The sequence below is a fragment of the Achromobacter sp. 2789STDY5608615 genome, from assembly GCF_001298995.1.
Lineage (GTDB): Bacteria > Pseudomonadota > Gammaproteobacteria > Burkholderiales > Burkholderiaceae_B > Achromobacter > Achromobacter insuavis.
The window spans coordinates 9,496-60,056 of sequence record NZ_CYTY01000022.1 but is presented as its reverse complement, the minus strand read 5'-3'; the positions used below and the strand labels follow the sequence as shown (position 1 = coordinate 60,056).

General features: G+C 70.1%; 49 protein-coding genes, 1 tRNA gene and 3 pseudogenes. 20 read left to right on the top strand and 33 right to left on the bottom strand.

Features of this window, described 5'->3' with window-relative positions:
- The 6 genes from AOZ49_RS33015 to AOZ49_RS19345 form a co-directional block, all read right to left on the bottom strand.
- Positions 1–372 (bottom strand): hypothetical protein (locus tag AOZ49_RS33015; protein ID WP_054477188.1); only part of this gene is annotated, 372 nt, incomplete at its 3' end.
- Positions 369–1,886: an efflux transporter outer membrane subunit gene (locus tag AOZ49_RS19365; protein WP_054477186.1), complete on the bottom strand. Its 1,518-nt coding sequence runs from the start codon at positions 1,884–1,886 to the stop codon at positions 369–371. The genes AOZ49_RS33015 and AOZ49_RS19365, both read right to left, overlap by 4 nt.
- A gap of 8 nt (positions 1,887–1,894) precedes the next feature.
- On the bottom strand, positions 1,895–2,815 hold the full coding sequence (locus tag AOZ49_RS19360) for an efflux RND transporter periplasmic adaptor subunit (RefSeq protein ID WP_054477184.1): 921 nt from the start codon (positions 2,813–2,815) through the stop codon (positions 1,895–1,897).
- A 13-nt stretch (positions 2,816–2,828) separates the two neighbouring features.
- Entirely contained in the window at positions 2,829–3,023 is a 195-nt protein-coding gene (locus AOZ49_RS19355; RefSeq protein WP_054477182.1) for a DUF1656 domain-containing protein, read from the bottom strand.
- Positions 3,024–3,074: 51 nt separating this feature from the next.
- The gene (locus tag AOZ49_RS19350; protein ID WP_054477180.1) at positions 3,075–5,105 is read right to left on the bottom strand and encodes an FUSC family protein; all 2,031 of its coding nucleotides are present in this window, start codon (positions 5,103–5,105) and stop codon (positions 3,075–3,077) included.
- A gap of 118 nt (positions 5,106–5,223) precedes the next feature.
- Positions 5,224–6,147, bottom strand: a complete 924-nt coding sequence (locus AOZ49_RS19345) for a LysR family transcriptional regulator (RefSeq protein WP_054477178.1) — start codon at positions 6,145–6,147, stop codon at positions 5,224–5,226.
- 322 nt (positions 6,148–6,469) lie between these two features.
- On the opposite strand from AOZ49_RS19345, the gene AOZ49_RS19340 reads away from it, so the two are divergent.
- Together AOZ49_RS19340 and AOZ49_RS19335 are read left to right on the top strand one after the other, a co-directional pair.
- Entirely contained in the window at positions 6,470–7,855 is a 1,386-nt protein-coding gene (locus AOZ49_RS19340) for an aminotransferase-like domain-containing protein (protein WP_054477176.1), read from the top strand.
- A 50-nt stretch (positions 7,856–7,905) separates the two neighbouring features.
- Positions 7,906–8,433 (top strand): DedA family protein, encoded by a 528-nt coding sequence (locus AOZ49_RS19335; RefSeq protein ID WP_156333155.1) that lies wholly within the window; start codon positions 7,906–7,908, stop codon positions 8,431–8,433.
- A gap of 3 nt (positions 8,434–8,436) precedes the next feature.
- On the opposite strand, the gene AOZ49_RS19330 is transcribed toward AOZ49_RS19335, so the two are convergent.
- From AOZ49_RS19330 to AOZ49_RS19300, 8 genes and pseudogenes are all read right to left on the bottom strand, one after another.
- Positions 8,437–9,453 carry a porin gene (locus AOZ49_RS19330; protein ID WP_054431609.1) on the bottom strand — a complete coding sequence of 339 codons (1,017 nt, stop codon included), beginning with the start codon at positions 9,451–9,453 and terminating at the stop codon, positions 8,437–8,439.
- Between the two features lie 108 nt (positions 9,454–9,561).
- Positions 9,562–11,460: a CocE/NonD family hydrolase gene (locus AOZ49_RS19325; RefSeq protein ID WP_054477174.1), complete on the bottom strand. Its 1,899-nt coding sequence runs from the start codon at positions 11,458–11,460 to the stop codon at positions 9,562–9,564.
- The gene (locus tag AOZ49_RS19320) at positions 11,457–12,749 is read right to left on the bottom strand and encodes an ABC transporter substrate-binding protein (protein WP_255353699.1); all 1,293 of its coding nucleotides are present in this window, start codon (positions 12,747–12,749) and stop codon (positions 11,457–11,459) included. The genes AOZ49_RS19325 and AOZ49_RS19320 overlap by 4 nt, the downstream gene beginning before the upstream one ends.
- Positions 12,750–12,765: 16 nt before the next feature.
- Positions 12,766–12,831: pseudogene (locus AOZ49_RS33845) on the bottom strand (hypothetical protein); the annotation flags it as partial.
- Between the two features lie 215 nt (positions 12,832–13,046).
- Entirely contained in the window at positions 13,047–14,081 is a 1,035-nt protein-coding gene (locus AOZ49_RS19315) for an ABC transporter ATP-binding protein (RefSeq protein ID WP_082380501.1), read from the bottom strand.
- Positions 14,078–15,061: an ABC transporter ATP-binding protein gene (locus AOZ49_RS19310; protein ID WP_054431606.1), complete on the bottom strand. Its 984-nt coding sequence runs from the start codon at positions 15,059–15,061 to the stop codon at positions 14,078–14,080. Before AOZ49_RS19310 ends, AOZ49_RS19315 begins: the two co-directional genes overlap by 4 nt.
- An 8-nt stretch (positions 15,062–15,069) precedes the next feature.
- Positions 15,070–15,975, bottom strand: a complete 906-nt coding sequence (locus AOZ49_RS19305) for an ABC transporter permease (protein WP_054431605.1) — start codon at positions 15,973–15,975, stop codon at positions 15,070–15,072.
- Positions 15,972–16,946, bottom strand: coding sequence for an ABC transporter permease (locus AOZ49_RS19300; protein WP_054477258.1), 975 nt, complete (start codon positions 16,944–16,946; stop codon positions 15,972–15,974). Before AOZ49_RS19300 ends, AOZ49_RS19305 begins: the two co-directional genes overlap by 4 nt.
- 269 nt (positions 16,947–17,215) lie before the next feature.
- On the opposite strand from AOZ49_RS19300, the gene AOZ49_RS19295 reads away from it, so the two are divergent.
- The gene (locus AOZ49_RS19295) at positions 17,216–18,169 is read left to right on the top strand and encodes a LysR family transcriptional regulator (RefSeq protein ID WP_054431604.1); all 954 of its coding nucleotides are present in this window, start codon (positions 17,216–17,218) and stop codon (positions 18,167–18,169) included.
- Here the strand turns inward: AOZ49_RS19295 and AOZ49_RS19290 are convergent.
- Complete coding sequence (locus AOZ49_RS19290; protein ID WP_054431603.1) at positions 18,153–18,848, bottom strand: SDR family NAD(P)-dependent oxidoreductase; 696 nt, start codon at positions 18,846–18,848, stop codon at positions 18,153–18,155. The genes AOZ49_RS19295 and AOZ49_RS19290 overlap by 17 nt on opposite strands.
- A 135-nt stretch (positions 18,849–18,983) precedes the next feature.
- Here AOZ49_RS19290 and AOZ49_RS19285 point away from each other — a divergent pair, with 135 nt between their 5' ends.
- A complete protein-coding gene (locus AOZ49_RS19285; protein WP_054477172.1) occupies positions 18,984–19,409 on the top strand; it encodes an organic hydroperoxide resistance protein in 426 nt (141 codons plus the stop codon).
- A 145-nt stretch (positions 19,410–19,554) separates the two neighbouring features.
- Here AOZ49_RS19285 and AOZ49_RS19280 read toward each other — a convergent pair whose 3' ends face one another.
- Genes AOZ49_RS19280 through AOZ49_RS32580 form a run of 3 tightly spaced genes read right to left on the bottom strand, consistent with a single transcriptional unit; the run spans position 19,555 to position 21,788 of the window.
- Entirely contained in the window at positions 19,555–20,880 is a 1,326-nt protein-coding gene (locus AOZ49_RS19280; RefSeq protein WP_054477170.1) for a sensor histidine kinase, read from the bottom strand.
- The gene (locus AOZ49_RS19275) at positions 20,881–21,618 is read right to left on the bottom strand and encodes a response regulator (RefSeq protein ID WP_054431600.1); all 738 of its coding nucleotides are present in this window, start codon (positions 21,616–21,618) and stop codon (positions 20,881–20,883) included. It abuts the gene before it with no gap.
- Positions 21,619–21,626: 8 nt separating this feature from the next.
- On the bottom strand, positions 21,627–21,788 hold the full coding sequence (locus AOZ49_RS32580; protein WP_156355684.1) for a hypothetical protein: 162 nt from the start codon (positions 21,786–21,788) through the stop codon (positions 21,627–21,629).
- A gap of 182 nt (positions 21,789–21,970) precedes the next feature.
- On the opposite strand from AOZ49_RS32580, the gene AOZ49_RS19270 reads away from it, so the two are divergent.
- Together AOZ49_RS19270 and AOZ49_RS19265 are read left to right on the top strand one after the other, a co-directional pair.
- A complete protein-coding gene (locus AOZ49_RS19270) occupies positions 21,971–22,663 on the top strand; it encodes a cytochrome c biogenesis CcdA family protein (protein ID WP_054477168.1) in 693 nt (230 codons plus the stop codon).
- 31 nt (positions 22,664–22,694) lie between these two features.
- Entirely contained in the window at positions 22,695–23,240 is a 546-nt protein-coding gene (locus tag AOZ49_RS19265; protein WP_156333158.1) for a thioredoxin family protein, read from the top strand.
- Positions 23,241–23,312: 72 nt separating this feature from the next.
- Here AOZ49_RS19265 and AOZ49_RS19260 read toward each other — a convergent pair.
- The 4 genes and pseudogenes from AOZ49_RS19260 to AOZ49_RS19245 all read right to left on the bottom strand — a co-directional run bounded on the left by AOZ49_RS19260 (position 23,313) and on the right by AOZ49_RS19245 (position 28,707).
- A pseudogene (locus tag AOZ49_RS19260) lies at positions 23,313–24,576 on the bottom strand (arsenic transporter).
- A gap of 104 nt (positions 24,577–24,680) precedes the next feature.
- On the bottom strand, positions 24,681–25,781 hold the full coding sequence (locus AOZ49_RS19255) for a trypsin-like peptidase domain-containing protein (RefSeq protein WP_231690391.1): 1,101 nt from the start codon (positions 25,779–25,781) through the stop codon (positions 24,681–24,683).
- A 329-nt stretch (positions 25,782–26,110) separates the two neighbouring features.
- Positions 26,111–27,706 carry a gamma-glutamyltransferase gene (gene ggt / locus AOZ49_RS19250; protein WP_054477166.1) on the bottom strand — a complete coding sequence of 532 codons (1,596 nt, stop codon included), beginning with the start codon at positions 27,704–27,706 and terminating at the stop codon, positions 26,111–26,113.
- A gap of 26 nt (positions 27,707–27,732) precedes the next feature.
- Positions 27,733–28,707, bottom strand: a complete 975-nt coding sequence (locus AOZ49_RS19245) for a Bug family tripartite tricarboxylate transporter substrate binding protein (protein WP_054431595.1) — start codon at positions 28,705–28,707, stop codon at positions 27,733–27,735.
- 220 nt (positions 28,708–28,927) lie between these two features.
- Here AOZ49_RS19245 and AOZ49_RS19240 point away from each other — a divergent pair, with 220 nt between their 5' ends.
- On the top strand, positions 28,928–29,584 hold the full coding sequence (locus AOZ49_RS19240; protein ID WP_054431594.1) for a GntR family transcriptional regulator: 657 nt from the start codon (positions 28,928–28,930) through the stop codon (positions 29,582–29,584).
- Between the two features lie 10 nt (positions 29,585–29,594).
- On the opposite strand, the gene AOZ49_RS19235 is transcribed toward AOZ49_RS19240, so the two are convergent.
- On the bottom strand, positions 29,595–30,476 hold the full coding sequence (locus AOZ49_RS19235) for a DMT family transporter (RefSeq protein WP_054477164.1): 882 nt from the start codon (positions 30,474–30,476) through the stop codon (positions 29,595–29,597).
- A gap of 38 nt (positions 30,477–30,514) precedes the next feature.
- Here AOZ49_RS19235 and AOZ49_RS19230 point away from each other — a divergent pair, with 38 nt between their 5' ends.
- The 5 genes and pseudogenes from AOZ49_RS19230 to AOZ49_RS19210 all read left to right on the top strand — a co-directional run bounded on the left by AOZ49_RS19230 (position 30,515) and on the right by AOZ49_RS19210 (position 35,216).
- Positions 30,515–31,084: a helix-turn-helix domain-containing protein gene (locus AOZ49_RS19230; RefSeq protein WP_054431593.1), complete on the top strand. Its 570-nt coding sequence runs from the start codon at positions 30,515–30,517 to the stop codon at positions 31,082–31,084.
- A gap of 151 nt (positions 31,085–31,235) precedes the next feature.
- Positions 31,236–31,739, top strand: coding sequence for a sigma-70 family RNA polymerase sigma factor (locus AOZ49_RS19225; RefSeq protein WP_054477162.1), 504 nt, complete (start codon positions 31,236–31,238; stop codon positions 31,737–31,739).
- Positions 31,739–32,254 (top strand): annotated as a pseudogene (locus AOZ49_RS34015) (FecR domain-containing protein); the annotation flags it as partial. The gene AOZ49_RS19225 and the pseudogene AOZ49_RS34015, both read left to right, overlap by 1 nt.
- 25 nt (positions 32,255–32,279) lie before the next feature.
- Positions 32,280–32,678, top strand: coding sequence for a FecR family protein (locus AOZ49_RS33630; protein ID WP_054477158.1), 399 nt, complete (start codon positions 32,280–32,282; stop codon positions 32,676–32,678).
- 180 nt (positions 32,679–32,858) lie between these two features.
- The gene (locus AOZ49_RS19210) at positions 32,859–35,216 is read left to right on the top strand and encodes a TonB-dependent siderophore receptor (RefSeq protein ID WP_054477156.1); all 2,358 of its coding nucleotides are present in this window, start codon (positions 32,859–32,861) and stop codon (positions 35,214–35,216) included.
- Positions 35,217–35,307: 91 nt separating this feature from the next.
- Here AOZ49_RS19210 and AOZ49_RS19205 read toward each other — a convergent pair whose 3' ends face one another.
- The 3 genes from AOZ49_RS19205 to AOZ49_RS19195 form a co-directional block, all read right to left on the bottom strand.
- Positions 35,308–36,096, bottom strand: a complete 789-nt coding sequence (locus AOZ49_RS19205) for a deaminated glutathione amidase (protein ID WP_054431592.1) — start codon at positions 36,094–36,096, stop codon at positions 35,308–35,310.
- 17 nt (positions 36,097–36,113) lie between these two features.
- Complete coding sequence (locus tag AOZ49_RS19200) at positions 36,114–37,067, bottom strand: substrate-binding domain-containing protein (protein WP_054477154.1); 954 nt, start codon at positions 37,065–37,067, stop codon at positions 36,114–36,116.
- 65 nt (positions 37,068–37,132) lie between these two features.
- Complete coding sequence (locus AOZ49_RS19195) at positions 37,133–38,110, bottom strand: Bug family tripartite tricarboxylate transporter substrate binding protein (RefSeq protein ID WP_054477152.1); 978 nt, start codon at positions 38,108–38,110, stop codon at positions 37,133–37,135.
- A gap of 141 nt (positions 38,111–38,251) precedes the next feature.
- Here AOZ49_RS19195 and AOZ49_RS19190 point away from each other — a divergent pair, with 141 nt between their 5' ends.
- Together AOZ49_RS19190 and AOZ49_RS19185 are read left to right on the top strand one after the other, a co-directional pair.
- Positions 38,252–39,217, top strand: a complete 966-nt coding sequence (locus AOZ49_RS19190) for a LysR family transcriptional regulator (protein ID WP_054431589.1) — start codon at positions 38,252–38,254, stop codon at positions 39,215–39,217.
- A 156-nt stretch (positions 39,218–39,373) separates the two neighbouring features.
- Positions 39,374–40,645, top strand: coding sequence for an MFS transporter (locus AOZ49_RS19185; RefSeq protein WP_054431588.1), 1,272 nt, complete (start codon positions 39,374–39,376; stop codon positions 40,643–40,645).
- Between the two features lie 19 nt (positions 40,646–40,664).
- Here AOZ49_RS19185 and AOZ49_RS19180 read toward each other — a convergent pair whose 3' ends face one another.
- The 3 genes from AOZ49_RS19180 to AOZ49_RS19170 all read right to left on the bottom strand — a co-directional run bounded on the left by AOZ49_RS19180 (position 40,665) and on the right by AOZ49_RS19170 (position 43,502).
- Positions 40,665–41,540, bottom strand: a complete 876-nt coding sequence (locus AOZ49_RS19180) for an NAD(P)-dependent oxidoreductase (RefSeq protein ID WP_054477257.1) — start codon at positions 41,538–41,540, stop codon at positions 40,665–40,667.
- Positions 41,541–41,746: 206 nt separating this feature from the next.
- Positions 41,747–42,454, bottom strand: coding sequence for a fumarylacetoacetate hydrolase family protein (locus AOZ49_RS19175; protein ID WP_156350094.1), 708 nt, complete (start codon positions 42,452–42,454; stop codon positions 41,747–41,749).
- A 142-nt stretch (positions 42,455–42,596) separates the two neighbouring features.
- Entirely contained in the window at positions 42,597–43,502 is a 906-nt protein-coding gene (locus tag AOZ49_RS19170; RefSeq protein ID WP_054477150.1) for a helix-turn-helix transcriptional regulator, read from the bottom strand.
- A 171-nt stretch (positions 43,503–43,673) separates the two neighbouring features.
- Here AOZ49_RS19170 and AOZ49_RS19165 point away from each other — a divergent pair, with 171 nt between their 5' ends.
- Entirely contained in the window at positions 43,674–44,102 is a 429-nt protein-coding gene (locus AOZ49_RS19165) for a PaaI family thioesterase (protein WP_054431586.1), read from the top strand.
- Between the two features lie 27 nt (positions 44,103–44,129).
- Here AOZ49_RS19165 and AOZ49_RS19160 read toward each other — a convergent pair whose 3' ends face one another.
- A complete protein-coding gene (locus tag AOZ49_RS19160) occupies positions 44,130–45,587 on the bottom strand; it encodes a phospholipase D-like domain-containing protein (RefSeq protein ID WP_054431585.1) in 1,458 nt (485 codons plus the stop codon).
- A gap of 218 nt (positions 45,588–45,805) precedes the next feature.
- Here AOZ49_RS19160 and AOZ49_RS19155 point away from each other — a divergent pair.
- Together AOZ49_RS19155 and AOZ49_RS19150 are read left to right on the top strand one after the other, a co-directional pair.
- Positions 45,806–45,881 (top strand) — tRNA-His (locus tag AOZ49_RS19155).
- A 421-nt stretch (positions 45,882–46,302) separates the two neighbouring features.
- Positions 46,303–46,680, top strand: a complete 378-nt coding sequence (locus tag AOZ49_RS19150; RefSeq protein ID WP_054431727.1) for an HVO_A0114 family putative DNA-binding protein — start codon at positions 46,303–46,305, stop codon at positions 46,678–46,680.
- Positions 46,681–46,795: 115 nt separating this feature from the next.
- Here AOZ49_RS19150 and AOZ49_RS19145 read toward each other — a convergent pair whose 3' ends face one another.
- Positions 46,796–47,713 (bottom strand): alpha/beta fold hydrolase, encoded by a 918-nt coding sequence (locus tag AOZ49_RS19145; protein ID WP_369815828.1) that lies wholly within the window; start codon positions 47,711–47,713, stop codon positions 46,796–46,798.
- Between the two features lie 145 nt (positions 47,714–47,858).
- On the opposite strand from AOZ49_RS19145, the gene AOZ49_RS19140 reads away from it, so the two are divergent.
- Together AOZ49_RS19140 and AOZ49_RS19135 are read left to right on the top strand one after the other, a co-directional pair.
- Positions 47,859–48,410 carry a CGNR zinc finger domain-containing protein gene (locus tag AOZ49_RS19140; RefSeq protein WP_231690390.1) on the top strand — a complete coding sequence of 184 codons (552 nt, stop codon included), beginning with the start codon at positions 47,859–47,861 and terminating at the stop codon, positions 48,408–48,410.
- A gap of 119 nt (positions 48,411–48,529) precedes the next feature.
- Positions 48,530–48,898 (top strand): VOC family protein, encoded by a 369-nt coding sequence (locus tag AOZ49_RS19135; protein WP_054431581.1) that lies wholly within the window; start codon positions 48,530–48,532, stop codon positions 48,896–48,898.
- A gap of 66 nt (positions 48,899–48,964) precedes the next feature.
- Here AOZ49_RS19135 and AOZ49_RS19130 read toward each other — a convergent pair whose 3' ends face one another.
- On the bottom strand, positions 48,965–49,372 hold the full coding sequence (locus AOZ49_RS19130; protein WP_054477145.1) for a DUF6157 family protein: 408 nt from the start codon (positions 49,370–49,372) through the stop codon (positions 48,965–48,967).
- A gap of 304 nt (positions 49,373–49,676) precedes the next feature.
- Here AOZ49_RS19130 and nadS point away from each other — a divergent pair, with 304 nt between their 5' ends.
- The gene (gene nadS, locus AOZ49_RS19125) at positions 49,677–49,997 is read left to right on the top strand and encodes a NadS family protein (protein ID WP_054431726.1); all 321 of its coding nucleotides are present in this window, start codon (positions 49,677–49,679) and stop codon (positions 49,995–49,997) included.
- Between the two features lie 34 nt (positions 49,998–50,031).
- Here nadS and AOZ49_RS19120 read toward each other — a convergent pair.
- Positions 50,032–50,561, bottom strand: a 530-nt coding sequence (locus tag AOZ49_RS19120) for a LysE family transporter (protein ID WP_054477143.1), incomplete at its 5' end; no start/stop codon positions are given.

The following is a 50,561-nucleotide window of genomic DNA, read 5'->3' as shown; positions in this document are numbered from 1 at the left end:
CGCCACGGCTTCCTCCAGGGTGGCCACGGCCTCGTGCGGGATGCCGAAGGCGCGCGCCGCCAGCTGCCCCTGCCGCTCGGCCTCGGCGCGGCGGCCGGCGTCGGGCTCGACGCTGATCTGGGCCTTGCAGAGCCGCCCCAGACGCGCCTTGTTGTGTTTGAGCCAGAGCCCGCGCTGCTTGCGGTCTTCGTGCGGTTCGACGGGGTCCAGTTCGACGTAGGCCACGGTGAAGGGCTGGCCGGCCGCCAGCAGGGCTTCCATTTCGGTCTGCCATTGGGCGGCGTAGCCGGGGTGGACCTGGGCCGGGTCGAACAGGCAGAGCGGATAGCGGCGTACGTCGTGGACGCGGAAGGCGTCGGGGTGGATGCTCATGAGGGGCTCCGGGTAAGCGGGGAGGGGGAAACGAGAGGGCTTGCGAGCGGCTGCGCGGCGGGTTGCGCGGCGTTGGATGGCGGCTGCCAGCCGGCGCCGAGCGCCTTGTACAGACCGATGGCGTGGCGCACCCGCGCCAGCTGGCTCAGCGCCAGGGCGTCGCGCGCCTGGTAGGTGGCGCGCTGGGCGGTCAGGACGCCGAGATAGCCGCTCAGGCCGTTGCGGTACAGCCGCGTGGCGCGGTCGAGCGCGTCCTGGCTGTCGTGGACGGCGGCGGCCAGCGACTGCTGGCGCGCCTGTTCGGCGTTCAGGCCGGCCAGCGCGTCCTCGACATCCTGGAACGCGCGCCGCACGCTGCGGGCCCAGGCCAGCTGGCTGGCCTGGGCTTCGGCCTCGGCGGCGCGCACGCCGGCCGAGGCGCGCCCGCCGTCATAGACGGCGTGGCGCACGCCCGCGCCCAATGACCAGACGGCGCTGGCGTCGCGGAACAGGTCGTGCACCAGGCTGGCGGCGCTGCCCACGCCCAGGGGAATCACGAAGGTCGGAAATTGCGCCGCCGTGGCCACGCCGACGCCGGCCGTGGCCGCCGCCACCCGGCGTTCGGCCGCGCGGATGTCGGGGCGGTTGCGCACCACGTCCGAGGGCAGGCCGGCCGGCAGCGCGGGCGGCGTCGGCAGGGGCCGCCCGCCGGCCAGCAGGCGCACCTTGAGGTCGCCGGGGAAGCCGCCCGCCAGCACGCCGATGGCATGTGCCAGGCGTGCTTCGTCGGCGGCCAGCTCGGGCACGCGGGCCTCGGCCGATTCGCGTTCGGCGCGCGCCTGCGAGGCCTCGGCGCGCGTGCCCAGGCCATGCGTGGCGGCGCGTTGCGCCAGGCGTTCGGCGGCGGTCAGCGTGGCGATGTTGTCGCGGGCGATGGCGCCGCGCGCCTGGGTGGCGCGCAGCGCGGCATAGTCGCCGGCCAGTTCGGCCAGCAGGCTGATGCGCAGGGCATGGCCGTCTTCCTCGATCGCCTGCGCGTCGGCGTCGGCGCGTTCGACGGCGCGGCGGCGGCCGCCGAAGACGTCGATCTCCCAGCTGGCGTCCAGCCCCAGCTGATAGGCGCGAGACTCGCCGACGCCGGGCGGGCGCAGCGCCAGCGACGTGCGCGAGGCGGTGGCGTCGGCGCGGGCGCCGACGTCGGGGCCCAGGTGGCTGGCGACCTGATCGCGTTCGGCGCGGGCCTGCAGCAGCCGCAGGCGGGCGATCGCCAGGTCCTGGTTGTGCGCCAGCGCCTGTTGCAGCAATTCATCGAGCAGCGGATCGTCGAAGGCGCGCCACCATTGCGCCAGTGCGGCCGGATCGACGGGGGGCGGCGCCGGCCAGCGGCGTCGACCAGGCTTGCGGGTGGATCGGGGGGGCTCGGCGTGGTAGTCGGGTCCCACCGCGGCGCAGCCCGCGAGCGTCGCGGACAACGCGGCAATGGCGGCGCCGCGGCGTGGCGCGGCGGTTCGAGCGAGGGCGGAGGGGATACGCATGGCGCCTCCTACATCAGGTTGTGCAGCCAGCCGGCCAGCCGGCCGCGCGCCACGCGCTGCTCGCCCGGCGCGCCGATGTCGACGCTGCACGTCATGCCCGCCGCCAGCTGGACGCCGTCGGGCACCGCGTCGATCTCGATACGCACCGGAATGCGCTGTGCCAGCCGCACCCAGCTGAAGTTGGCCTTGACCGCGGGCAGCCCGTATTCGTCGGGGCCGTCGTTGTCGTCCGCGATGCCGTGTCCGATCGAGGCGACGCGGCCGGTCAGCAGCGGCGCGAAGCCCATCAGCTTGATCTGCGCCGGCGCGCCGGGCCGGATCCGTTCCAGCTTGGTCTCCTCGAAATAGCCGGTGATCCAGAAGCTGTGGGCGTCGAGGATGGCGATGTCGGGCTTGCCCGCCACCGCGTAATCGCCGCGGCGCAGGCGCAGCCGCGTGACGAAGCCGTCCACCGGCGCGCGCAGCACGCTGCGCGCCAGGTCCAGCTCGGCCACCTCCAGCGCGGCGCGGGCGCGTTGCGCCTCGGCCTGGGCGATGGCGACGGCGCGGCCGGCGCGCTGGATGTCCTCGCGCGAGACCAGGTCGTCCAGGCCGTGGCGGCGGCGCGCCTCGTCCTGGCGCTGGCGCAGGGTTTCATCGGCCGCCGCCGCCAGGGCGCGGGCCTGGGCCACCGCCAGCTCGAAGCGGCTGGGATCGATGCGGTAGAGCACGTCGCCGCGCTTGACCGGCTGGTTGTCGTCGACGGCGACGTCGGCGACGGTGCCGGACACTTCGGGCGCGACCCGCACCACGTGCGCGCTGACGCGCCCGTCGCGAGTCCAGGGCGCCAGGACGTAGGCGTTCCAGAGCGCGGCGACGAGGGCGCCGGCCAGGGCGAGCGCGGCCAGGGTCAGGACCACGCGAAAGGTTTTCTGCAATGACGGAGACATGGGAATACGGCAATCAAAGGGTCAGGATCAACAGGGACACCAGCGCCAGCGACACGGCGAACTCGAACAGGGCGGGGTGCCAGACCCGCCGCAGCAGTCCGCTGCGCGCCATCACGACACGCGCCAGCCAGTACAGCGGCACGGCCACGCAGGCATAGAAAAAGAACGGTGGCACGTAGATGCCGGCAATGGCGACTTCACTCAGCACGGGGCGGCTCCAGGAAAGGATGGGCATCGAAATAGGCGGCATGGCCTTGGATCAGCCAGTGGATGTCGGCGAAGGCGGCCATGGCCTTCTGCACGGCCGGGCGTTGCGGGCCGGCCAGGTCCAGCTGCCCCGCCAGCAGGCGGGCGGCGCGGCGCGCATGTTGCGACCGGCGGGACGCGGGGGGGCGCCGCCGCGCGCGAGGCGATCCAGGCCCGCTTGCGCCAGGCGTTGCGCCTGGGGCGGCAAGGCGCGGTTGGCCAGCAGCCGCTGGATGCGCTGCGTCTCCAGGCCGACGCGCAGCGCCGCCAGGCTTTGCGCCAGCGCATCGGCCAGTTGCGCCGGCCGGCCTTTGAGCAACGCGCCCAGTTGCGCCACGCGGTGCTGCTGGCGCTGTTGCCAGCCGGTGTCGGCGAGCCGTTTGCCGCGCAGCAGCGCCAGCGCGTCGTCGCGGATGACGCGCCGCAGGCGGGCGATGTCGCGGCCCGGGTGGCGCGGCAGGATCACCTGGAAGCACAGCGGCGCGAAGGACGTCGCCAGCACCCAGGCCACCGCGTGGTTGGCGAAGGCCTGCATCGAATACTGCATGGGGTTGTCGGCGGCGGTCAGCGTGTTGAACGCGACCAGGTAGGCCAGGCCGCCGAACGCCGTGCGGGGCGAGCTGGTGGCGAGGATGCCGGGCAGCCAGAACACGGCCAGCGCCACGGCCAGCAGCGCGAAGCCGTCCAGGTGCGGCAGCACGCCGAAGGCGCAGACCCAGGCCGCGGGGACGGCATAGAGGCAGCCCCGCAGAAAGGCGCGGGCGCCGGCCGGCGGATCGCCCGCGGTGGCCAGCAGCGAGCAGTAAGGCGCCAGCACCAGCAGCATCATGTCGCCGTCGGTCCAGCCGCTCCAGAGCCAGAAAAGGCCGGCCAGCACGATGGCGGCCATCGAGCGCAGGCCGTTCCGCACGGCGCTGGCGTAGTCACGGTGAAAGCGCACCGGCGCGGCGCCGGCGGGCGGGCGCGGCTGCGCCAGCGCGGCCAGGCCGTCGAGCGCGTCCAGATAGGCGTCGAGCTGTTCGCCCAGGCGCTCGGCGGCGATCAGCAGCGTCGCTTCCTGGCGCGCATCCGCCAGGCGCAGGTCGGACAGCGCATCGATCAGTGACTGGCGCGCCTGACGCAGCAGGCCGGCGGCGCGCGGCAGGTCGCCGGCCGTCAGCGCCTGGCTGGCGTCCTCCCAGGCCTGGCGCAACGGCGCCCGCAGCGCGGCCAGGGCCTGGGCGGCGGGGCCCTCGTCCGTGCGCGCCGGGGTCCCGCCGATCAGGGCGCCGAACAGCGCCGCCATGCCATTGCGCACGGCGGCCGCGCGTTGCGCCAGGTCCTCCGACTCGGCTTTGCCGGCCGCCAGCAGATCGTCCACGCCATATACGTCGGCGATCAGCGCCTGCCGCGCCGCCAGCGCCTCGGCGGGCGCCGCGCCTTGCTGGCGCGCGATCGCGCCGGCCACGCCGGCCGCCAGCCGCTGGTAGTGCGCATGGAGACGAACGCGCAGGGTGCGGGCGCTGAACAGGCTGCTGACCAGCCCCAGGCAGACGACGCCGATCATCACGGTGGCGCCGCGGCCCATGACGTGCTCGAAGGTATGTTCGGGATGGCCCATGGCGCCGTAGGTCGCCAGGCCGATGGTGTAGCCCGCCACCACCGCGCCCGAGGCGCGGAAATGGCGCAGCAGGGTCATGGCCGCGACGCACAGCCCGAGCCAGGCGCCAAAGCCCAGCACGAACAGCAGCGGCTGCTGGCCGGCCACGGCCATCAGCGCCACGGCCGCCAGCATGCCGACCAGCGTGCCGATGACGCGCCACGCGCCCTTGCCGATGACCGCGCCCTGGACCGGGTTGATGACCAGCAGCACGGTGGAGGCGGCCGAGAACGGCGTGTCCAGTTCCAGCGGGTAGGCCACGGCCAGCGCCAGCAGGGCGGCGGCGGTGGAGCGGGCGACGTAGGCGCTGCGCGGCGTGGTCAGATCCAGCCGCGACAGCAGGGCCCGCGCGCGGCCGGGCCACGAGGGAGGAATGTCCGCGACGGCGGACCGGACTTCAGACATGAACGCATCGCTCCTGAATGCTTGCGATGAGCCAGTCTAGGAGCGGGTGCGGGCGCGGAGAAGTCGAGAGTTCGCACGCCAGGCATGCGTCGCGCGCACGGCTGGCGCGCGGGCCGCGTCAGCGCGGCGCGGGGTCGGCGTCGCGCGCGTCTTCGGTCAGCGCGCGGATGGTGCGGCGCAGCCACTGGTGCGCGGGCGCATGCTGGAAGCGCGGATGCCAGGCCTGCATGATCAGCACCGGCTCCAGTTCCAGCGGCATGTCGAACAGGCGGATCTTCATGCCCATCTCGATGGCGGCGCGCGCCAGCTGTTCCGGCAGCGGCAGGATCAGGTCGGAGCCATGCAGCGCCAGCAGCGCCGCGCTGGGCGTGGGCACGGTGAGGGTGACCTGGCGGTCCAGCCCCTGCCTGGCCAAGGCTTCGTCGATCGGGCCGTGCGACTTGCCGCGGCGCGAGACGCTGATGTGGCCCCAGCGCGCCACCCGCCGCGCGCTGATCTCGTCCTTGAACAGCGGATGGTCCGCGCAGGCCACGCCCACCATGCGGGTGGTGAACAGCGGCTGCACGCGGATCTCATGGCCCAGCTGGCGCGCGGCGCTGATGAACAGGTCGACGCGGCCGGCGCGCAGCATCTCGTCGTCGACGTCGTCTTCCTCGGGCATGAAGCGCAAGGTGGCGCGCGGCATGTCGTTCTGCAGCGCGTCGAGCAGGCGGCCGGCGTAGATGCCGGTGAAGATATCGTTGGCGCGCACGTTGAAGCGCGTGTCCAGCCGCTTGAGGTCGACCTGTTCGCCGGGCGCGAGCACGCCGCTGGCCTGCTGGATCGCGTCGTGGATCTGCTCGCGCAGTTGCAGCGCACGCGGCGTCGGCACCAGCGCGCGGCCGGACTGCACGAAGATCGGATCGCCGGTGGTTTCGCGGATGCGCGCCAGCGTGCGGCTCATGGCCGGGGCGCTCAGGTTCATGCGGCGGGCGGCGCCGACGACGCTGCCTTCTTCCAGCAGGGCTTGCAGCGCGTACAGCAGGTTCAGGTCGGGTCGCATGGGGTCGGCAGAGGGGCCGCCGCTGGCGTGGCCGTCCCCGGGGGGGCGGGAGGGCGGGCGCGGCGGCCGGCGCGGGCTTTGATCTTATCAGCCCGATGACCCATGGCAAGCCGCCGCCCTCGGTGATGCGGTCGTCGATTGGCATGAACCGCCACGTCCAGTCCCGCGCCACGTCGCAACCGGCGAGCCGTAACGGCACCGGCACGGCCTGGAAAAAAAAGACCGTACAAGATTCCTTATGTATGGACTTGAATTGCGTTTGTCGCCATACTGGTCAGTTGAGATCATCCATACATTGCGACTTATTGGCGCAGTTAATCCCATGCATGACGAAGAAATGTATGCATCCTGGCCGCTGAAATTCGTCCGCGGCGCCGGCCCCCGCTACCGCCAGATCGCCGATTTCATCGAGACCTCGGTGGCCGCCAACCGCATGCAGCCGGGCGATCGCCTGCCGCCGCAGCGGCGCCTGGCGCAGCACCTGGGGGTGGACCTGACGACCGTGACGCGCGCCTACGCCGAGGCCGGCCAGCGCGGGCTGCTCGAGGCGCGCGGACCGCTGGGCACCTTCATCGCGCGGCCGGCCGAACAACCGCTGCTGCAGATGCTGGACCTGGGCATGAACATGCCGCCGCTGCCGCTGGGCTGCGACCTGCAGGACCTGCTGCGGCGCGGCCTGGCCAAGGCCATGGAGCGCCACGATGTCGGGGTGATGATGACCTACCACCAGGCCGGCGGCGGCCCGGCCGAACGCGAGGCCGGCGCGCAGTGGCTGGCGCAGTCGGTCGAGCGGGTCGACCCGGACCGCGTGCTGGTGTGCCCCGGCGCGCAGGCCGCGCTGGCCGCGGTGATGCTGGCCTATAGCCGGCCGGGCGACGGCATCATCGCCGAGCCGCTGGTGTATCCCGGCCTGCTGACGGCGGCGCAGCAGCTGGGGCGCCGCGTGCTGGTGGCCGAGTCCGATGCCGACGGCATGACGCCCGCCGGTCTCGAACGCGCCTGCCGCGACGGCGGCCGGCTGGTCTACCTGAATCCCTCGCTGCAGAACCCCACCGCCCACACCATGAGCGCCGCGCGCCGCCGCGACCTGGTGCGCTCGGCCGTGGCCTGCGGCGTGCGCATCATCGAGGACGATCCCTATTCGCTGTTCCTGGACGGCGCGCCGCCGGCCCTGGCCAGCCTGGCGCCGGCCTCGGTGTTCTACATCGCCACGCTGGCCAAGACCCTGACGCCCGGCCTGCGCACCGCCTTCGTGCTGGGGCCCGACCGGGACAGCCGCCGCAACGTGCTGGCGGCGATGCGGTCTTTCGCGGTGATGGCCGCGCCGCTGATGGGGGTGCTGACCACGCAATGGATCACCAGCGGCGCCGCGCGGCAGATCCTGGATGGCGTGCGCGCCGAGGCTCAGGCGCGCCAGCAGCTGGCGCGGCAACTGTTGCCGGGGCCGTTCCCGGCCGCGGCCGCCGGCATCCACCTGTGGCAACCGCTGCCCGATGGCTGGACCGCCGCCGACCTGGAGCGGGTGGCGCGCGACGAAGGCTTGAGCGTCACGTCGTCGGAAGCCTTCCACCAAGGCCCCGGCGCGCCCAACGCCATCCGCATCTCGCTGGGCAGCATCCCCGAGCGCGAGGCGCTGGCGCAGGCGCTGGCGCGCCTGGCCGGGTTGGTGTCGCGGCAGCCGCGCGGCCTGCGCGACGTGATCGTCTGAGGCCCGGGCCGGGTACGATGGCCCTGATGCCTGCCTGATGCCGACGCCGCATGCTGTTCGAAACCTTCCATTCCCTGCAGGAGACCCTGGTCGACTTCGCCCGGACCCACGCCGACTGGCTGGCGCCGCTGGGGTTCGCGTTCGCCTTCCTGAAGTCGTTGCCGCTGGTGGCGTTGGTGATCCCCGGGACCGCGCTGCTGTTGTCGATCGGCGCCATCCTGGGGCTGGGCGATAGCGGCTTCGTGCCGGTATGGCTGGCGATCGCGGTGGGCGCGGCGCTGGGCGACTGGGTGCAGTACGCCTGCGGCGTGTGGTTCGGGCCCAGCCTGACGCAATCGAAGCCGCTGCGCAAACGTCCCGAACTCCTGCATCGCAGCACGCGGTTCATCCAGAAGTGGGGCGTGCTGAGCATCGTGCTTTGCCGCTTCTTCGGCCCCCTGCGCGCCACCGTGCCGATGATCGCCGGCATCTGCGGCATGCGCGCCGCCGCGTTCCAGGTCGCCAATTGGGCTTCGGCCTTCCTGTGGGCGGCGGCGCTGCTGCTGCCCGGCTGGTGGGGCACGCGCGCGTTTCTATAGCGGTCAGAACTGATGCCGGATGCCGACCGAGGTCTGCAGCGTGTGCGATTCGCGGATGTCCAGGCGGTTGACGTAGGCGTACAGGTTGGTGCGCTTGGACAGGTCGTGCTGGTACCCCAGGGCCCAGCCGGTGATGTCCGAGCCGGTGGCGCGCTGGTACGAGGCCATGACCGTGCCGGCCTTGCCCAGCGGCGCGCTGACGCCGGCGATGTACGAATTGACCCGGTCGTAGCCCGCCGATGGGCCGGTGTTGGCGTTGCGCAGGTTGCCGTAGGTGCCGTGCAGCGTGATCCACTCGAAGTCGTAGGAGCCCGCCACCTGCAGGTTGCCCGCGGTCTTCTTGTTCGGCAGCTGCGAATTCGGATTGAGCCGCTCGTAGGTCAGCGCCGCCGCCACCGGGCCGCCGTTGTAGCGCAGGCCGGTGGTCAGCACGCGGTCGTGGGCGTCGGTGGCGAAGGCCTCGCCGTCGTGGGCCTCGAAGCTGTAGCCCAGGCCCGCCTGCCAGCCACCCACGCGCGGCGTGGCGTAGAACACGGCGTTGTTGACGCGGCCGCCGGCGCCGAAGTCGCCGTCGTTGTAGCCCAGGCTGGCGTTGTTGGAGGACTGGCCCCAGCCGGTGCCGAACGGCGAGCCGACGCCGGCCCACTCGAAGCCGTAGACCCACTGGCGTCCCAGCCGCACTTCGCCGAAGCCGCCGGCCAGGCCGACGTAGGCCCAGCGGCCGAACATGCGGCCCTGCGCCTGCGTGCCGTTGTTGGCGTTGAAGCCGCTTTCCAGGCGGAACACGGCCTTGTAGCCGTTGCCCAGGTCCTCGGCGCCGCGCAGGCCCCAGCGCGAACCCGACTGGTTGCCGCTTTTCTGCCGCAGGCTGGAGGCGCCGTCCTTGCGTTCATAGGTGGTGCCCAGGTCGACCAGGCCATACAGCGTCACGCTGCTGGTCTCGGCGGCCTGCGCCGGGTTCAGGCAGCTCAGGGCCAGGGCGGCGCCCAGCGTGCTGCGATGGCGGATGATTCTTTTCATGGTGTGATCCCCTCGATTGGTATGGCGTTGGACAAAAGAAGCCCCTGCCGCCGGCGCGCCGGCGGCAAAGGGTGAAGCAAGCGGAGGTCTGGGGCGGGCGCTAGCGGGTCATGGCAGCGCACCGTGCGCGGGCAGTGGCGTCAGGTCGCTCGGCGTGGCCACGCACAGCGTGACGCTGGACGGGTGCGCGGCCGACAGGTGCAGCGTGTTCAGCGCGATGCGCTTCTCGCGTGCGTCGGCGGCGGTTTCGCCGCTGTTCGGGTTGACGTCGTACTTCGGGAAGTTGCTGCTGGAGATGTCCAGGCGGATGCGGTGGCCGCGCTGGAACAGGTTGCAGGTGGCGAACGGCTCGATGGTGATCTCGTAGACCTTGCCCGGCGCCAGCGGCCGCGCCTCGTCCCAGGTCTCGTGGAAGCGGCAGCGGAAGATGCCGTCGGTCAGGTTCAGCGCGTAGCCCTGCGGGTAGTCGGCGCTGGGCGGGTAGACGTCGATCAGCTTGGCGGTGAAGTCGGTGTCGGGGCAGTCGGACGAGATGTGCAGCCTGACGGTCACCGGCCCGGCCACCGCCAGGGCCTCTGGCAGCGGCTCGGTCTGGAACACCAGCACGTCGTCGCGCGCGGCCAGCGGCAGGCCGGGCTGGCGCACGCCGAAAAAGCGCGCATCCTCGCGCTGGTCGAAGCCGCCGCCCTCGAACACCGGCTGGCCCGAGGTCAGCGCGCCGCCGATCGTAGGCACCGGATTGCGCGGATCGTACTGGTAGCGCAGCTGGCCCGCATCGCCGGCCGGCGCCCGCTGATCCAGGCGGCCGTCGGCGTGCAGGTAGAAGGCGGTGGCGCGGGCCTGCGGCACCGGCCAGGCGTCCGCCTGGATCCAGGCGCCGCCGTGGTCGAAGCGGCCCTGCGCGTCGCGCGCGCCGCTGCCGCCGCCCATCAGGAACAGGCGCGCCGCCGGGTCCGGTGCGGCGCCGGCGGGGGCGTCCTGCAGCCAGCGCTGGAACCACGCCAGCCGGAAGCCCAGCCAGTGCTGCGCCAGGTTGCCGTCGAAGGCGGCGCGCGGGCCGAATTCGGCATCGCCGCTGTGGGTGGTGTTGCGGTCGCCATGCAGCCACGGCCCCATGATGAGCCGCACCGGCGACCGGCGGCCCTGCGTCAGGCCGGCGTAGTTCTCCATGGTGGTGCGCACGTAGGCGTCGTACCAGCTGGACATCAGCGCCACCGGGACGTCGGGAATCGCGTCGTAGTAGCCCTGGGCGTAGATGCCCAGCTGGCGCCAGGATTCGTCGAAGGCGTCGGCGCGCCATTGCTCGAACAGGTAGTCCTCGTACTCGGGCACGCTGGCCAGCGGCGAATGGCCGGGACGCCACGGCATGCGCGTGAACCACTGGCGGATGTCCTCGGCTTCGAGCGCGGCCAGCACCAGCGGGTCCTGCTGCGCGGCCGGGCTCAGCTTGGCCTGCTTGTAGGCCCAGGTGGCCTGCTTCAGCTCGAACGCGCCCGATTGGCGGATGCCGCACTGGTAGCCGTTGGAAAAGCCGCCCGAGTCCAGCACCATGCAGGCCAGGCCCGGCGGATTCAGGCAGGCCAGCGCCATCTGCGTGTGCGCGGCATACGACAGGCCCATGGTGCCGACGCGGCCGTTGCTCCACGGCTGTTGCAGGATCCAGGCGAGCGTGTCGAAGCCGTCCGGGCCTTCCGACAGGTACTTGGTGAAATGCCCTTCCGAGCCGTAGCGGCCGCGGCAGTCCTGGAACACCACCGCGAAGCCGCGCGCGGTGAAGTAGCGCGCCACGTCCGGGCGCGGCACGCCGAGGCGGCCGTCGATCTGTTCCGAGCGCGACACCTCGGCCTTGCCGTAGGGCGTGCGCTCCAGGATCACGGGCAGCGGGGCGTCGTGGCCGGGACGATAGCCGGGCGGCAGGTGCACGTCGGTGGCCAGGCGCACGCCGTCGCGCATGCGCACCATCTGGTCCGCCAGCAGAACGGCGGGAGAAACTTCGGGGGCGGTCATTTTGCTTCCTGTATGTACAGCATTGAGGTGCGTTCGAGCTTGTTGGCGCGCATGACGGTGCCGTCGCGCGCGGCCCAGAAGGCCACCGGGAAATACAGCGGCACGATGCCGACGTCGTTGAAGGCGGTCTCCGCCGCCTGGCGCAGCAGGGCGTCGCGCTGCGCTGGGTCGAACTCCACCGCGGCCCGCGCCAGCAGGCGGTCGACGGCCGGATTGGAATAGCGCGCGCGGTTGAAGGCGCCGGTGCCAGCGGCCTTGTCGTAGGTGGCCAGCACATTGGTCAGGCCATTGGACGAATCGCCGGTGCTGTTGCCGTACGAGAAGATGAAGGCGCTGTACTGCTGCTTGCCGCTGGCGCCGGCGTAGACGTTGTAGGGCTGGGTCACCACGCCGTTGATGCGCAGGCCGGCGCGCGCCATCATCTGCGCCAGCGCCTGGGCCAGGTCGCTGTCGCCGGCGAAGCGGTCGTTGGACGAATGCAGCGTCAGGCCGAAGCCGTGCGGATAGCCGGCCTCGGCCAGCAGGGCGCGCGCGCCCTCCAGGTCGTAGGCGGGCGCCGGCAGGTTGGGGCTGTAGCCGCCCAGGCCCTCGGGCACCATCTGGCCGGCCGGCACGCCGGCGCCGCTGAGCAGGCGCTCGGTGATGGGGCCGCGCATGAACATTTTCGAGATCGCCTGGCGCACCCGCACGTCCTTGAGCGGGTTCACCGTCATCGGCTTGCCCTGCGCGTCGGTGACGAACGGGCTGGCGTCGCGCGCCGAGTCCAGCGCCAGGTAGATCAGGCGCGCCGACGGCGAGCGATAGAGCGTATAGCCGGCCTTGCCCGTGAGCGCCTTGGCGTCGGTCGGCGGCACGCTGTCGATCAGGTCGACCGTGCCCGACAGCAGCGCCGAGATGTGCGCCGCGTCGTTGGCGATGTAGCGGATCACCACGCGGTCGAAGTCCGGCCGCGCGCCCCAGTAGGCGTCGTTGCGCGCCAGCTCCAGGCTGTCGCCCGGTTGCCAGCGCACGAACTTGTAGGGGCCGGTGCCGATGGTCGCTACGCCGCTGTTGAAGTCTTCCGAGCGCTTGTCCTGCGCCGCGTGGCGCGACAGGATGTAGACCAGCCCGATTTGCTCCATGAAGTCGGGCGTGGGTTCCTTGGTGCGGATGCGCAGCGTCAGCGGATCGACCACCTCGACCGCGGCGATCGAGCGCACCGCGCCGCTGAACGGCGCCGGGCTGTTCGGCACCTTGGGCGCGCGCCAGCGAAAAGACCACGTCGTCGGCGCTGAACGGCGTGCCGTCATGGAAGCGCACGCCGGGCCGCAATTTGATCTCCCAGGTATCGGGCGCCAGCGCCCGCCACGACAGGGCCAGGCCCGGCCGCATCTGCATGTTCTCGTCGGTCGACACCAGCCGCTCGAAGATGTTCTCGGCGGCGGCCTGGTTGTTGCCGGTGCGCGAGAACAGCGGGTCCATCGACGACGGTTCGCTGGAATGGCCGATGGTCAGCAGCGGCTGCGCCAGGGCGGGCGCGGCGCCGGCCAGCAGCGCCAGCAGGGCCAGCACGGCGACGCCGCGGCGGATCGGAGTGGAAAAGCGGTTCATGCGGCGGGAGTTCCTTGAAGGGGCGCGGCGCCGGCGCCGTCGAGCAGGTGACAGGCGGCCTGATGGCCGTCGGCCGTGACGCGCAGCAAGGGCTGTTCGGTCCTGCAGCGCGCCATGGCCTGCGGGCAGCGCGGATGGAAATGGCAGCCGGCCGGCGGATGCAGTGGCGACGGGATCTCGCCCTTGATGGCGTTGAAGCGCCGCTTGCGGTTCGACAGCCGCGGCACTTCCTGCAGCAGGGCCTGGGTGTAGGGATGGCGCGGCGCGGCGAACACCTCGGCGGTGGGGCCGGATTCGACCACCCGGCCCAGGTACATGATGACGGTGCGGTCGCTGATGCGCCGCACCACGCCCAGGTCGTGGCTGATGAAGAGATAGGTCAGGCCCAGGTCCTGCCGCAGGTCCATGAAGAGGTTCAGGATCTGCGCCTGGATCGACACGTCCAGCGCCGCGATCGACTCGTCGCAGATCAGGAAGCCAGGCTTGACCGCCAAGGCTCGGCCGATGCCCACGCGCTGGCGCTGGCCGCCCGAGAACTGGTGCGGAAAGCGGTTGCGGTAGTCCGGGTCCAGCCCCACGCGCCGCATCACCTGCACCACGTAGTCGTCGTAGTCGCGGCGCGCGATGATGCCGTTGGCCAGCGGCGCCTCACCGATGATGTCGCGCACCCGCTTGCGCGGATTGAGCGAGGACATCGGGTCCTGGAAGATCATCTGCGTGGCCATCCGCTGCGCGTGCGCGGCGCGGCCGCTCAGGGTGGACAGTTCGCCGGCGGGCGTCTGGATGCTGCCCGAGGTGGCCGGCAGGATGCCCGCCAGCACCCGGCCCAGCGTCGACTTGCCGCAGCCGGATTCGCCCACCAGGCCGACCACTTCGCCTTGGTGGATGGTCAGGTCGACGCGGTCGACCGCGTGCACGGTGTGCGAGGCCACCTTAGCGCCCAGCAGGCCGGCCAGGCGTTCGGCGTAGTCGGGCCGCTTCACGAACAGGCGCGACACCTGGTTGGCCTGCATCAGGATCGTCGGGCTCACGAAAGCACTCCAGTCTGGGGATGGAAGCAGCGCAGGCCGCGGCCGCCGGCGGCCTCCAGCGGCGGCTGTTCGGCGCGGCAGCGCTCGGTGGCGTGGCCGCAGCGCGGGTTGAAGGCGCAGCCGGCCGGCAGCGCCAGCGGCGACGGCGCCATGCCGGGGATCTGGTAGAGGCGGTCGCCGGTGTGTTCGTTGCTCGGCACCGAGCCGATCAGGCCGATGGTGTACGGGTGGCGCGGACGGTCGAGGATGTCGTCGGTGCTGCCGGACTCGACCACGCGGCCGGCGTACATCACGCAGACGCGGTCGGCCAGGCCCGCCACCACCGCCAGGTCGTGGCTGACCCACACCATGGCGGTGCCGGTCTCGGCGCACAGCTTCTGCATTTCGGCCAGTATCTGCGCCTGGATGGTGACATCCAGCGCCGTGGTCGGTTCGTCGGCGATGATCAGGTCGGGCTTGTGCAGCATGGCGATGGCGATCGCCACGCGCTGGCGCATGCCGCCCGACAGCTGGTGCGGATAAGCCTTCAAGCGCTCGGCCGGCGACGGGATGCCGACCGCGGCCAGCGTGTCGCGGGCCCGGTCCCAGGCCGCCTTGCGGCTGCAGCGCTCGTGGCTCAGCACCGTCTCGACCATCTGGGTCTCGATGCGGAACACCGGGTTCAGCGTCATCATCGGGTCCTGGAACACCATGGCGATGCGGTTGCCGCGCAGCTGGCGCAGTTCCTCGCGCGACAGCGTCGCCAGGTCGGTGCCCTTGAACAGGATCTGGCCGCCGTCGATGCGCCCGGGCGGATCGATCAGGCCCAGGATGGAAAAGCCGGTGATGGACTTGCCCGAGCCGGACTCGCCGACCAGGCCGAGGATCTCGCCGGGATGGACGTCGAAGCTGACGTCGTCCACCGCCCGCACCAGGCCGGCGCGGGTGTGGAACCAGGTGCGCAGGTTGCGCACGGAAAGGGTGGGGGATGCCGAATGCATGGCGCTTCCTATTTCTGCAGGCGCGGATTGAGCGCCTCGCGGACGCGGTCGCCCACGATGTTCATGGTGAAGACCACGGTCAGCAGCAGCACGCCGGGGAACACGCTGATCCAGTACAGGCCGGCCAGCATCTGCTGGTAGCCGTTGGCGATCAAGAGGCCCAGCGACGGCTCGGTGACCGGCAGGCCGATGCCCAGGAAGCTGAGCGTGGCTTCGGCGGCGATGGCGTTGGCGGTCTGGATCATGGCGATGACGATGACCGGCGGGATGCAGTTCGGCAGCAGCTGGCTGAACAGCGCGCGCCGGTGGCTCAGGCCCAGGCACAGCGCCGCCTCCATGTATTCCTTGCGGCGTTCGACCACCGCGGTGGCGCGCACCGCGCGGGCGAAATAGGCCCATTGCACCACCACCAGCGCCAGGATCACCTTGTCCACGCCCTGGCCCAGGATGGCCAGCATCATCAGCGCCACCAGGATGGTGGGAAAGCCCAGCATCAGGTCCACCAGGCGCATGATCAGCGCGTCGATGCGGCCGCCGAAGTACGCCGCCGTCAGGCCCAGCACCGTGCCCACGGCCATGGCGAACAGGCCGCTCAGCACGCCCACCGAGAGGCTGGTGCGCAGGCCATACATCATGGCCGACAGCATGTCGCGGCCCTGGGCGTCGGTGCCGGCCCAGTAGATGTCGCCATAGATGCCCTGGCTGCCCGGCGGCATGCGGCCGTCCAGGATGGTGATGGCGGCCAGGTCATACGGGTTCTGCGGCGCGATCCACGGCGCCAGCAGCGCGGCCAGCACCAGCAGCAGGAAGATGATCGCGGCGAGGGTCGCGGGGCGGCTGTCGAGCACGCCGTGCAGCGCCTGGCCCAGGGTGGTGTCGCGGCTGGGCAGCCATTTGTTGGGAAGCAATGTCATTCGGAGGCTCCCACGCGGACACGGGGATCCAGCACGGAATAGATAATGTCCACCAGCAGGTTGAGCACGATGAACATGGTGACCACGATCAGCAGGTAGGCGACCACCACCGGGCGGTCCAGCTTCATGATGCTGTCGATGATCAGCTTGCCCACGCCGGGCCACGCGAAGATGGTCTCGGTGACGGTGGCGAAGGCGATCAGCGAGCCGAACTCCATGCCGACCACGGTGACGATCGGGATCATGATGTTCTTGAGCACGTGCATATAGATCACGCGCGATTCGCGCAGGCCCTTGGCGCGGGCGAACTTCACGTAGTCCAGCGGCATCGTCTCGCGCACGCCGCTGCGGGTCAGGCGCACGATCAGCGCGATCTTGAACAGCGCCAGGTTCAGCGCCGGCAGGATCAGGTGGCGGATGCCGTCCCACGACGCCAGGCTGGTGGAGATGCCGAAGATCTCGCCGGTGGGGCCGCGGCCGGTGGACGGCAGCCAGCCCAGCGTCACCGAGAAGATCAGCACCAGCATGATGCCCTGCCAGAAGTTGGGCAGGCTGAATCCCAGGATCGAGCCGGTCATGATGCCGCGGTCCAGCGCCGAATCCGGCTTCAGGCCGGCCACCAGGCCCAGCGGCAGGCTGATGGCCAGCGCCAGCATCAGCGCCACGCAGGCCAGCTCCAGCGTGGCCGGCAGGCGTTGCAGGATCAGCTGGATGGCGGGCTGGTTGAAGACGAACGAGTTGCCCAGGTCGCCGTGCAGCGCGTTGCCGACGAACTTCAGGTATTGCTGGTACAGGGGCAGGTCCAGGCCCAGCGACTGCACCGCCTGCGCGATCTCGGCCTGGGTGGCGTCGGCCGGCACCAGGATCTCGATCGGGTCGCCGATGGCGTAGACGCCGGCGAACACGATCAGCGAGGTCAGCGCCAGGATCACCAGGCTCTGGCACAGCCGGCGGATAATGAACGCGGTCATGGCGCCTCGCGGCGACAGGAAGCGGGAAACGGAACGGCGCGCATCGGGGGGCTCCTTGCCGGACAATATCGGCGATATCGCGTATTGATTGCGGATTCATGAATGGCGAGAATCCGGATGGGCGGAATGTTCGATCCATCGCGCCCGGCTGGCAACCGTATGCGAAGGCGGCATATGGCTATGTGAATGACGAGAAATTTGGTGTTAACCCTAGGCCCCGCGCGTCGATTCGCCGCGCGGGGCCGGCATTGCGGACCTTGCGGGACAGGATGAACTTCAAGCAGCTAGAGGCGTTTCTCGCCTTCATGACCACCGGCTCGACCATCGAGGCCGCGCAGCGGCTGGGCTCGTCGCAGCCGGCCGTCAGCCGCCTCCTGAGCCAGTTCGAGGCCGACCTGGGCGTGCCGCTGTTCGTGCGCCGCAAGGGCCGCCTGCACCCCACGGCCGAGGCCGAATCGCTGCTGCCGGACGTGCAGAACATGATCTCGGATGCCGAGTCCCTGCATCGCCACGTCAACCAGCTGCGGCTGGGCGGGCAGCGGCGCACGCTGATCCGCGTGCAGCTGCCGAGCACGGTGGCGCAATCGGTCATGCCGGCGGTGGCCGAGGCCTTCCTGGCGGATCATCCCGACGTCGCGCTCGAAGTGCTGGTGGGCACCTACGAAGCCAGCGAGGTCGCGGTGCTGGGCCGCGAGGCCGACCTGGCGCTGGTGCGCTCGCCGCCGATGAATTCGGGCCTGTCGATGCTGCTGCGATTGGCCACCGAGGCGGTCTGCGTCATGCCGCCGGGGCATCCGCTGCAGGCGCTCGACGCGATCGGCCCGGCCGACCTCATCGGCGTCGACCTGGTGCTGCTGGGCCGGCAGCGCTCGCTGCGCCAGCAGATCGACCAGGCCTTCCGCCAGGGCCGCATGATGCCGCAGATCAAGGCCGAGGTGCACTCGGTGGAAATGGCCTGCCGGCTGGCGGCGCAAGGCATCGGCGTGTCGATCGTCAACGGCCTGTTCGCCGGCCTGTGCCAGGACATGGGCATCGTCCGGCGTCCGTTCCGGCCGGTCATCGACTACTGCGTGGGCATGGCCGCGCTGGCGGGCCAACCGCCGCATCCGCTGGTGCCCGAACTGATCCAGCGCATCCTCGACGCCATGACCGAGCGCGCCGGCCCCGGCGCGTTCACGCAGCTGGCGCCGGAGGCCGGCGCGGCGCCTACGGCATCAGCTTGAGCAGCGCGGCGATCAGCGCCCAGCGGCGCGTCACGTAGGCGCGCTTCTTGCGCAGGCGGATGGCGGCGGCGATCTGCCGCGCGGCCTTCTCCGGCGACGCCACCCAGAACAGGCCCTGGCCTTGCGCCATGGCGGTGGCGACGAAGCCCGGGCGCACGTCGGTGACCGCGATCGGCAGCTGCAGGCGCCGCACCTTCCGCCGCAGCCCGTCCAGGTAGTTCGACACGAACGCCTTGGAGGCGTTGTAGGCCGGCGCCGCGCCGCTGCCGCGCAGCGCCGCGACCGACGAGATGCCCACCAGGTGGCCCTTGCGGTGCAGGATGAAATGCCGCAGCGCGACGTTGGCCATGGCGGCGAAGCCCTGCACGTTGACGGCGATGGTGTCGGCCTCCTTGTCCCACTCCAGGTCGGTATTGAGGAAGCCGACGCCGGCGCTGATGACGAACAGGTCCAGGCCTTCCATTTGGGCGATCAGGTCGCGCACCGCCTGCGCCGCGCCGGGGTCGCGGGCGATGTCCAGCGCCAGCGTGTGGGCCGGGCGCGGCAATTCGGCCCGCAGGCTGTCGAGCAGTTCGGCGCGGCGCCCCACCAGGCCCAGCACGTAGCCCTCGGCCGAGAGCCGCTTGGCCAGTTCGCGGCCGATGCCGGAGGTGGCGCCGATGATGATCGCTCGTTTCATGCGGGGGAAGATTCCATGGGAAGGGGGGCGCGCCCGGATACAGTACGACGCAAAACCCGCGGATCGCGGACACAGGCAGGATACAGCGCCTTGGTGCAATCCAGGTTCTCCCTTTTTCCGACACCAGGAGCCATCATGTCCCATTCGCTGGAAACGGTGCTGTACACCGCCCACACCCACACCACCGGCGGCCGCGACGGCGCCGGCCGCACCGATGACGGCGCGCTGCTGCTGCCGCTCAGCCCGCCGGGGTCGAGCCGGCCCGGCACCAATCCCGAGCAGCTGTTCGGCATCGGTTACTCGGCCTGCTTCATCGGCGCGATGCAGCTGGCCGGCGCCAAGCTCGGCATCGCCGTGCCGCGCGACGTGGCGGTCGACGCCGAGGTGTCGCTGGGCAAGACCGACGGCGGCGCGCGCTACGCGCTGGCGGTCAAGCTGAACATCGCCTTGCCGGGCCTGGCGGCCGAACAGCAACGCCAGCTGGTCGACACCGCGCACCAGACCTGCCCGTACTCGGGCGCGATCCGCGGCAACATCGATGTGGAACTGGCGATTCTCTGACCTTGTTCGCATCAGAAAAAAAGCCCCGCGATGGCGACATCGCGGGGCTTTTTCCATGCCGGATAAACGCGTTTCATGGACAGACGCGTTTCATGGACAGACGCGCGTGCCGGACAACCGCGTCGCGCCGTGAGCCGGCGTCGGCTCAGGCGTTCGGCCGCAGCAGCACTTGTGCCTCCAGGCCGCCGCCCGCGCGGTTGCGCAGGCGCAGCTCGCCATCGATGACGTCGGCCAGCTGGCGCGCGATCGCCAGGCCCAGGCCGGTGCCGCCGCTGTCGCGGTTGCGCGAGCCTTCGAGCCGGTAGAACGGCTGCAGCACGGCCTGCAATTCGTGTTCGGGAATGCCGGGGCCGCGGTCCAGCACGCGAATCGACACGCCGCGGCCATCGTCGGCCGCGCCGACCTCGACCTCGGCCGCGCCGCCGAATTTCAGCGCGTTGTCGATCAGGTTGCCGAGGATCCGGCGCAGCGCGCGCGGGCGCGTCTGCCAGGGGCCGGGGCAGCGGCCCTGCAGCGTCACGGGTTTACCGATGTCGGCGTAGTCGCACACCAGGCTGTCCAGGAACGCGTCCAGGTCGATGCGCGCCGGCGGCTCGGTGGCCGCGCCGGCGCTGCGCGCATAGGCCAGGCCGTCGCGCACCAGCTGCTCCACTTCCTGCAGATCATGCGCCAGCTTGTCGCGGTCGGCGGATTCGTCCATGAATTCCGAGCGCAGCTTCATGCGCGTGATCGGCGTCTGCAGGTCGTGCGAAATCGCGCCCAGAATCTGCATGCGTTCGGCCAGGTGCGCGGCGATGCGGTCCTGCATGGCGTTGAAGGCGGCCGAGGCCTGCGCCACTTCGGCCGGCCCGTCCTCGGCCAGGCGCGGGCTGCGGCGGTCGGGGCTCATCGCGTCGGCGGCGCCGGCCAGCTGCGTCAGCGGCCGGATCGCCAGCCGCACCGCCAGCCACGCGCACAGGATCAGCAGCGCCAGTTGCGCCAGCAGCACCGCCGGCAGCCACATCGCCAGCGGCATCACGGCCATGTGGATGTCCAGCGTCACCGCCTGGCCGTCGGCCAGCGTGGCGCGCGCCTGGATGTGCTTGGGGTCGTCGCCGACGGCGCCGAAGGCCAGGGGATAGGCGTTGTTCAGGGCCGCCTGGATCGAGTCGCGCACCGCTTCGGCGGCGGGCGTCTGCAACGGCCGGTCGAAGTCGCCGGGGCCGAGCTGGTACTGGCGGTTGCTGGCGCTCAGCCGCGGCAGCCAGGCGGCGCGTTCGTCGGCGGGCAGGCGGTTCAGGACCGCCAGCGCCACCACCACGTCGCGCTCCAGGTTGTCGAGCATGACGCTCTTGGCGGACTGGTAGCGCTCGTAGAACTGCAGCCCGAACGACAGCCCGTGGGCCAGCACCAGGCCTACCAGGAAGATCAGGAACAGCCGGCTCGCCAGGGTGCGCGGCCAGCGGCGCAGCGCCGGGACCAGGGCGGGCATCTAGGGGGCCTCGGACACGTCGACCTGCGCGGCGAACACATAGCCTTCGCTGCGCACCGTCTTGATGTACATCGGCTCGCGCGCATCCTCGCGCAGCCGCTGGCGCAGGCGGCTGACCAGCAGGTCGATCGAGCGGCCGAAGAAATCGGCGTCGCGGCCCTGCGTCAGGTTCAGCAGCTGGTCGCGGTTCAGCACGCGCTGCGGGTGGTCCAGGAACACGCGCAGCAGCCGGTACTCGGCGCCGCTGAGCGACACGAGGGTGCCTTCGGCGTCGACCAGGTGGCGCGCGGTGGTGTCCAGCGTCCAGTCGCCGAAACGCACGGCGCGGCCCGGTTCGGTGACCTGGAAATTGGGCGGCAGCATGCGGGTGCGGCGCAGGATCGCCTTGATCCGCGCCAGCAGCTCGCGCGCCACGAACGGCTTGACCAGGTAGTCGTCGGCGCCCATCTCCAGCCCCAGCACGCGGTCCATGTCTTCGTCGCGCGCGGTCAGCAGCAGGATCGGGGTGCGCCGGTGCTTGCCCGCCCGCAGCTCGCGGCACAGCACCAGGCCGTCGTCGCCGGGCATCATGATGTCCAGCACGATCAGGTCGACGGTCAGCGTTTCGAGCAGCGTGCGCATCTGCCGGCCGTCGGCGGCCAGGGTGACGTTCAGGCCGTTCTTCTTGAGGAAGTTGCCGGCCAGTTCGCGGATCTCTCGGTCGTCATCGACGATCAGGATGTGGTCTGGATTGTCCATGGCGCATTCTACTCAGCGGGATGCGCGCGGCGGCGCGCCTGGCTGTTGACGATCAGCTGGCAGGGGCCGGGCTGGACGGCCTCGGCGCCCAGGCCGCCGGCCAGCAGCGCCAGCACGGCCAGCAGGCGCCGCCAGGAAAGGCGGGGGCGGGGAAGGGGAACGGTGTTCATGCGCGGGCTCCGGCAACGGGTGTCCGGCAGGTTATAGCGCCGCTCGCGCCGCCAAGTGTGTCGTAGTGTATGCGGGGCCGGACACGATACAAAAGCCGGGCAAAAACCCGCTTTCCGGGCACAGGACGGATACGCGGCGCGCGTCCAATGCGGTCATCGAGACACAAACGGACCGCCGCGCCATGACCACCCTGATCGACACCCCCCTCGCCCTGGCCGCCGGCATGCTGACGGTGGCCTCGCCCTGCGTGCTGCCGCTGCTGCCGATCCTGCTGGGCAGCGCGGTCGAGCGCGGCGGCCGCCTGCGGCCGCTGTGCATCGTGCTCGGCTTCGTCGCGGCCTTTTCCGGGCTGGGCATCGCGCTCAGCCTGTTGTCGGGCGCGGTCGAATCGGCCCACGAGACGGTGCGCGCGGTGTCGGTGGCGGCGCTGGCGCTGTTCGGCCTGGCGCGCATCTGGCCGCAACCCTACGACTGGCTGGCGGCGCGCCTGAGCGGTCCGCTGCAAGGCGTGATCGGCCTGGGCGCCAGGGGCGGTTCGGGCAATGCCGGCGGCTTCCTGCTGGGCATGTCGCTGGGCGCCGTCTGGACCCCGTGCGCCGGCCCGGTGCTGGCGTCGATCCTGATCCTGGCCGCGCGCGCCGACAACCTGACGCATTCCAGCCTGCTGCTGCTGGTCTACGGGCTGGGCGCGGGCATCCCGATGCTGGCCATCGCCTACGGCGGCGGCTTGGCCGCGCGCCGGGTCGGCGCCATCGCCCGCCACGCCGTGCGCCTGCAACGCGCCTTCGGGGTGCTGCTGGTGGCCTCGGCCGTCGCCATCCATTTCCAATACGACGTGCTGGCCTATGCCTGGATCAGCCGCCTGTTTTCCTGACCCGTTTATCCGCAACCTGAAGGAGCGCACCATGCTGTCCATCCGCCTGCCGGCCCGCCGGGCCCTCGTTTCCGCCAAACTGGCCCTGGCCGGCCTGCTGCTCGGCGCCGCCGCGCACGCCGCCGCGCCCGCGCCGACCCCCGCGCCGGAGTTCACCGGCATCCAGACCTGGCTCAACAGTGAGCCGCTGACCCTGGCCGGCCTGCGCGGCAAGGTGGTGCTGGTCGATTTCTGGACCTACACCTGCATCAATTGCATCAACACCCTGCCGTACGTGAAACAGTGGAACCAGAAGTACAAGGACCAGGGCTTGGTCGTGGTCGGCGTGCACACGCCGGAATTCCCGTTCGAGCGCACCACCAGGAACGTGGCCGACGCCATCAAGCGTTTCGGCATCGAATATCCGGTGGCGCAGGACAACCAGTACAAGACCTGGGACGCCTACCGCAACCAGTATTGGCCCGCGTTCTACCTGATCGACAAGGGCGGCAACATCGTCTATCGCCATTTCGGCGAGGGGCGCTATGCCGAGACCGAGGCCGAGATCCAGCGCCTGCTGGCCCAGCCCCAGTCTTGAGCCTTTCGCGCGGGGCCGCCGGGACGGCGTGCGAGGGCGCGCGGGAGCGGCGTGTGACGCCGCCGCGGGGATTCAGCCGCCGGCCAGCGCCAGCATCAGCAACGCGCCCAGCAGCGCCGGCGGCATCACCCACGCGCCCAGCTTGAGAAAGCGCAGCGCGCCGACGTGCTGGCCCTCGCGCCGCACGGCGATCAGCCATAGCAGCGTCGCCAGCGAGCCGGTGATCGACAGGTTGGGCCCCAGGTCCACGCCGATCAGCAGCGCGCCGGCGGTCTGCGCCGGCAGGTCGGCGATCTGGCCGACCGAGCCGGCGATCAGGCCGGCTGGCAGGTTGTTGATGACATTGCTGGCCAGCGCCGCCACGATGCCCGCGCCCCACAGCGCGCCGCCGGCCGAGTCGCCTGCCAGCCGCAGCAGCGCCCGCGCCAGCGCGTCGATCGCGCCGCTGAGCGCCAGGCCTTCCACCAGCACGAACAGGCCGGCCACCATCGGCAGCACGCCCCAGGCCACGTGCCGCAGCACCGGCAGGGGGCTGAGCCGCTGCTTCAGGTGGATGACGCCGGCGGTGGCCAGGCCGGCGATGAAGGTCGGAAGGCCCAGGTCGGCGTGCAGCGCCGACGCCAGCATCAGCACGGCCGCCGTCAGCAGGATGCCGATGCCGGTCAGGCGCGCGCCCGCGGCCAGCGGCTGCGGCACGATGTCGGCCCGCAGCGGCTGGCGCAGCGCCTCGCGCTGGCTGAAGCGCAGGGCCAGGTAGGTCAGGCCGATGGCCGCCAGCGACGGCAGCGTGAAGCGCTGCAGCCAGTCCAGCAGCGGCGGCATCTGGCTGCCGTAGACCACCAGGTTGGCGGGGTTGGAGATCGGCAGCACGAAGCTGGCGGCGTTGGCGATGAAGGCGCAGATGAACAGATACGGCAGCGGCCGCGCCCCGGCGGCCTTGGCCGCCGCGTACACCGCCGGCGTCAGCACCACGGCGGTGGCGTCGTTCGACAGGAACACGGTCACCAGGATGCCCACCAGGAACACCAGGTCGAACAGCCGCCGCGCCGAGCCGCGCGCGTGGCGCGCCGCCACCATCGCCAGCCAGTCGAACAGGCCCTGCTGGCGCGCCAGTTCGGCCAGCACCATCATGCCGATCAGGAACAGGTACACGTCCAGCCCCTTGCCGACCGCGCCCAGCGCCGCCTGCCACGGGATCAGCCCGGTCGCCGTCAGCAATAGCGCGGCGCCGCCGGCCCAGACGTATTCGGGCAGCTTCCAGGGGGCGCAGCAGGATGCCGAGGATGGCCAGGGCGGAAATGCCCCAGAGGGCGAGGGAAGCGGCAGGAAAGGGCATGGGCAGCGATGACGGGAATCCGGTGCGGGAAGCATTATCGCCGGTTCGGCGTCCCGTCGGCCCGTCAGGGCGGGCCGACGCTTCCGGGTTCCCGTCGGCGGCGCCTACTGGATCTGCAAGGTGTACATGGCCTGGCCGCGCACCAGCGTCAGCAGCAGCGGCTGCCCGGGCGTCGCGCCGCCCAGCAGGCCGCGCAGGTCGGCCAGCCGGCTGACCGGGCGCTGGTTGACGCCGATGATGATGTCGCCGCGCTGCATCCGCGCGGCCACCGCGCCGCGCTCGGGATAGGTGGCGCTGACCGCCACGCCGTCGTTGCCCTTCAGGCGTTGCTCGCGGCCGATCTCGGTGAACTCCACGCCGTTCAGGCGCGCGTCCAGCGAGCCGCCGTGCAGCCGCTCGTTCTTCTCGGGCTCGATCCGCAGCGTCGCCTCCGAGCGCTGGCCGCCGCGCGACAGCGTCAGCCGCACCTGCTTGCCCACCGGCAGCAGGCCCTCGGCGTTGCGCAGCTGGGCGCTGGTGCCGATCGGCTTGCCGTCCAGCGCCAGGATCAGGTCGCGCGCCTGCACCCCGGCCTGCTGTGCCGGCGAGCCGTCCGCCACGCGCGCCACCACCACGCCGCTGGCGTTCGGCGCCATGCCCAGCTGGCGCGCGTTGCGCGGCGTGACGTCGATGGTGTCCAGCCCCAGCCCGCCGCGCTGCACCTGGCCGTGCTGCAGCAGCTGGCGCATGACCTCGCCCGCCAGGTTCGACGGAATCGCGAAACCGATGCCGACGTTGCCGCCCGACGGCGTGTAGATCATGGTGTTGATGCCGACCAGCTCGCCGTTCAGGTTGACCAGCGCGCCGCCCGAGTTGCCGGGGTTGATGGAGGCGTCGGTCTGGATGAAGTTCTGGTAGCCGGCCGCGCGCAGGCTGGAACGCTCCAGCGCCGACACGATGCCGGACGAGGCCGACTGGCCCAGGCCGTAGGGATCGCCGATGGCGACCACGAAATCGCCCACCCGCAGATCGCTGGAATCGGACAGGGTCAGGGCCTGCAGCTTGTCGGGCGGAATGCGCAGCACCGCCAGGTCGGTGTCCGGATCGCTGCCGACCACGGTGGCGGTGAAGCTGCGGCCGTCCTGCAGCGACACGCGGATCGAGGCCGCGCCGCGCACTACGTGATGGTTGGTCAGGATGTTGCCCTGGGCCGCGTCGACGATCACGCCCGAGCCGATGCTCTGGCGCCCGGGGGGGGGCGCGGGCCTGGCCGCCTTCGCCCTGCGCGGAGATGTTGACCACCGCCGGCGTGACGCGCTCCAGCATGGGCGCCAGCGAGGGCAGGGGCTGGCCGTCCACGGCCATGGGCAGGGCCGCCAGGGCGCTGGCGGGTAGGGCGAGCGCGGCGGCGAGCGCCACGGCGGACAGGATGCGGTTCATAAGGGCCTTGGGGGGTCTGCGCGGCAGTATCGCCGCGCCAGGCGTCGCCCATATGACCGATCAAGCGCCTTTCCGGCGGCGTGTTCCGCCGCCGTGGCCGTCGCGCCTGGAATGCCTAGAAGCCGACCGCCTGGCCGTCGCGGCGCGAATCGGACGCGGCGAAGTAGCCGCCCTGCGGCAGGCGGCAAATCAGCTGCGCCGAGCCGAATTCCAGGCTGTCGGCCGGCGCCACCGCCACGTTGTGGCCGCGCTGGCGCAGCGCATCCACCACGTCGGCGGGCAGGTGCGCCTCGACGTTGACCACCGGCCCCTTTTCCACGCGAAAGCGCGGCGCGTCGCTCATGGCCTGCGGATTCTGGCCGAAGGCCGCCAGCCGCGTGACCATCTGCAGGTGGCCCTGCGCCTGCATCGAGCCGCCCATCACGCCGAACGACATCAGCGGTTCGCCGCCCCGGGTGATGAAGGCCGGGATGATGGTGTGCATCGGCTTCTTGCGCGGACCGACCTGGTTGGCGTGGCCGGGCGTCAGCACGAAGTTCAGGCCGCGGTTGTGCAGGCTGATGCCGGTGCCCGGCACCACCACGCCGGAACCGAAGCCGTGGTAGTTGGACTGGATGAACGACACCATGGTGCCGGCCGCGTCGGCCGCGGTCAGGTAGACCGTGCCGCCGGTGGCGGGCGTGCCGGCCACCGGCACGGCGGCGCGGTCCATCGAGATCAGCCGCGCGCGCTCGGCCAGGTAGGCCGGGTCGAGCAGGGCGCGGGCGTCGGTGCGCATGTGGCGCGGGTCGGCCACGTGCTGATGCAGGTCGGCGAAGGCCAGCTTCATGGCCTCGATGCTGACGTGGTAGTAATCGGCGCTGTCGCGGCCCATCGACTCCAGGTCGAATTGCTCCAGCATGCCCAGCGCCATCAGCGCCGAGATGCCCTGGCCGCTGGGCGGGATTTCATGCAGCTGGTAGCCGCGGAACGACTGCGAGATCGGCTCGACCCACTCGGGACGGTGCTGGTCCAGGTCGTCCGCGGTCAGCGCGCCGCCGGTGCGGGCGGCGAAGTCGGCGATCTTGTTGGCCAGCGCGCCGCGGTAGAAGCTGTCGCCGCCGCTCTCGGCGATGTCGCGCAGGGTGCGCGCCTGGTCCGGAAAGCGCCACCATTCCCCCGCCTGCGGCGCCCGGCCCTGCGGCAGGAAGGCGTCGGCGAAGCCCGGCTCCCGCGCCAGCTTGGGCATCTGCGCGGCCCATTGGCGCGCGATGGTGGGGCTGACCGCGAAGCCGTGCTCGGCGTAGGCGATGGCGGGCTCGAACAACTGCGCGAACGGCAGCTTGCCGAAGCGGTCGGACAGCGCCTTCCAGCCCGCCACCTGGCCGGGCACGGTGACCGTGCCCCAGCCGGTGCCCGGCATCGCCTCGCGGCCGGCGAAGTACTCCGGCGTCCACGCCGCTGGCGAGCAGCCGCTGGAGTTCAGGCCATGCAACTTTCCTTCGTGCCAGACCAGCGCGAACATGTCGCCGCCGATCCCGTTCATCACGGGCTCGACCACGGTCAGCGCGATGGCGGTGGCGATGGCGCTGTCCACGGCATTGCCGCCGGCCAGCAGCATGCGCAGCCCGGCCTGCGCCGCCAGCGGCTGGCTGGTGGCGACCGCGTTGGCGGCCAGCACCGGCATTTTTCGGGAAGCGTACGGGAAAGACCAATCGAAGGAAGTGGACATGGTGGCGAGAAAGGTTGCGAGGGAGATTACTGCGGGGTGATGCCGGCCTGGTCGATCAGCTGCTTGGTGCGCGGGATCTCGGCCTTGATGAAGGCGGCGAATTCCTCGCGGCTGCCGCCGCGCGGCTCGGCGCCCGCTTCGGCCAGCTTACCGCGCAATGCGGGATCCGCCAGCACCTTGTTGACGGCGCGGTTGAGCTTGTCGAGGATCGGCGCGGGCGTGCCTTCCGGCGCCACCAGCCCGTACCACGGGGCGATGTCGTAGCCGGCATAGCCCTGCTCGGCGATGGTGGGAATGTCCGGCGCCAGCGCCGAGCGCTGCGAATTGGACATGCCCAGCGCCAGCAGCGCGCCGCTCTTGACCTGCGGCAGGCCGGTCATGATGGTGTCGAAGTACATCGACACCTGGCCGCTCAGCAGCGCCGGAATGGCTTCGCCGGCGCCCTTGTAGGGCACGTGCAGGATGTCGATGCCGGCCACCGACTTGAGCATTTCGCCCGCCATGTGCGAGGTGGTGCCGGTGCCGAACGAGGCGTAGGTCAGCTTGCCCGGGTTGGCGCGGGCGTACGCGATCATCTCGGGCAGGGTCTTGAACGGCTGCTGCGGATTGGCCAGCAGGATGTTGGGCGTGTACGCCACCATCGACACCAGCGCGAACGCGTCCGGGTCATAGGCCAGGCGCTTCTGCAGGAAGCGGTTGGTGACGATGGCGGCCGGACCGCCCATCAGCAGCGTGTAGCCGTCGGGCGCCGAGCGCGCCACCGAGGCGCTGCCGATCGCAGCGGCGGCGCCGGGGCGGGCTTCCACCACGAACGGCTGGCCCAGTTCGGTCGACAAGGCCGCGCCCAGCTGGCGCGAGATCAGGTCGGTGGCCGAGCCGGCCTGGAACGGCACCACGATGCGCACCGGATGCTGCGGCCAGTCGGTGGCCTGGGCGCCGGCTTGCGCGGCGAAGGCCACGGCGGCGGCGCCGGCCAGGGCGCGGATGAGACGGAAAGTCATGGATTCCCCTTGAATGCGTTATGTCGGTCGAGCGATGGCGCCAGGCGGGTCTGCTGCCCCTTGCAATGCCGGCGGACGCGTCCGGCCGACGCGCCAGGACGGATTTGACGCGAGCGCCGCCGGTCCGGCCATTGGTATTTGCATCCATGGATCACTGGATCCAATTTGTGTTATTTTTGCGTTTATCTATCATGGCGGCTTTGAAAACCCGGGGACGAGAATGCTGCAGTTTCAGAAGACAGCCGTCAGCGCCGAAGAAGAGGCCTACCAGCACCTGCAGCGCGAGATCCGGCTGGGCAACTATCCGCCCGGCCACCGCCTGGTGCCCGAGGTCATCGCCAGCGAGATCGGCACCAGCCGCATGCCGGTGCGCGGCGCGCTGCGCCGGCTCGCCTCCGAGGGCCTGGTCGAGATCCGCGCCAACCGCGGCGCGGTGGTGCGCGGCCTGAACCAGCAGGAAATGCGCGAAGTCTTCGAAATGCGCTCGGTGCTCGAAGGGCTGGCCATGCGCAACGCCGTGCGCCACATGAGCCCCGAGCACATCCGCCGCCTGGCCCGCATGCTGGACCAGCTCGAGCAGGGCTCGGGCGACGACCTGGACTGGACCAGCGCCCACCGCGACTTCCACGAATACCTGTGCAGCTTCTGCCAGCAGCCGCGCCTGTTGCGGCAGATCTCCGAATTGCACTCGGTGGTCGAGCCCTACATGCGCCTGTGGGCGGCCCAGCCGGGGCGCGTGCTGCGGGTGCGCGAATCGCACCAGGAACTGATCGACGCGCTGCTTACCGGCGACCCTGATCGCTGCGAGGCGGCGATGCGCCAGCACGTGCTGAACACGGTGCCGGCGCTCCAGGCGTTCCTCGAACGGGCGGGCTGAGGCCCGGCGCTCAGGCTTCGCGCGGCCGCGTCTTCGGCTTGCGCTTGAACTTGATCTCGCTGGCCAGCACCCCCGCCACGATCAGCGCCCCGCCCACCAGCGCCAGCCCCGGCAACCGGTCGCCGGCCAGCCGGCCGACGATGCCGCCCCAGACCGGCTCGCCGGCGTAGATCACCGTGGCGCGGGTCGGCGACACCGACTTCTGCGCCCAGTTCATGGTCAGCTGGATCACCGCGCTGGCCAGGCCCAGCCCGATCGCCGCGCCGGCCCACAACCACGAGAAGGCGGGAATCGGCTCACCCAGCACCGGCATCAGCGCGAACGACGCCAGTCCCGCCGTCAGCAGCTGCACCGTGGTGACGCGGCGGCTGTCCACCGACCGCGCGAAATGGCCGATCAGGATGATCTCGGCGGCGATGGCCGCGGCGCCCGCCAGCGTCGCCAGCTCGCCGGGGCTGACATGCAGCGCGCCGGCCTCGGGCCCGGCCAGCAGCACCAGTCCGGTGAACGCCAGCCCCACGCCGACCCAGCTCATCAGGCCGGGCGGACGCTTGAGCACCGCCCACTGCAACAGCGGCACGATCGGCACGTACAGCGCGGTGATGAAGGCCGACTGGCTGCTGGTGATGGTCTGCAGGCCGTAGGTCTGCAGGTAATAGCCCAGGAACAGGGCGCAGCCGATCGCCACCCCGGCGCCGCCCTCGCGCCGCGTCAGCCCGGCCATGTGCTTGCGGAACAGCAGCATCGACACCAGCCCGGCCACGGTGAACCGGACCCCCACGAAGAACAGCGGTCCGCTATGCTGCATGGCGATATGGATAATGAGGAAAGTGCTTCCCCACAGCATGGTGACCAGCACCAGGGCGATTTCCTGGCGCGACAAGGCAAACATCGATTCGGGTTTCACGGCGGACTTCAGGTGTCACTAATTTGAGCAATATACTGCACATTACCAATTCCGACAGCGATGTCCTCACGCACGTGGGGGCCAATCTGAAACGGCTGCGCAAGCTGGCCGGCCTGAGCCAGTCGGCGCTGGCCGACGCCTCCGGCATCAGCCGCCGCATGATCGCCGGCCTGGAAGCGGGCAACGCCAACATCAGCCTGTCCAGCCTGGACAAGCTGGCGCAGGCGCTGGATGTGGGGTTTGTCGACCTGGTCAGCGATCCGGCGCGCGAACGGCGCCGCATCGAGGCCCGCGCCTGGCGCGGCAAGCGCCCCGGCAGCCAGGCCGTGCTGCTGGGCGCCGCGCCCGCCAGCTGTGAGGCGCAGCTCTGGATCTGGTCGCTGGGGCCGGGCGAAACCTACGTGGCCGAGCCCGACCCGGAAGGCTGGCACGAGATGATCTACGTCATCGAGGGCACGCTGCTGCTGGAGCTGTCGGGCGTGACACAGCCGGTGCAGGCCAACGACTTCGCCATCTACAGCAGCGCGCAGCCGTATTCCTATCGCAACGACGCCGACACGCCGCTGCGCTTCGTGCGCAATGTATTGCGCTAGGCGCCCTGTGGCGGGGGCCTTGCCGTCCAGGGGCGTCGGTTTGCCGCAACGGCCCGGATTTTCTAGCGCCACGGCGGCGCAGCGCTCGGCTAGAATCGAGAATAATATTCATTCCTAGGCCGCTCGGTTGCATGGGCGTCAAGTACGTCCCATGTCCGACCAGGCTCCCGCTCCCACCCTCGAAGCGCTGTACAGCGATCACCATCCCTGGCTGGTGGGCATGTTGCGCCGCAAGCTCGGCGACGGCGACAGCGCCGCCGACCTGGCCCAGGACACCTTCCTGCGCGTGCTCGCCAACCGCAATGTCGACGCGATCCTGCGGCCGCGCGAGTATCTCGCCACCATCGCCCGCGGCCTGGTCACCGATGCCTACCGCCGCCAGGCCATCGAGCGCGCCTACCTCGAAACCCTGGCGGCGCGGCCCGAGCCGGTCGCCATCTCGCCCGAGACCCGCGCCATTCTGCTCGAAACCGTGCTGGCCATCGATCGCATGCTGGATCAGCTGGGCCCGCGCACCCGCGAGATCTTCCTGCTGGCGCAGTTCGAGGAATTGACCTACGCCCAGGTGGGCGCGCGGCTGGGCGTGTCCGTCACCACCGTCAAGAAGCACATGGTGCGCGCGCTGACGCAGTGCCTGTTGCTGGCCGCCGACTGATGCGGCCCGCGCCGGAACTGCTGGAGGCCGCCGCGCACTGGTACGTCGCCCTGCGCGACGCCGATGCCGACGATCCCGCGCGGACCGCCTGGCGCCGCTGGCTGGAGGCCGACGCGCGCCACCGCCAGGCCTGGGAGCGCATGCTGGCCCTGCAGCAACGGCTGGGCAGCGTGCCTGGCGACCTGCTGTTGCCGACCCTGCGCGGCGCGCGCCGGCAGCAGCGCCGCCGCCTGCTGGCGCTGGCCCTGCTGGCCGGCGGCGGCGCCACCTTCGGCTGGGTCGCCGCGCCGCCCTGGCGCGTCCTGACCGCCGGAGTGCGCACCGCCACCGGCGAGCGCCGCACCGTCACGCTGCCCGACGGCGGCACCCTGTACCTGAACACCGCCTCCGCCGTCGATATCGACTATGGCCCTGAACGCCGCGTGCTGCGCCTGCATCAGGGCGAAGTGCTGGTGCAGACCGCGCCCGACCCCGCCGGCCAGCGGCCGTTCGAGGTCTGGACCGAGGACGGCGGCGCGCGCGCTCGGCACCCGCTACAGCGTGCGGCGCGAGGCCGGCGGCACGCGCGTCGCGGTGTTCCAGGACGCGGTGCTGCTGCAACCCGCCGATCCGGCGGCGCCATCGCGGCGCCTGGAGGCCGGCCAGCAGGGCCTGCTGATGGCCTGCGCCGCCGCCGCGCCCGAACCGGTGGCGGCGGGCCAGGCGGACTGGGTCGAGGGCCGGCTGGTCGCCATCGACCAGCCGCTGGGCGACTTCATCGCCGACCTGGCGCGCTATCGCCAGGGCAGCCTGAGCTGCGATCCCGCGGTGGCGCACCTGCGCCTGTCGGGCGCCTTCCGCCTGGCCGATACCGACGCGGTGCTGGAGAACATCGCGGCATCGCTGCCGGTGGCCTTGCGCACCCGCACCCGCTATTGGGTGCGGGTCGTCCCGCGCTGAATTTTTTTCGTCGCGGGGGTTGCTCTTTTTGATTCTCATCCGGCCTACCAGGGAAGGCCGCCGGGTCAGGACCTGGCGGCGCCCCGAGTCCCGTCCGTGAGGGCCACCGTGTCCCGCAAGCCGCTAGCCGCCGTCCCCCGTTTCGTTTCCCCTCTTCGTCGACCGGCGGCCGCGCGCCCGTTGATCCGGGCCAGGCCGCGCCTGCTGCCGGCGCTGGTCGCCGCCGCCGTCTGCGCCGCGGCGTCCGCCGGACCGCTGGCCCCCGTGGCGCAGGCCCAGGCCGCGTCCACGACGCGCAGCTACGACATCGCCGCCGGGCCGCTGGACGTGGTGCTGAGCCGCTACGCCGCGGCCGCCGACATCACCCTGTCGTTCAACGCCGATCAGACCCGCGGACGCCAGTCCGCCGGCATCCGCGGCGCCTATGGCGTCGAGGCCGGCCTGGCCCACCTGTTGGCCGGCAGCGGGCTGGAGGCGCGCCATCGCGGCGGCGGCAATTACGTGCTGCGCGCGCTGCCCGCCGCTGGCGTCGCCACCCTGGATGCCGTGACCGTCACCGGCGAAACCGCCTTCGGTCCGGTGCCGGGCTATGCCGCCAGCCGCACCGCCACCGCCACCAAGACCGACACGCCGATCCTGGAGGTGCCGCAATCGGTCTCGGTGATCGGCCGCGAGGAAATGGAGGCACGCGGCGCCCTCGACGTGATGGACGCCATCCAGTACACCCCGGGCGTGTCCGTCAATACCTACGGTCCCGACAACCGCGGCTGGGAATACATCAGCCTGCGCGGCTTCATGACCTACAACGTCACCATGCGCGATGGCCTGGCGCAGAGTCCGGCCGGCGTCACCTACTACTCCACCGAGCCCTACGGCCTGGAGCGCATCGAGGTGCTGCGCGGCCCGTCGTCGATGACCTTCGGCCAGAGCGATGCTGGCGGCCTGCTCAACCGCGTCAGCAAGCTGCCCAGCGGCGATCGCATCCGCGAAGTCGAGGTGCAGTACGGCAGCTTCGAGCGCAAGCAGCTGGCGTTCGACCTGGGCGATGCGTTCGGCCCCGGCGACGCCCTCAGCTACCGCCTGGTGGGCGTGGGGCTGGACAGTGATGACCAGGACAAATATCCCAACGGCGACAAGATCAACCGCAAGCGCCTGTACCTGGCGCCGTCGCTGCGCTGGCAGCCCAGCGCCGCCACCTCGCTGACGCTGCTGGGCGAATACATCAAGGACAAGTCCGGCGAGGATCCGTACTACTTCGCCAAGGACTACAAGCTCACCGACGTCAAGATGGGCGATCCGGGCTTCAGCCGCATCAAGCGCGAACAGGCCTCGATCGGCTACCAGTTCGAGCATCGCTTCAACGACGCCTGGACCTTCCGCCAGAATTTCCGCTACAGCCATCTGTCGCTCGATCGGCGCGTGGTCTGGACCGACGAGGTCAATGAAGACGTCACCGCCATCACCCGCGTGGCGCGCACCTGGGACGATCCGCTGAGCCAGTCCGTGCTGGATACGCAGATGCTGGGCAAGCTGCGGCTGGCCGGCGCCGAGCACACGGTGCTGTTCGGCGTCGACTGGAACGACCAGCGCGCCAAGGCCAACCGCTATATCGGCCCCGCGCCCGGCCTGGATCTGCTCAATCCGGTCTATGGCGTGCCGATTCCCACGCCCACCCAGCCGCTCGCCAACTACCGCCAGACCATCCGCCAGGCCGGCCTCTACCTGCAGGACCAGATCAAGCTCGACGATCATTGGATCGTGACCCTGGGAGGACGCCAGGACCGCGTTACCTCCACCACCGACGACCGTCTCAACGGCACCTACACGCGGGTCCGCGACAACGCCTTCAGCGGCCGCGCCGGGTTGACCTACGTGGCCGCCAATGGCGTGGCCCCGTATGTCAGCTACTCGGAATCGTTCCTTCCCAGCAGCGGCGTGGATGGCGATGGCAATCCCTTCAAGCCCAGCCGCGGCAAGCAGGTGGAAGTCGGCGTCAAATACCAGCCGGTGGGATCGCGCAGCCTGTACACCGTGGCCGTGTTCGACCTGAACAAGACCAACATCGTCAGCTACAACCCCATCACCAACGAACAGCGCCAGATCGGCAAGCAACGCGCCCGCGGCATCGAGTTCGAGGCCAAGGGCGAGCTGGCGCGCGGCCTGAACCTGGCGGCTTCCTACACTTGGCTCGACATCACCGTGCGCAACAGCGGCGACGCGCTGGAAGTGGGCAAGATCCCGATTGGCATCCCCAAGCAGACCGCGGCGCTGTGGCTGGACTACACGCTGGCCGAGGGCCTGGGCGTGGGCGGCGGCCTGCGCTACATCGGCCGGCGCCAGGACGACGAGCACAACACCACCAGCCGACCCGGCGTGACGCTCGCCGACGCCGTCGTCCACTACGAGAAAGGCCCGTGGCGGCTGGCGCTCAACGCCACCAACCTGTTCAACCGCGACTACTACTCGATCTGCTACATGGGCGAGTGCTATCGCGGCGCCGAGCGCACCGTGGTGCTCACGGCGCGCTATCGCTGGTAGGGCGCGCGCGGCCGGGACGCCGCTCGGCACTGTCGCCGCGGCGCTCCCGCCGCGACGTTCTCGTCACGCCGCTCTCGTCAAGCCGCTTTCGTCACGCCAGCTCCGGCCGCGCGAAGCGGCGGTTCTTCAACACCGGCAGCACGTCGCGCGCATGCGCGATGCGCGCCGGATCCAGGTCGGCGAACACCAGCGCCTCCTGCTCGCCGGCCTGCGCGATCGCCACGCCCAGCGGGTCCACCACCAGGCTGGCGCCGATGTTGCGCGGGCCGCATTCGCCCACCGCCGCCACATAGCAGGTGTTCTCCAGCGCCCGCGCCGTGCTCAGCACCGACCAGTGCGCTTCCTTGAGCGGTCCCTTGACCCAGGCCGACGGCACCACCAGCACGTCGGCGCCATCCAGCGCCAGGCGGCGCGCCAGCTCGGGAAAGCGCAGGTCGTAGCAGGTCATCATGCCGACCCGCATGCCGGCCACCGGCACCAGCGGCGGCACCTCGTCGCCCGGCACCACGTTGACCGACTCCTGCATCGAGAACGCGTCGTACAGGTGCAGCTTGCGGTACTGCGCCACGATCTCGCCGCGGCGCAGCGCCACCTGCGTGTTCCAGACGCGCTCGCCCGCCGCGGGCGTGTGCACGGTCATGATGACCGTCAGGTCGAGCCCGCGCGACAGCGCCTGCAATTGCGACAGGAACGGGCCGTCCAGCGGCTGGGCGGCGCGCCGCACCAGGTCGGGGTCGGCGATGTCGCGCGCCAGGATGCCCTCGGGCAGCACCAGCAGGTCGGCGCCGGCCTCGGCGGCGCGGCGCATCAGGTCCAGGCAGACGCGGGCATTGTCTTCCCAGACCGGGCGGACGGCGAATTGGCCCATGGCGATTTTCATGATGGATTCCTCGGTGTTCAGTGCGCGTGCGGAAACAGCTCGGCCGGCGTCATGACGCGGTCGGCCAGTTGCTGGGCGTGCAGCTCGGCGGCGAAGTCGCCGATCATCTTCAGGTTCGGTTCCAGGCCGTTGCGGTTCCAGGCCTCGGGCAGGTCGCGCGAGGTCTGGATCAGTTCGTCCAGGATCCACGGCGTGGTGTCGGCATACTTGCGGCGCTTGTCCAGCCACAGCGCGGCCGACGCGTCCAGCGCCTCGCTCAGCGCCTGCGCCGCCCACGGATGGGCCGCCGCCAGCGCCGGCTTCATGCCCAGCAGGTGGATGCCGGGCACGTAGCCGACCTGGCGGAAGTAGTCCACTTCGCTGTCGCGGCAGGTGGGCAGCAGCTGGCGCAGGTCCGATCCGGCGTCGAAGAAGCCGTCCGGCATGAAGGGCGTGAACACCGCCTCCAGCTCGCCGGCGCGCAGCAGGTCCACCAGCGGGCGCTCGTCGGCCACCGCCTCGATCACGCCCGGCCGGCCGAAGCCGCCCAGCCGGTCGGTGATCGGGTGCGCGCCGGTCAGGCGGCCCACCTTCCACACCGCGTCATCCACGCCGATGCCCTCGCGCCGCAACAGCGCGCGGGTCCAGGTATTGCCGGAGTCCTGCCAGCCGGTCATGCCGATGCGGGCGCCGGCCAGTTGGTCCAGCCGCGTGATGCCGCTGTCGCGCGCGGTGATGATGCAGCGGTGGCGAAAGCCGCGCATCAGGAAGTGCGGCACGCCGACGATGTCGTCGCGGCCCCGGGCGCGGCCCAGGCAATAGCGGCTCATCGACATTTCACCGGCGTCGAAGCGCGGGTCGCTGGCCAGGTCGTCGGGCAGGGTGCCGACCCGGTGGATCTCCAGGTCGAGGCCGCGGGCGGTCACATCGCCCAGGGCGAGCGGGACGATGTAGTCCCAGTCGCGCACGGCGAGTCGGATCTTGATGCTCATGGAAGATGTCCTCGCGGCCGGACGGCCGCGTTGGGGGGGGAGGGAAGGGGAGGGCCGGCCCGCGCCTAGTCCAGGCGGATGCCGCGCGCCTTGACGACGTCGCGCCAGAAGTCCTGCATGCCGACCTGCATCTTGAGCAGGTCATCGCCGTACAGGTCCAGGATGTCGTTGCCCGAACCCAGGATGAACTCGCGCAGCGCCGGCGTCTTGAGCGCCTGGCGCAGCGCCTCGCGCAGTTTCTCCAGCGCCGCGGGCGGCGTGGCGGCCGGCGCGTACAGCGCGGTCCAGCCGTACAGCGTCAGGCTGGGATAGCCCAGCTCGGCCACCGTGGGCACATCGGGCGCGTCGGCCACGCGCTTGTCGCTGGTGGCGGCGATGGCCACGGTCTTGCCGGCCTTCACGTAGGGCAGCGCCGAGGACGGCGTGTCGAACAGGATGTCGATGGTGCCGCCGATCAGGTCCGACTCGGCGGCGGCCGGGCCTTTGTACGGAATGTGCGACAGCTCGATGCCGGCCAGCTGGCTCAGCAGCTCGCCCAGCAGGTGCGGATTGGTGCCGGGGCCGGCGCTGCCGTAGGTCAGCTTGCCCGGTTCGGCCTTGGCGCGCGCGATCAGGTCCTGCACGCTGCGGATGCCCGAGGCCTTGCTGGCCACCAGCACGAACGGCGAGCGCGAGATCACGCCGATGGGCGCGAAGTCCTTGTTCTCGTCATACGGCAGCTTGCGGCTCAGCACGATCGGCAGCATCACCATGGCGCTGGAGGCGCCGGCCAGCAGCGTATAGCCGTCCGGCGCCGCCTTGGCCACGGCGTCCACGCCGATGGCGCCGCCCGCGCCCGAGCGGTTCTCGACTACGAAGGACTGCCCCAGCTGCTCGCCCATCGTCTTGCTGACGGCGCGCGCCAGCACGTCGGACGACGCGCCCGGCAGCGTGTGCACGATGACCTTGATGGGTTTGGACGGATAGGCGTCCTGGGCCTGGGCCGGGCCGGCCAGGGCCAGGCCGAGCGTGGCGGCGGCGGCCAGGCGGTGGATTGCGTTCATGGATTTTCCCCTTGCTGTTCTGGGCCGGGCGCCAGCGTCGGGCGCCATCGGCAAGGCCATTGTCGGCAGGCGGGCTAATATGCGTCAATGTCGAAATTCGGCGTGATACTTGCATAACGAACAACTGTTTGGAGGCCCGCCATGAACTTCATGGCCCTGGAGGCGCTGCGCGCCTTCGTCGAAGGCGGCAGCATCGCCGAAGCGTCCTTGCGCATCCATCGCAGCCCGTCGCAGGTCAGCCGGCTGCTGGCCATGCTGGAGGAAGAGGCCGGCTTTCCGCTGCTGCTCAAGGAAGGCCGGCGGCTGTCCCTGACCGAGCAGGGCCAGGGCTTCTATCAGCGCATCGACGAGATGTTGCGGGCCGGCGACGCGGTGCGCGAATACGCCCGCGGCGCGCGCAGGAAGAGCCGCACCCACGTCAACGTGCTGGTGGCGCAGCACCTGATCGAGGGCCTGCTGGTCGACGCCGTGGCCGGCGCCGTGCAAGAGGACAATGCCTTCGGCGTCACCATCAACGCGCGCATGCCGCCCAACGTCGATGCCTGGATCAGCCAGCAGCAGTTCGATCTGGCGTTGGCGCAGCTGCCGGTCGAGCATCCGCTGCTGACCACCGAGATCCTGGCCGAATCGCGCGCCGTCGCCGTCCTCAGCGGCGCCGATCCGCGCGCCGCGCAGGCCGTCATCACGCCGCGGATCCTGGGCCAGGGCCGCTTCATTGGCCTGCCGCAGCGCGGCGCCCTGCATCACCGCTATGCGCGCGCCTTCGCCCAGGCCGGCTACGAGCCCGATGCCCAGTTCGATGTCTCGTTCGGCTTCATCGCCTGCCAACTGGCGGTGCGCGGCTGCGGCGCGGCCCTGAGCGACCCGCTGTCGGCCCTGTCGCAGATCCACCTGGGCGCGCAGATCCGCCGCTTCGAACCGGAAACGCCGCTGCAATATGGCCTGATCTACCCCAAGGCGCGCCCGCCGTCGCCGGCCGCGCAACTGCTGATCCGGCACCTGCGCGCCGTCGCGGCCGACAAGCTGCGCCAGGTCGAGGCGCTGGTCGCCGCCGCGCCGGCGGATGGCGCGCCCAAGCCGCGACGCCGTCAGCCGCGCGGCGCCTGACCGCTCACCGGACAGGATCTCGCTGCCTCCGCGCCGCCCGCATATAGCCGGGAGTAATATGGCGCGTCTGGCGGCCGGCTTCCGTCTTCTCGCATCCCTCGCGGTGTCCGTACTGAAGCGCCCCAGCGCGACAAGAAGACACAAGGAGAGAGGCAAGTGGAGAAGCAAGAATCGGCCGGCTGGTATTTCGGCTGGAACATCGTCGGCGCCGCAACGGTGCTGACGCTGCTCACGGTGGGCCTGCGCATGGGCATCGGCCCGTTTTTCCTGCCCATGGCGGACGGCCTGGGTTTTTCGCGCAGCCTGCTGTCGGGCATCGTCGCGGCCGGCATGCTGTGCTACGGCCTGGCGATGCCGCTGGCCGGCTACCTGGTCAGCACCCGCGGCACCCGCTTCGTGCTGCTGACCGGCGCGGCCATCGTGGTGGCCTCGTCCATCTGGACCGTCTTCGCGCGCGGTCCCATCGAATTCCTGCTGGCCTTCGGCGTGGCGTTGTCGGTCGGCCTGGCCTTCACCAGTCCGGTGGCGCTGACCCCGGTGATCAGCCGCTGGTTCACGCGCCAGCGCGGCATGGCGCTGTTCTTCCTGTCCACCGGCTCGATGGCCGGCATCGCCCTGATGACGCCCACGCTCACCTTCACTATCAGCGCCGTCGGCTGGCGCGAGACGCTGCTGGCCTTCGCCGCCCTGTTCGCCCTGCTGACCGTGCCGGTGGCCTTGTTCGTGATGCGCGACCAGGCGCCCGAACACACCGACCTGCTGCCGCACCAGATCGTCGAGAAAAAATCCGCCTCGCGGCCCGCCGCCAAGGGCCCCGAGCCGCGCGTCAAGGACGCCGTGCGCACGCTGCCGTTCTGGCAGGTGGCGCTGGGCCTGTTCGCCTGTGGCTTCAGCATGAACCTGCTGGGCACGCATGGCATGCCCATGCTGATGGACCATGGCTTTGACGCCACCACCAGCTCGCTGGGCATCGGCCTGATCGGCCTGGTGGCGATCTTCAGCACGCTGGTGCTGGGCCGCATGTCGGACCAGGTCGAGCGGCGCAACATCCTGGCCGTCATCTACCTGGTGCGCGGGCTGGGGTTCTTCGCGCTGGTGATGGTCGGCGCGCATTGGGAGCTGTACGCGGCGGCCACCATCGGCGGCATCGTCTGGGCCGGCAGCATCGCGCTGTCCTCGGCCATCCTGGCCGACGTCTACGGCGTGCGCCTGGTGGGCGTGCTGTACGGCCTGACCTACCTGGGTCACCAGATCGGCGGCATGATCAGTTCATGGCTGGGCGGCTGGGCCTTCGAGGCCTTCCATACCCATTGGGTGGCGTTCGGCGCGGCCGGCGCCTTGCTGCTGCTGGCCGCGGCCATTTCCCTGCAACTGCCGCGGCGCGGCGCCTTGCGCGCCGTGCCGGCGATGGCGGCGGGCGGGCGTTGAACCCGCGCCGCCATCACGCTCAGCGGTCCTTCAGCAGCGAGACCAGCTCGGGCACGTAGCGTTCGCCGCCGCCCTGGCTGACCGCCTGGTCATAGGTGTGCAGCACGGCGGCGCCGATCTCGCGCACCGCGCCGGTCTCGGCGGCCATCGTGTTGTAGTAGGACAGGTCCTTTTGCGCGTTCGACATGAAGAAGCGCAGCGACGACGGATCCTGTTCCAGCAAGTAGGGCTTGAGGCGCTCCAGCGCCACGCCGCCGCCGCCGCCGCCCTTGGTCAGCACCTCGGCGAACACCGCCGGATCGATGTCGGCGCGCAGCGCGCAAGCGGCCGCTTCCGACAGCAGCGCGATCGCGCCCAGCGACACGTAGTTGTGCAGCAGCTTCATGCGGTGGCCCGCGCCCACCGGGCCGGCGTGCGCGATGTTCTCGGCAAAGCACGCCAGGATCGGCCGGCATTCCTCGAACAGCGCGGCGTCGCCGCCCACCAGCAGGTTCAGGCGGCCCTCGGCGGCTTCCTTCGGCGTGCGCGTCATGGGGGCGTCGAGGAAACGGCCGCCCTTCTCGGTGACGGCCTCGGCCACCTTGACGGTGGAGGAGGGGATCGCCGTCGAGCAGTCGATGATCACCGTGCCCGGGCGCAGGCCTTCCAGCACGCCGGCCGGCGACAGCAGCACCGCCTCGACCTGCGGACTGCCCGTGACGCACAGGATGATCACGTCCGACTGCGCCGCCAGCGTCGCGCCGTCGGCGCAGCTGGTGGCGCCCGCCGCCTTCAGGGCGTCCAGCGGCTGGTTGCCCGGATGTTCCAGCACCGTCAGCGTGTGACCGTGCTTGACCAGATTGCTTGCGATGCCATGGCCCATCAGGCCGATGCCCACCATACCGATTTTTGCCATCTTCCACTGCTCCTGCCACACGGGCTGTTTGTTATGGCATAAATCTTACTCTCAGATCCGCGAGGATCCGGCCGCCGCACCGTCGTGGGGCGCGGCGCCGCGGCCATTGTCGGACGGCCTTGCCGCGCCTCGCCGCATGCCGGGCGGCGAGGCGCCAAGACCAGGCTGGCGCCGGGGAGGGCGGCAGGGCCAGCCTGTGCCGCGCATCACACGATGCGGATGCTCAGTTCGGGCAGGCCGTCCACGTGCGCCACGATCACATCGCCGCGCACCACCGGGCCGACGTTTTCCGGCGTGCCCGAATAGATCAGATCGCCCGGGAACAGCTCGAACGCCTGCGACAGCCGCGAGATCTGCTCGGCCACCGACCAGATCATGTGCGACAGCGTGGCCTGCTGCTTGCGTTCGCCGTTGACCGCCAGCCAGATGTCGCCTTCCTTGTAGTGGCCGGTCTGGGCCACCGGATGGATCGGGCCGATCGGCGCCGCGTGGTCGAAGCTCTTGCCGATCTCCCACGGCTTCTTCTGGTCGCCCATGCCGCGCTGCAGGTCGCGCCGCGTCATGTCCAGGCCCAGCGCGTAGCCGTAGACGCAGTCCAGCGCCTTGTCCAGAGGAAGGTCGCGGCCGCCCTTGGACAGCGCCGCCACCAGCTCCACCTCGTAGTGGTAGTTCTGGGTCAGCGGCGGGTACGGATGGTCGGTCACCGTGCCCGGCGGCACCACCTGGATCGCGTCCGTCGGCTTCTGGAAGAAGAACGGCGGCTCGCGGCTCGGGTCCGAACCCATCTCGATGGCGTGGGCCGCGTAGTTGCGTCCGATGCAATAGATGCGGCGCACCGGAAAGCGCAGGTCGCTGCCGGCGATCGGCACGGTGGTCTGGGCCACGGTAAACGGGGTCTGGACGGCTTGGGTCATCGCGGGTCTCCTGAAGGTTGCGAGGGTTGCCGCCAGCTTAGGTCGGCCCGGCCCGCCCCGCCTGGAGACGATTACGCAATCCGTGGACGATTCCGCGCATTTCGCCGCGCGTCCTGCCGCGACCTTGGTCCCGCTCCGCCCCTCAACGCGCCTCGGCCTCGCCGCCGCGCAGGCGCTCGCGGTAGCCGGTCGGGCTGACCCCTTCCAGCTGGCGGAAGCGGCGCGAGAAATACGCCTCGTCGGCGAACCCGGCCGCATGCGCCACCTGCGCCACCGTGCGCGCCGTATGCGCCAGCAGGTCGCGCGCCAGCGCCATGCGGCGCTCGGCCACCAGCTCGGTGAAGGTCTTGCCGGTTTCCTTCTTCAGCAGGTGCGCCAGGTAATTGGGCGACAGGAACGCCGCCGCCGCCGCGTCGTTCAGCGTCAGGTTCTCGGCCAGGTGCGCGCCGATGTGCGCCAGCACCCGCCGCACGCTCTCGCGCCGGCTGCTGCCCGCATGGTGCCGCGCCAGATGCAGCAGGTCGGTCTCGTAGCGCCCGCAGGCCAGCCCGATCAGCTGCAGCAGCAGGCCGCGTATGGTCGTGGACGAACCGAACCCGCGGCGCCGGTTCTCGTCCATCAGGCGCGCGATCAGCGCCTCGGCCTCGGCCAGCCCGTCCGCGTCCAGCGCGAAATCCAGATACTCCTGGAACAGGAACGGCGCCAGCGCCGGCGCCTGCGCCATCGGCACGTCCTCCAGGTCCAGCGGATCCACCGCCAGCTCCGGCCACAGGAAACGCTGCGCGAAATTGATGATGACGTAGCGCGCGCCCGGCGGATGCGGCACCAGGTGCACCCGGTACGGCAGCACGAAACTCATCCCGCCGCGCGGAAACGGCCGCGTGGTGCCGCTGATGGTCTGGCGCGTGTCGCCCTCCAGGTTCACCTGGATCTGGAAATACTCGTGCCGGTGCGGCTGTTCCAGCGGCTCGCGCACCTGTTGCGCGCGGATATCGAAATCGAAATAATCCGCGCGCTCGGCCATGCCGTAGGTCTTGATGCGGTTCATGCGGGCGGCGAAGAAACGGGCAATTGCATGGGCAGACTGTAGCGCCGGCGCGACGCCGGCGCCAGTTGCGCCAGATATTGTCCGCTCACCGGTCGCCCCGCGCCGGCGCTGGCGCGCGCGCGGCGGTTTGCGCTACCGTGGGGCATTGCGCAGCGCACCTTCCCCCTCGCCATGACAGACACCATTCCCGCCGGCTTCGCGCCCTGGCTTCCCAGCAGCCAATTCATGCGCCACCTGGCGGACCTGGGCGGCTTCTACCGGCGCGACGCCGACGACGTGCTGGCCATGCGCATCGGCCCGGCCCACGGCAACATGCACGGCATGGCCCATGGCGGCCTGCTCGCCACCCTGGCCGACAGCGCCCTCGGCTTCGTCATCGCCCACCAGTGCCAGGCCTCGGTCGTCACCGCGCAGATGTCGGTCGAATACCTCAACGCCGTCATGCCCGGCGACTGGCTCGAAGCCCACGTCACCATCGACAAGCGCGGCAAGCGCCTGATCTACGCCACCTGCCACCTGAAAGTGGACGAACGCCTGGTGCTCAAGGCCAGCGCCGTCTTCGCCGTGCGCCAGGCGGCGGTGCCGACCTCGGACGGCTGAACGGCCGGCCCTGTGCCTGGCATCGGCCTACAGATACGGCGTCGCCAGCCAGATCACCTTGTTGCGAAGCCGCTTGGCGAACGGCGCCTGCAGCAGCTCCTCCAGCGTCTGGCGGCGCGCCCCGGCCACCTGCGCGTCGATCCGGGCGCCCACCCAGCGCGCCACGTCCACGTCGTAGATCTCGGTATCCAGCTCGAAATTGAGCCGCAGGCTGCGCGGATCCAGGTTCGACGAGCCCACATACGCCCAGCCGTCGTCCACCGTCATCAGCTTCGAGTGGTCGAACGCCCCTTGCGAGCGCCACACCCGGCAGCCCGTGCGCACCACCTGGTCCAGCTGCGCCGTCATGGCGTAGTCGACCAGCCGCAGGTTGTTCTTGCCCGGAATCACGATATCCACCACCACCCCGCGCCGCGCCGCCGTCGCCAGCGCGCCGATCAGCGGCTGGTCCGGCAGGAAGTAGGGCGACTGGATCCGCACATGCCGCTGCGCCACCGCCAGCGCGCCCAGCAGGATGCTGTGCGCGCTGCCCAGGGCGCGGTCCGGCCCCGACGGCACGCAGCGCATCGGCACCGCCCCATGCGGCGGCTGCGCCTGCGGATCGAACCACGGCTGCGCCGGCAGCGACTCATGCGTCGTGAAATTCCAATCGTGCGCGAACACCGACATCAGCTGCGTCACGATCGGTCCTTCCACCCGGAAATGCGTATCGACATTGGTCGCCGGGCCCGACAGCGCCGTCACGAACGCCGCCCGCACGTTCATCCCGCCGGTGAACCCGACGCGCCCGTCCACCACCAGCACCTTGCGGTGGCTGCGCAGGTTGGCGTACGGCATGCGCAGCACCCCCAGCGGATTGGTCATGAAGCGCGCCACCGGCACCCCGCCGCGCGCCAGCATCCGCACGATCGGCGGCCGCGAATACTTGGCCCCGATCGCGTCGATCAGCACCCGCACCTGCACCCCGCGCCCGTGCGCCTCGATCAGCGCCTGCGCCATCTCGCGCCCGATCGCGTCGTTGTCGAAGATATAGCTCTGCATCGCCACCGCGTGCCGCGCCTCGCGGATCGCCTGCAGCATCGCCGGATAGGTCTCGTCGCCGCCGGCCAGCGGCCGCACCGCGTTGCCGCCCAGCAGCCGGAAGCGGCTGACCCGGTCGCCCAGCACCTTCAGCGACGCGAACTGCGGCCCCGAGATCGGCGCCACGTCCACGCTCGGCGTCTCCACCAGCGCCGCATCCACCAGCATCGCCTCGTCGCGCTGCTGCGACAGCCGCGTCTTGCGGATCCGGTTGATCCCCGCCACGAAATAGGCCAGCGCCCCGAACAACGGCGAAAACAGCGCCAGCCCCACCCAGCCGATGGCCGACCGCACATCCTGCTTGGTCATGGCCGCATGCACCGCCGCGCCCGCGCCCGCCACCACGCTGATGGTGAACACCATGTGGGGCCAGTAATCAATCAGTAGTTGGTGTATGCGATCCATGGCAACGGCGCGGCGCGGGCCTCCAGAGAATGATCCGAGCGCCAAGGATAGCAAGGCCGGCGCGGGTGGCAAGTCCGGCCGGGGCGGGCTGCCGGGAGGGCGGATCGCTGGCTGGGGGCGGACTGTTTTACACAGCCCGAAAAATCGTGCTATAGTTCGGCCTCTTCGCGGTTGGGCACGAAACAACGGGCCCGGCGGCAAAGAGAAACACCCCAGTGGTGGCTGTAGCTCAGTTGGTAGAGTCCTGGATTGTGATTCCAGTTGTCGTGGGTTCGAGTCCCATCAGCCACCCCAAAGAATTCGCTGGAAACGGCATGGAAAAGGCACTTACGCGAAAGCGGAGTGCCTTTTTTCATTGCGCGAAGGGCCTGCACCGCAGGCGCCTACCAGTCCAATCCCGTGGTCAAGCCAAACTCTGTTGATGCTGGCAAGACACGCAGCGTGTCACCGAGAGCTAGCCGGTGGATACGAACCCGGCCAATAGTCGGCGATTCAGAAACAGGCAGGATAAAAGTCTCAGGAGGCCGGGGCTCCTCGACCTCCTGAGGCGTGAATGCATCCGCTTTTGCGCGTCTTGTGCTGACACAGCAGCTCGGATCCCTCATTGTCGCAACGCCCGCCAATTCTTGCGGGACGGGGCCTGGCCCATGATTCGCGGTGTGGCGCAATTGCTGGAGGACTTCGTCGCTGAGGTCACGAAATGGAGGACCTGAACATGAAGCGAACTCTGACTATCACTATCAATCAGGATTGGCGTGCCTTTCTGACCAGCGCCAGCAAGCGGGCCGTCGCCGGGGCGCAGTCCGGCGGGTATCAGGGGGAAAGGCTGAATTTCGAATCCGCAGCGGCATTCTTCGGGCAGTTGACGGAGCTGAGGTGGAACATGGTGCGGGAGATGTTGGGCGCAGGTCGAGTCGGCGTGCGCGAGCTGGCCCGCCGCCTGGGCCGGGATGTGAGGCGCGTTCACCAGGATGCGCGCGCTCTCGTCGATCTTGGGCTTCTGGAGCAAGATGTGGAGGGCGGGTTGATATGCCCATTCGCTGACATCCACATCGATATGCATCTCACTGAAGACATGCGCAAAGCTGCGTAGCAGGCTGAGGAACCTCGCCAAAGACAAACCGCCCGCATGGGCGGTTTTTCTTACACAGGACGAACCCTTAGGGTGGAGTTATCCGTAGTGCACGCGCGTATGCGCGATCTCATTATCACTTCACCTTCCGATCCAGAAACTCCCGGATCACCCCCCCGATCTCCACCCCATGGGTCTCCAGCGCCAGGTGCCCCGTGTCATAGAACCGCACCTCGGCGTCCGGAATATCCCGCTTCCACGCCTCGGCGCCTGCCGGCAGGAAGAACGGATCGTTCTTGCCCCAGACCGCCAGCAGCGGCGGCTGGTGCTCGCGAAAATACGCCTGGAACGCCGGATACTTTGCCACGTTCGACGCATAGTCCAGCAGCAGGTCGAGCTGCACCTCGGCGTTGCCCGGACGGGACACCAGATAGCTTTCCAGCGCGATCGCATCCGGCGCCACCAGGCTCTTGTCCGGCACGCCTTCCAGATACTGCCATTCGATCGACGCCGGCGTGGGGAAGTCGCGCAGCGCCTCGCGATTGGCCTGTGACGGCTCCTTCCAATAGCGCTGGATCGGCGCCCAGCCCTGTCCCAGTCCTTCCTCGTACGCATTGCCGTTCTGCGAAATGATCGCGGTGATGCGGTCGGGATGCGCCGCCGCCAGGCGCCAGCCCACCGGCGCGCCGTAGTCGAAGACCTGGATGGCGTAGCGGTCCAGCTTCAACTGCCGGGTGAACTGATCGATGGTCCTGGCCAGCTGGTCGAAGGTGTAGGCGTACTTGCCGCGGGCGGGCGCTTCGGTGAAGCCGAAACCCGGCAGGTCCGGCGCGACCACGTGGTACTTGTCCGCCAGCATCGGGATCAGATTGCGATACATGAACGACGACGCGGCATAGCCGTGCAGCAGCAGCACCGTCGGCGCGTCGGGCGCGCCCGCCTCGCGGTAGAACACCTTCACGTCGCCCACCTGTTCGAAGCGGTGGTGGACCTGGAGGTCGGCCGCCTGGGCGCCGCCGGCCAGCACCAGCGCCGCCAGCCCGGCCGCGCCCATCAATGTCTTCGTAGCCATGACAAATCTCCTTGTAACCGATAAATTGGATTTAAAAGGTTACTAATGGCTTGGGTAACTGGTCAATTAATTTTTTATCGGTTACATTGGGCGAATGCTGGAAACCGCCAAAACCCCAAAAGCCCCGATGTTCGTCGGGGACGACCTCGCGCTCGATTTCATCAACAGTGAATTCGGCGTCGGGGCGGCGCATCACGACTGTTTCGCCGACGACGAGGCCGTGCTGGCCTGGCTCCAGCTTGCCGGCGTGCTGCCGGACGACGTTGGCGTGGCGCCCAAGGGGCTGCGGGCGCTGGCCCTGCGGCTGCGCGACAACGCCAGGTCGCTGGTGCATGCCGCCAAGCACGAGGGCGCGTCGGATGCCAGCGTCGTCAACCAGGTGCTGCTGGCTGGCCGTGCGTCCAAGGAACTGCGGTGGGACGACGCCAGCGCGTCGTTCAAGGTGGTCAGGCAGCGCCGCCACGACGACGCGGCCAGCTTTCTCGAACCCATCGCCCAGGCCGTCGTCCGTCTGCTGACCGATACGCAGCTGGAACTCGTGCGGCAATGCGAGGCGCACGACTGCACGCTGATGTTCCACGACAAGACCAAGTCGCACCGGCGCCGCTGGTGCAGCATGGCCGTGTGCGGCAACCGCATGAAGGTGGCGGCGTTCCGCTCGCGCAAGAAGGGGGAATGATCCCTGCGGGGATCTCGCGTGTCCGTCGCGCAAGGCGTGGACCGACTCGCATGCCCGAAATCAGTTGGCCCGAACGCCTATGACGGTACGTGCCGGTGGCGACGGCAGCGGAGAAGAATATGTTTGATCACATCGGTTTTGGTGTCAGCGACATGGATCGGAGCCGCGAGTTTTTTCTCAAGGCGTTTGCGCCTCTCGGCGTGGGTCTTGCCATGGAAGGGCCGGGAAGCATCGGCCTGGGCAGGCAGGGCAAGCCGTCGCTGTGGTTGTATGCGCAGTCCCGCGTCAGCGCGCCCTTGCATATCGCCATTGCCGCCGATTCCCGGGAACAGGTGGACCTGTTCCACGCCGCGGCGCTGGCGGCAGGCGGAAAAGACAACGGTCCGCCGGGACTGCGTCCTCACTATCATTCCAATTACTATGCGGCTTTCGTGATCGGGCCGGATGGGCACAACGTCGAAGCCGTCTGTCATCGGCCGGCGGATTGAAGCCGTCGTCGGGCCGCGATCCGGTGGCCTTCACCGTCTGGTACTGCAAGCACAGGCATCTCTGCGTCAGGAAACGGCGGCCCGCTTGCTGCGCATGCCGGGCACGATCTTGAGATCGGCGCGCGCGCTGAGGTCGCGGTAGGCCTGGCTGTCGACGCCATAGGCCGCGACCTTCGACTCGGCGTCGTGATGCAGGCCCCAGCCGAACTGCTTGACCAGCGGCGAGGCGCGCAGGCACGCCTGCGACTTGGCGAAGAACGCCTCGCGCGCCGGCTTTCTGTCCTTGGCCGCGATACCGTGGCGGATGGCGTGCACCTCGAACAGCAGGTCGTCACTGGTGTAGTGATACGGCTGCCGCGTCAGCAGATCGTGCTGGATCTGCGCGATCGAACCCGCCTTGGTCGGCGTGGTCCCCACCGTGGCGGTGCTGTCGGGAGAGACCGTGATGAAGGCTTCCGTGTAGTTGGTCGTCATGGTGCGAGCGCCGGTGCGGGGGGGGGGTAGGGTGGGGCCGGCGCGTACGCCTGCGGGTATCGGGTTGCCGCGGTTGCCGCCCGGCCGTGTGAGTCGTCGCGACTGAGCGTGTCCCAGCATAGCCGTTCAAGCGGACGCGGCGCCAGCCTATTGGGTCATCGCCGCCGTCAGGCTTTCCATTGACGTGTGGCGGGTCGCCGGGTGACAAGGAAAGCGTCCCAAGGTTGTGTGCTTGCTGCGCACGGATGGTCTTCTGAGAGAGAGAATCCAGAATGTGAGGATGTCCCGGGACGAAATGATCTGCATGCCCAAGAAAGCCAAACCAAAGACTACGGAACCATCCACGTTCGATCTCTTGAGCGAAGGCCTGGACCAGGTGCGAGCGATCCGCAAGGGCCAACTGACGCCCGGACGGGTCACGAAGCTGGGGCCCATCAATGTGCGGGCCATTCGCGAGCGTGTCCAGATGTCCCAGGCCGAATTCGCCGCGGCCATCCATGTCAGCACCCGCACGCTGCAGAATTGGGAGCAGCGGCATCGCAATCCCACCGGGCCTGCCATTGCACTGCTCAAGATCGTGGAACGCGCGCCCGAAGTCGCCGTGAAAGTGCTGCAATCCGCATGACCGCATGCCAGGTTGCCGGCCGTATCGGCTTGGCCTACCGGATCGCCGCCAGCTTCACCGCGAACCCCAGCAGGAACACCCCCGCCAGCCGCTCCAGCAGGTTTGCCACGCGCGGATTGGCGCGCATGCGTTCGGCCAGGTGGTGCGTCAGCAGCACCGCCGCCAGGCCGTAGAGAAACGTCAGCGCCGCCACCGTGACCGCCATGAAGGCGAAGGTCACCAGCCCCTGGTGCCGGACCGGATCGATGAATAGCGGGAAGAATGCCATGTAGAACATGATCGCCTTGGGGTTCAGCAAGGTGATCATCGCTGTCTGGCGCAGGTAATGGCCATTGTCCATGCGACTCGGGCGCGGCGCGGCGCCGGGCTTGCTGCGCATCATTTGCAGGCCCAGCCAGGCGAGATACGCGGCGCCGGCCCACTGCACGATATGGAACGCGGTGGGGTAGGCGGCCAGCAGGGCCGAGACGCCCGCCACGGCCAGCCACATCAGCACCTGGTCGCCCAGGATCACGCCGCAGGTCGCCGCCAGGCCCGCCTTGATGCCGCCCTTGCCGGTGGCGG

Bases quoted from the DNA above. Each gene is read 5' to 3' on its own strand.
- AOZ49_RS19365 (WP_054477186.1), bottom strand. From the start codon at position 1,886: ATGCGTATCCCCTCCGCCCTCGCTCGAACCGCCGCGCCACGCCGCGGC.
- AOZ49_RS19360 (WP_054477184.1), bottom strand. From the start codon at position 2,815: ATGTCTCCGTCATTGCAGAAAACCTTTCGCGTGGTCCTGACCCTGGCC.
- AOZ49_RS19350 (WP_054477180.1), bottom strand. From the start codon at position 5,105: ATGTCTGAAGTCCGGTCCGCCGTCGCGGACATTCCTCCCTCGTGGCCC.
- AOZ49_RS19345 (WP_054477178.1), bottom strand. From the start codon at position 6,147: ATGCGACCCGACCTGAACCTGCTGTACGCGCTGCAAGCCCTGCTGGAA.
- AOZ49_RS19340 (WP_054477176.1), top strand. From the start codon at position 6,470: ATGCATGACGAAGAAATGTATGCATCCTGGCCGCTGAAATTCGTCCGC.
- AOZ49_RS19335 (WP_156333155.1), top strand. From the start codon at position 7,906: ATGCTGTTCGAAACCTTCCATTCCCTGCAGGAGACCCTGGTCGACTTC.
- AOZ49_RS19330 (WP_054431609.1), bottom strand. From the start codon at position 9,453: ATGAAAAGAATCATCCGCCATCGCAGCACGCTGGGCGCCGCCCTGGCC.
- AOZ49_RS19325 (WP_054477174.1), bottom strand. From the start codon at position 11,460: ATGACCGCCCCCGAAGTTTCTCCCGCCGTTCTGCTGGCGGACCAGATG.
- AOZ49_RS19320 (WP_255353699.1), bottom strand. From the start codon at position 12,749: ATGACGGCACGCCGTTCAGCGCCGACGACGTGGTCTTTTCGCTGGCGC.
- AOZ49_RS19310 (WP_054431606.1), bottom strand. From the start codon at position 15,061: ATGCATTCGGCATCCCCCACCCTTTCCGTGCGCAACCTGCGCACCTGG.
- AOZ49_RS19305 (WP_054431605.1), bottom strand. From the start codon at position 15,975: ATGACATTGCTTCCCAACAAATGGCTGCCCAGCCGCGACACCACCCTG.
- AOZ49_RS19300 (WP_054477258.1), bottom strand. From the start codon at position 16,946: ATGACCGCGTTCATTATCCGCCGGCTGTGCCAGAGCCTGGTGATCCTG.
- AOZ49_RS19295 (WP_054431604.1), top strand. From the start codon at position 17,216: ATGAACTTCAAGCAGCTAGAGGCGTTTCTCGCCTTCATGACCACCGGC.
- AOZ49_RS19290 (WP_054431603.1), bottom strand. From the start codon at position 18,848: ATGAAACGAGCGATCATCATCGGCGCCACCTCCGGCATCGGCCGCGAA.
- AOZ49_RS19285 (WP_054477172.1), top strand. From the start codon at position 18,984: ATGTCCCATTCGCTGGAAACGGTGCTGTACACCGCCCACACCCACACC.
- AOZ49_RS19280 (WP_054477170.1), bottom strand. From the start codon at position 20,880: ATGCCCGCCCTGGTCCCGGCGCTGCGCCGCTGGCCGCGCACCCTGGCG.
- AOZ49_RS19275 (WP_054431600.1), bottom strand. From the start codon at position 21,618: ATGGACAATCCAGACCACATCCTGATCGTCGATGACGACCGAGAGATC.
- AOZ49_RS32580 (WP_156355684.1), bottom strand. From the start codon at position 21,788: ATGAACACCGTTCCCCTTCCCCGCCCCCGCCTTTCCTGGCGGCGCCTG.
- AOZ49_RS19270 (WP_054477168.1), top strand. From the start codon at position 21,971: ATGACCACCCTGATCGACACCCCCCTCGCCCTGGCCGCCGGCATGCTG.
- AOZ49_RS19265 (WP_156333158.1), top strand. From the start codon at position 22,695: ATGCTGTCCATCCGCCTGCCGGCCCGCCGGGCCCTCGTTTCCGCCAAA.
- ggt (WP_054477166.1), bottom strand. From the start codon at position 27,706: ATGTCCACTTCCTTCGATTGGTCTTTCCCGTACGCTTCCCGAAAAATG.
- AOZ49_RS19245 (WP_054431595.1), bottom strand. From the start codon at position 28,707: ATGACTTTCCGTCTCATCCGCGCCCTGGCCGGCGCCGCCGCCGTGGCC.
- AOZ49_RS19240 (WP_054431594.1), top strand. From the start codon at position 28,928: ATGCTGCAGTTTCAGAAGACAGCCGTCAGCGCCGAAGAAGAGGCCTAC.
- AOZ49_RS19235 (WP_054477164.1), bottom strand. From the start codon at position 30,476: ATGTTTGCCTTGTCGCGCCAGGAAATCGCCCTGGTGCTGGTCACCATG.
- AOZ49_RS19225 (WP_054477162.1), top strand. From the start codon at position 31,236: ATGTCCGACCAGGCTCCCGCTCCCACCCTCGAAGCGCTGTACAGCGAT.
- AOZ49_RS19205 (WP_054431592.1), bottom strand. From the start codon at position 36,096: ATGAAAATCGCCATGGGCCAATTCGCCGTCCGCCCGGTCTGGGAAGAC.
- AOZ49_RS19200 (WP_054477154.1), bottom strand. From the start codon at position 37,067: ATGAGCATCAAGATCCGACTCGCCGTGCGCGACTGGGACTACATCGTC.
- AOZ49_RS19195 (WP_054477152.1), bottom strand. From the start codon at position 38,110: ATGAACGCAATCCACCGCCTGGCCGCCGCCGCCACGCTCGGCCTGGCC.
- AOZ49_RS19190 (WP_054431589.1), top strand. From the start codon at position 38,252: ATGAACTTCATGGCCCTGGAGGCGCTGCGCGCCTTCGTCGAAGGCGGC.
- AOZ49_RS19180 (WP_054477257.1), bottom strand. From the start codon at position 41,540: ATGGCAAAAATCGGTATGGTGGGCATCGGCCTGATGGGCCATGGCATC.
- AOZ49_RS19175 (WP_156350094.1), bottom strand. From the start codon at position 42,454: ATGACCCAAGCCGTCCAGACCCCGTTTACCGTGGCCCAGACCACCGTG.
- AOZ49_RS19170 (WP_054477150.1), bottom strand. From the start codon at position 43,502: ATGAACCGCATCAAGACCTACGGCATGGCCGAGCGCGCGGATTATTTC.
- AOZ49_RS19165 (WP_054431586.1), top strand. From the start codon at position 43,674: ATGACAGACACCATTCCCGCCGGCTTCGCGCCCTGGCTTCCCAGCAGC.
- AOZ49_RS19160 (WP_054431585.1), bottom strand. From the start codon at position 45,587: ATGGATCGCATACACCAACTACTGATTGATTACTGGCCCCACATGGTG.
- AOZ49_RS19150 (WP_054431727.1), top strand. From the start codon at position 46,303: ATGAAGCGAACTCTGACTATCACTATCAATCAGGATTGGCGTGCCTTT.
- AOZ49_RS19145 (WP_369815828.1), bottom strand. From the start codon at position 47,713: ATGGGCGCGGCCGGGCTGGCGGCGCTGGTGCTGGCCGGCGGCGCCCAG.
- AOZ49_RS19140 (WP_231690390.1), top strand. From the start codon at position 47,859: ATGTTCGTCGGGGACGACCTCGCGCTCGATTTCATCAACAGTGAATTC.
- AOZ49_RS19135 (WP_054431581.1), top strand. From the start codon at position 48,530: ATGTTTGATCACATCGGTTTTGGTGTCAGCGACATGGATCGGAGCCGC.
- AOZ49_RS19130 (WP_054477145.1), bottom strand. From the start codon at position 49,372: ATGACGACCAACTACACGGAAGCCTTCATCACGGTCTCTCCCGACAGC.
- nadS (WP_054431726.1), top strand. From the start codon at position 49,677: ATGCCCAAGAAAGCCAAACCAAAGACTACGGAACCATCCACGTTCGAT.